The organism is Stenotrophomonas sp. JAG2 (genome assembly GCF_041080745.1).
GTDB lineage: Bacteria > Pseudomonadota > Gammaproteobacteria > Xanthomonadales > Xanthomonadaceae > Stenotrophomonas > Stenotrophomonas maltophilia_AA.
Map to the genome: position 1 here is coordinate 57,224 of NZ_JBEUMH010000002.1, position 57,671 is coordinate 114,894.

The 57,671-nt window shown below is 64.5% G+C and carries 45 protein-coding genes and 2 pseudogenes (2 of these 47 running past the window's edge); 16 read left to right on the forward strand and 31 right to left on the reverse strand.

Annotated features, from left to right (window positions below):
• Nucleotides 1-71: the start of a low affinity iron permease family protein gene (locus AB9O74_RS02465; protein ID WP_369348281.1), read on the reverse strand. It extends 352 nt beyond the left edge of the window; 71 of the gene's 423 nt are visible here — the first part of the coding sequence; it begins with the start codon at nucleotides 69-71; its stop codon lies beyond the left edge, outside the window.
• A 1,162-nt stretch (nucleotides 72-1,233) separates the two neighbouring features.
• Between AB9O74_RS02465 and AB9O74_RS02470 the strand changes: the two genes are divergently transcribed.
• The 3 genes from AB9O74_RS02470 to AB9O74_RS02480 are packed head-to-tail and all read left to right on the forward strand — an operon-like array spanning nucleotide 1,234 to nucleotide 4,859.
• Nucleotides 1,234-1,410, forward strand: a complete 177-nt coding sequence (locus AB9O74_RS02470; RefSeq protein WP_346464944.1) for a DUF3606 domain-containing protein — start codon at nucleotides 1,234-1,236, stop codon at nucleotides 1,408-1,410.
• A 12-nt stretch (nucleotides 1,411-1,422) separates the two neighbouring features.
• The gene (gene ligD / locus AB9O74_RS02475; RefSeq protein WP_369348282.1) at nucleotides 1,423-4,020 is read left to right on the forward strand and encodes a DNA ligase D; all 2,598 of its coding nucleotides are present in this window, start codon (nucleotides 1,423-1,425) and stop codon (nucleotides 4,018-4,020) included.
• A gap of 41 nt (nucleotides 4,021-4,061) precedes the next feature.
• Nucleotides 4,062-4,859 (forward strand): OBAP family protein, encoded by a 798-nt coding sequence (locus AB9O74_RS02480; RefSeq protein WP_369348283.1) that lies wholly within the window; start codon nucleotides 4,062-4,064, stop codon nucleotides 4,857-4,859.
• Nucleotides 4,860-5,399: 540 nt separating this feature from the next.
• Here AB9O74_RS02480 and AB9O74_RS02485 read toward each other — a convergent pair.
• From AB9O74_RS02485 to AB9O74_RS02510, 6 genes are all read right to left on the reverse strand, one after another.
• A complete protein-coding gene (locus tag AB9O74_RS02485; protein WP_369348284.1) occupies nucleotides 5,400-7,223 on the reverse strand; it encodes a glycoside hydrolase family 15 protein in 1,824 nt (607 codons plus the stop codon).
• The gene (locus AB9O74_RS02490) at nucleotides 7,220-8,119 is read right to left on the reverse strand and encodes an SDR family oxidoreductase (protein WP_369348285.1); all 900 of its coding nucleotides are present in this window, start codon (nucleotides 8,117-8,119) and stop codon (nucleotides 7,220-7,222) included. Before AB9O74_RS02490 ends, AB9O74_RS02485 begins: the two co-directional genes overlap by 4 nt.
• Before the next feature lie 33 nt (nucleotides 8,120-8,152).
• A complete protein-coding gene (locus AB9O74_RS02495; RefSeq protein ID WP_369348286.1) occupies nucleotides 8,153-9,019 on the reverse strand; it encodes an SDR family oxidoreductase in 867 nt (288 codons plus the stop codon).
• Nucleotides 9,020-9,127: 108 nt separating this feature from the next.
• Nucleotides 9,128-9,514, reverse strand: a complete 387-nt coding sequence (locus AB9O74_RS02500; RefSeq protein ID WP_313218350.1) for a sensory rhodopsin transducer — start codon at nucleotides 9,512-9,514, stop codon at nucleotides 9,128-9,130.
• Nucleotides 9,511-9,996, reverse strand: coding sequence for a DUF4126 domain-containing protein (locus AB9O74_RS02505; RefSeq protein WP_369348287.1), 486 nt, complete (start codon nucleotides 9,994-9,996; stop codon nucleotides 9,511-9,513). Before AB9O74_RS02505 ends, AB9O74_RS02500 begins: the two co-directional genes overlap by 4 nt.
• Nucleotides 9,997-10,036: 40 nt before the next feature.
• Nucleotides 10,037-10,201: a hypothetical protein gene (locus AB9O74_RS02510; RefSeq protein ID WP_282261698.1), complete on the reverse strand. Its 165-nt coding sequence runs from the start codon at nucleotides 10,199-10,201 to the stop codon at nucleotides 10,037-10,039.
• A gap of 180 nt (nucleotides 10,202-10,381) precedes the next feature.
• On the opposite strand from AB9O74_RS02510, the gene AB9O74_RS02515 reads away from it, so the two are divergent.
• Entirely contained in the window at nucleotides 10,382-11,083 is a 702-nt protein-coding gene (locus AB9O74_RS02515; protein WP_282261697.1) for a glycosyltransferase family 2 protein, read from the forward strand.
• Nucleotides 11,084-11,339: 256 nt separating this feature from the next.
• On the opposite strand, the gene AB9O74_RS02520 is transcribed toward AB9O74_RS02515, so the two are convergent.
• The 3 genes from AB9O74_RS02520 to AB9O74_RS02530 form a co-directional block, all read right to left on the reverse strand.
• Nucleotides 11,340-11,708, reverse strand: a complete 369-nt coding sequence (locus AB9O74_RS02520; protein ID WP_369348288.1) for a response regulator — start codon at nucleotides 11,706-11,708, stop codon at nucleotides 11,340-11,342.
• A gap of 115 nt (nucleotides 11,709-11,823) precedes the next feature.
• Nucleotides 11,824-12,180, reverse strand: a complete 357-nt coding sequence (locus AB9O74_RS02525; RefSeq protein ID WP_282261692.1) for a response regulator — start codon at nucleotides 12,178-12,180, stop codon at nucleotides 11,824-11,826.
• Between the two features lies 1 nt (nucleotide 12,181).
• A complete protein-coding gene (locus tag AB9O74_RS02530; RefSeq protein WP_369348289.1) occupies nucleotides 12,182-13,324 on the reverse strand; it encodes a nitrogen regulation protein NR(II) in 1,143 nt (380 codons plus the stop codon).
• A 175-nt stretch (nucleotides 13,325-13,499) separates the two neighbouring features.
• On the opposite strand from AB9O74_RS02530, the gene AB9O74_RS02535 reads away from it, so the two are divergent.
• A complete protein-coding gene (locus AB9O74_RS02535) occupies nucleotides 13,500-13,862 on the forward strand; it encodes a response regulator (RefSeq protein ID WP_369348550.1) in 363 nt (120 codons plus the stop codon).
• A gap of 101 nt (nucleotides 13,863-13,963) precedes the next feature.
• Nucleotides 13,964-14,473, forward strand: a complete 510-nt coding sequence (locus tag AB9O74_RS02540) for a ferritin-like domain-containing protein (protein WP_313218354.1) — start codon at nucleotides 13,964-13,966, stop codon at nucleotides 14,471-14,473.
• Nucleotides 14,474-14,544: 71 nt separating this feature from the next.
• Here AB9O74_RS02540 and AB9O74_RS02545 read toward each other — a convergent pair whose 3' ends face one another.
• Nucleotides 14,545-15,045: a hypothetical protein gene (locus AB9O74_RS02545; RefSeq protein WP_369348290.1), complete on the reverse strand. Its 501-nt coding sequence runs from the start codon at nucleotides 15,043-15,045 to the stop codon at nucleotides 14,545-14,547.
• Nucleotides 15,046-15,304: 259 nt separating this feature from the next.
• Between AB9O74_RS02545 and AB9O74_RS02550 the strand changes: the two genes are divergently transcribed.
• Nucleotides 15,305-15,649: a hypothetical protein gene (locus AB9O74_RS02550; protein WP_282261680.1), complete on the forward strand. Its 345-nt coding sequence runs from the start codon at nucleotides 15,305-15,307 to the stop codon at nucleotides 15,647-15,649.
• A 612-nt stretch (nucleotides 15,650-16,261) separates the two neighbouring features.
• On the opposite strand, the gene AB9O74_RS02555 is transcribed toward AB9O74_RS02550, so the two are convergent.
• Nucleotides 16,262-17,158 carry an AraC family transcriptional regulator gene (locus AB9O74_RS02555; RefSeq protein WP_038687790.1) on the reverse strand — a complete coding sequence of 299 codons (897 nt, stop codon included), beginning with the start codon at nucleotides 17,156-17,158 and terminating at the stop codon, nucleotides 16,262-16,264.
• A gap of 138 nt (nucleotides 17,159-17,296) precedes the next feature.
• Between AB9O74_RS02555 and AB9O74_RS02560 the strand changes: the two genes are divergently transcribed.
• Genes AB9O74_RS02560 through AB9O74_RS02580 form a run of 5 tightly spaced genes read left to right on the forward strand, consistent with a single transcriptional unit; the run spans nucleotide 17,297 to nucleotide 20,319 of the window.
• Nucleotides 17,297-18,040, forward strand: a complete 744-nt coding sequence (locus tag AB9O74_RS02560) for an SDR family NAD(P)-dependent oxidoreductase (protein ID WP_369348291.1) — start codon at nucleotides 17,297-17,299, stop codon at nucleotides 18,038-18,040.
• A gap of 19 nt (nucleotides 18,041-18,059) precedes the next feature.
• A complete protein-coding gene (locus tag AB9O74_RS02565) occupies nucleotides 18,060-18,464 on the forward strand; it encodes a VOC family protein (RefSeq protein WP_369348292.1) in 405 nt (134 codons plus the stop codon).
• A complete protein-coding gene (locus tag AB9O74_RS02570; RefSeq protein ID WP_369348293.1) occupies nucleotides 18,457-18,810 on the forward strand; it encodes a nuclear transport factor 2 family protein in 354 nt (117 codons plus the stop codon). The genes AB9O74_RS02565 and AB9O74_RS02570 overlap by 8 nt, the downstream gene beginning before the upstream one ends.
• A gap of 18 nt (nucleotides 18,811-18,828) precedes the next feature.
• Nucleotides 18,829-19,836 carry a trans-acting enoyl reductase family protein gene (locus AB9O74_RS02575; protein WP_369348294.1) on the forward strand — a complete coding sequence of 336 codons (1,008 nt, stop codon included), beginning with the start codon at nucleotides 18,829-18,831 and terminating at the stop codon, nucleotides 19,834-19,836.
• Between the two features lie 12 nt (nucleotides 19,837-19,848).
• Entirely contained in the window at nucleotides 19,849-20,319 is a 471-nt protein-coding gene (locus AB9O74_RS02580) for a nuclear transport factor 2 family protein (protein WP_192083505.1), read from the forward strand.
• Between the two features lie 209 nt (nucleotides 20,320-20,528).
• On the opposite strand, the gene AB9O74_RS02585 is transcribed toward AB9O74_RS02580, so the two are convergent.
• Together AB9O74_RS02585 and AB9O74_RS02590 are read right to left on the reverse strand one after the other, a co-directional pair.
• Entirely contained in the window at nucleotides 20,529-23,513 is a 2,985-nt protein-coding gene (locus tag AB9O74_RS02585) for a TrlF family AAA-like ATPase (RefSeq protein WP_369348295.1), read from the reverse strand.
• A gap of 146 nt (nucleotides 23,514-23,659) precedes the next feature.
• Nucleotides 23,660-24,739, reverse strand: a complete 1,080-nt coding sequence (locus tag AB9O74_RS02590) for a site-specific integrase (RefSeq protein ID WP_369348296.1) — start codon at nucleotides 24,737-24,739, stop codon at nucleotides 23,660-23,662.
• Between the two features lie 104 nt (nucleotides 24,740-24,843).
• Here AB9O74_RS02590 and AB9O74_RS02595 point away from each other — a divergent pair, with 104 nt between their 5' ends.
• Nucleotides 24,844-25,773 (forward strand): DNA-binding protein, encoded by a 930-nt coding sequence (locus AB9O74_RS02595; protein WP_369348297.1) that lies wholly within the window; start codon nucleotides 24,844-24,846, stop codon nucleotides 25,771-25,773.
• A 2-nt stretch (nucleotides 25,774-25,775) separates the two neighbouring features.
• Here AB9O74_RS02595 and AB9O74_RS02600 read toward each other — a convergent pair whose 3' ends face one another.
• Nucleotides 25,776-25,976: an antitoxin gene (locus AB9O74_RS02600; RefSeq protein ID WP_369348298.1), complete on the reverse strand. Its 201-nt coding sequence runs from the start codon at nucleotides 25,974-25,976 to the stop codon at nucleotides 25,776-25,778.
• A 1,062-nt stretch (nucleotides 25,977-27,038) separates the two neighbouring features.
• A complete protein-coding gene (locus AB9O74_RS02605; RefSeq protein ID WP_369348299.1) occupies nucleotides 27,039-28,517 on the reverse strand; it encodes an aldehyde dehydrogenase family protein in 1,479 nt (492 codons plus the stop codon).
• Between the two features lie 110 nt (nucleotides 28,518-28,627).
• Between AB9O74_RS02605 and AB9O74_RS02610 the strand changes: the two genes are divergently transcribed.
• Nucleotides 28,628-30,136, forward strand: coding sequence for a DUF1254 domain-containing protein (locus tag AB9O74_RS02610; RefSeq protein ID WP_369348300.1), 1,509 nt, complete (start codon nucleotides 28,628-28,630; stop codon nucleotides 30,134-30,136).
• Nucleotides 30,137-30,385: 249 nt separating this feature from the next.
• Nucleotides 30,386-31,681 (forward strand): annotated as a pseudogene (locus tag AB9O74_RS02615) (DUF1254 domain-containing protein).
• A gap of 5 nt (nucleotides 31,682-31,686) precedes the next feature.
• On the opposite strand, the gene AB9O74_RS02620 reads toward AB9O74_RS02615, so the two are convergent.
• The 7 genes and pseudogenes from AB9O74_RS02620 to AB9O74_RS02650 all read right to left on the reverse strand — a co-directional run bounded on the left by AB9O74_RS02620 (nucleotide 31,687) and on the right by AB9O74_RS02650 (nucleotide 43,547).
• Complete coding sequence (locus AB9O74_RS02620) at nucleotides 31,687-32,556, reverse strand: aldose 1-epimerase (protein WP_369348301.1); 870 nt, start codon at nucleotides 32,554-32,556, stop codon at nucleotides 31,687-31,689.
• A complete protein-coding gene (locus AB9O74_RS02625) occupies nucleotides 32,546-33,562 on the reverse strand; it encodes a glycoside hydrolase family 43 protein (protein WP_369348551.1) in 1,017 nt (338 codons plus the stop codon). Before AB9O74_RS02625 ends, AB9O74_RS02620 begins: the two co-directional genes overlap by 11 nt.
• A pseudogene (locus tag AB9O74_RS02630) lies at nucleotides 33,545-35,008 on the reverse strand (MFS transporter); the annotation flags it as partial. The gene AB9O74_RS02625 and the pseudogene AB9O74_RS02630, both read right to left, overlap by 18 nt.
• 10 nt (nucleotides 35,009-35,018) lie before the next feature.
• On the reverse strand, nucleotides 35,019-37,643 hold the full coding sequence (locus tag AB9O74_RS02635; protein WP_369348552.1) for a glycoside hydrolase family 3 C-terminal domain-containing protein: 2,625 nt from the start codon (nucleotides 37,641-37,643) through the stop codon (nucleotides 35,019-35,021).
• 71 nt (nucleotides 37,644-37,714) lie between these two features.
• Nucleotides 37,715-39,406, reverse strand: coding sequence for a glycoside hydrolase family 43 protein (locus tag AB9O74_RS02640; RefSeq protein WP_369348302.1), 1,692 nt, complete (start codon nucleotides 39,404-39,406; stop codon nucleotides 37,715-37,717).
• Complete coding sequence (locus AB9O74_RS02645) at nucleotides 39,406-41,436, reverse strand: sialate O-acetylesterase (protein WP_369348303.1); 2,031 nt, start codon at nucleotides 41,434-41,436, stop codon at nucleotides 39,406-39,408. Before AB9O74_RS02645 ends, AB9O74_RS02640 begins: the two co-directional genes overlap by 1 nt.
• Nucleotides 41,433-43,547: an alpha-glucuronidase family glycosyl hydrolase gene (locus AB9O74_RS02650; RefSeq protein WP_369348304.1), complete on the reverse strand. Its 2,115-nt coding sequence runs from the start codon at nucleotides 43,545-43,547 to the stop codon at nucleotides 41,433-41,435. The genes AB9O74_RS02645 and AB9O74_RS02650 overlap by 4 nt, the downstream gene beginning before the upstream one ends.
• A gap of 111 nt (nucleotides 43,548-43,658) precedes the next feature.
• Between AB9O74_RS02650 and AB9O74_RS02655 the strand changes: the two genes are divergently transcribed.
• Nucleotides 43,659-44,714, forward strand: coding sequence for a LacI family DNA-binding transcriptional regulator (locus AB9O74_RS02655; protein WP_176988933.1), 1,056 nt, complete (start codon nucleotides 43,659-43,661; stop codon nucleotides 44,712-44,714).
• Between the two features lie 17 nt (nucleotides 44,715-44,731).
• Here the strand turns inward: AB9O74_RS02655 and AB9O74_RS02660 are convergent, their stop codons facing one another.
• From AB9O74_RS02660 to AB9O74_RS02695, 8 genes are all read right to left on the reverse strand, one after another.
• Entirely contained in the window at nucleotides 44,732-47,296 is a 2,565-nt protein-coding gene (locus AB9O74_RS02660; RefSeq protein ID WP_369348305.1) for a glycoside hydrolase family 3 N-terminal domain-containing protein, read from the reverse strand.
• Nucleotides 47,293-48,702, reverse strand: coding sequence for a sugar porter family MFS transporter (locus AB9O74_RS02665; RefSeq protein ID WP_369348306.1), 1,410 nt, complete (start codon nucleotides 48,700-48,702; stop codon nucleotides 47,293-47,295). Before AB9O74_RS02665 ends, AB9O74_RS02660 begins: the two co-directional genes overlap by 4 nt.
• Nucleotides 48,703-48,749: 47 nt before the next feature.
• Nucleotides 48,750-50,084 (reverse strand): xylose isomerase, encoded by a 1,335-nt coding sequence (gene xylA / locus AB9O74_RS02670; protein ID WP_176988930.1) that lies wholly within the window; start codon nucleotides 50,082-50,084, stop codon nucleotides 48,750-48,752.
• A 42-nt stretch (nucleotides 50,085-50,126) separates the two neighbouring features.
• Nucleotides 50,127-51,620, reverse strand: a complete 1,494-nt coding sequence (gene xylB, locus AB9O74_RS02675) for a xylulokinase (RefSeq protein ID WP_369348307.1) — start codon at nucleotides 51,618-51,620, stop codon at nucleotides 50,127-50,129.
• A 64-nt stretch (nucleotides 51,621-51,684) separates the two neighbouring features.
• Nucleotides 51,685-53,214, reverse strand: a complete 1,530-nt coding sequence (locus AB9O74_RS02680) for a tryptophan halogenase family protein (protein WP_369348308.1) — start codon at nucleotides 53,212-53,214, stop codon at nucleotides 51,685-51,687.
• A 13-nt stretch (nucleotides 53,215-53,227) separates the two neighbouring features.
• Nucleotides 53,228-54,247: a cupin-like domain-containing protein gene (locus AB9O74_RS02685; RefSeq protein ID WP_369348309.1), complete on the reverse strand. Its 1,020-nt coding sequence runs from the start codon at nucleotides 54,245-54,247 to the stop codon at nucleotides 53,228-53,230.
• A gap of 3 nt (nucleotides 54,248-54,250) precedes the next feature.
• Nucleotides 54,251-55,009 carry a SapC family protein gene (locus AB9O74_RS02690; protein ID WP_369348310.1) on the reverse strand — a complete coding sequence of 253 codons (759 nt, stop codon included), beginning with the start codon at nucleotides 55,007-55,009 and terminating at the stop codon, nucleotides 54,251-54,253.
• Between the two features lie 68 nt (nucleotides 55,010-55,077).
• Nucleotides 55,078-57,671, reverse strand: the 3' portion of a protein-coding gene (locus tag AB9O74_RS02695) for a TonB-dependent receptor (RefSeq protein ID WP_176988925.1). Its footprint extends 541 nt past the window's final position; 2,594 of the gene's 3,135 nt are visible here — the last part of the coding sequence; its start codon lies beyond the right edge, outside the window; its stop codon occupies nucleotides 55,078-55,080.

Here is a 57,671-nt window from a genome sequence, read left to right on the forward strand (position 1 = left end):
ACGAAGGCGCCCAACGATCCCGAGGCGCGCGAAGCAGAGCAGGCAATTTTGCAAAAAAACGGTTTCGACATGGTCCACTCATGCGTGTTGAGTGGAAGAGAACCTACGACCGCGAATGTCGAGGATTGGTGACTTTCAGCATCGTAGGAAAACCCGAAGTGAACGCTTTCGAGGGGACGCTTAAGGCAAGAGGGATGTGTGCGGGCCGTTGACAATGTCCTCTCGCCGCTTTCACGCATTTGGAACGAGGATTGCCGGCTCATGCCAGCGGAGGATCTGAGGATGATGGCCGGCGCATTGAGGCGTTTGAGTGACTGGACTGCCCAGCCTGCGTTCCGAGAGTTGACCGTGCGGGAGGCTGCCCTGCACCTGCAAGAACTTGCACCCAGCTACCCAGGTACTTTCGATCAACCGGTGGAGATTTGTGTAAATGGGTGCCGGTGGTTTGCCGGGGAGGTCGAGGCAGTCGCGGACGCTATCCACAGGGCAGGACGGCGACCCCATCGCGCGAGGGAACTGCTCGGCGGTCCCGAATGGGGCATCTTGCGCAATGCGGCCGGCCTGTGGGCGGTGACCGGTCCAATGGCGGGGCGGAAGTCCCAGGACCGCGAGGGATCCGCGTTGGTCCAGGCTCGCGAGCCCGAGGCAGCAGTTGAGGCTTAGATCACTGCTGCGGTGGATCTGAGGACGCAGGGCCGCCGGCTGATCTTTGCGAAAATTCCATGAAACGAGCAGCCGAAATCGCCTGGCGGCTCCCGCACGCAGGACACTCCAGCACCGCCCCGCCACCCGGTATGTTCACGAGGCTCGGCGGGGCAGTAGCATTGGTGACGCGGTGGCAGGAAAGGCACTTAGCTTGGACGTTGAGGACTTTTGGATCCTCTTCGGAGCCGGGTTGGCTTGGCTGCACGTTGACTTCAAACAGATAGAACAGCCCGGTATTTGGCATGCCAGAGATTTCGCGTTTAGGGGCCCAAGCGGTGGAAGCCCGGGCCTAAGTATGGCTTTCATCATAAGTGCCCAAGACTGCCGTAGCCAGAGAGCCCGATGGAGTCCAATGTTGTGGCCTACGATGAGGGCAAGAAACGCTTCGAGGTCCCGAGGTCGCTAAGTCAGGAGCGCAGGTGATGTGTCGGAGCTGAGCCTCATCTGTGAAGGGGCGCGCAATTCCTGTTCACGGCGGGCCTACGGTGGTGGGACTAGAAACATTCTACTTGCCTGGGAGTAGATGCCATGACTGACGACAAGAAGAAGACCGGTTCCCCTGATCGCGACCGAATCAACGTCAATGAAGATTACGAGGTCCAGTATTGGACCAAGACATTGGGCGTAACGGCTGCCCAGCTAAGGGAAGCGGTCAAGGCTGTCGGCCCCACCTCGGCGGCGGTTCGTAAGCACCTGGGCAAGTGACGGGCGCGGGGCATGTCCCTCACCGAATATCGCCGCAAGCGCAGCTTTAGCAAGACCAAAGAGCCCGAACCCGGCAAGGCACTACCCGCCGGGCAGCGGGCCATCTTTGTCGTTCAGTTGCATCATGCCAGCCGTCGTCACTACGACTTCCGCCTCCAGGTTGGTGACGCGTTGAAGAGTTGGGCCGTGCCCAAAGGGCCAAGCTACGACCCGAAGGTCAAGCGGATGGCTGTTGAGGTGGAAGATCATCCCGTCGACTACGCCAGCTTCGAAGGCGAGATCCCCAAGGGCGAATATGGCGGGGGCCACGTCGCCCAGTTTGATCACGGGGTCTGGGCCACCGAAGGGGATCCCGAGGCCCAACTCGCCAAAGGGCACCTGCGCTTCGAATTGTTCGGATCCAAGCTCAAAGGCGGATGGCACCTGGTCCGGTCCGGCAAGCCGGCGCGCCAACCGCAGTGGCTTCTCTTCAAGGAGGCCGATGCCTACGCCAGCCAGGTCGAAGCCGATGACCTGTTGGGCGATGTTGCCGCGCCCCCTGCGGCAGACCTCAAACGGGCCGGCAGCGGGAAGCCTGATAAGAAGCGGCTCAAGGCGGTCCCCGTCGCAAAATCCGCTCGACGCGTGGATTGGGCTAAGAGGGCGTTAGCGCTCACCAGTAGTAAAAAGGCCGAGGCCCCTCAGGGCCCGTTCGAACCCCAGTTGGCCAAGCTGGGCGACTTGCCACCCAAGGGCGACCAGTGGGTTCACGAGATCAAATGGGACGGCTACCGGATCCTCGCCACGGTGGCGCAAGGCGAGGTTCGCTTGTGGTCGCGCAACGCGTTGGAATGGACCAACAAGATTCCCGAGATACGTGATGCCGTCGGCGCACTCGGTTTAAAATCCGCCGCCTTGGACGGGGAGTTGATCGCAGGGCGTGGGACGAAGGAAGACTTTAATCTGCTTCAAGCCACCCTATCTGGCGAGCGCCAAGGTGCGCTGTCGTATGCGCTCTTTGATCTTCTGCATATCAATGGCGTGGACATCGCGGATGCGCCGCTGCTGGAACGAAAGGCGCTGTTGGAGGACGTCCTGAAGGGAGCCCCGACCCATTTGGCCATGAGCTCGCACATCGCCGGCGATGGGGAGGCCGCCTACCGTTTGGCGGGTGAGCAGCATTTCGAGGGCATCATCTCCAAGCGCGCCGATCGCGGCTACCACGGCGGCCGAGGCGAGGATTGGAAGAAGACCAAGCAGTTGGCCAGCGACGAATTTGCCGTGGTCGGCTACACGGCACCCAAAGGAAGCCGCACTGGTTTCGGATCGTTGCTACTGGCCAAGCCCGATCCCGAGCATGGGTGGCTCTATGTGGGGCGCGTCGGCTCGGGGTTTTCGGACACCCTGATCGGGGAGCTGACGGCGCTGATCGGCACCGCCGGCGGGAAGAAGCCCACCGCACATGTCCCCACGACAGAGACCGACTTGCGGACCGCCACCTGGTTTGCGCCCCGGTTTGTCGTCGAGGTCTTCTACCGAGGGATTGGCGGGCAACAATTGCTGCGCCAGGCGTCGCTGAAAGCGGTGCGGCCCGACAAAGACGTGGCCGATCTAAAGGACTCGGATCGGAGCAGCGATACCGGCGGCGGTGCTGTATCTGCCAAGCCGAACAGACGTGGGAAGCAAGCCGTCACCAAATCCGAGCGCGGTGTTGCAGTCAAACCCACGAACAGCAAGGGCAGGGCGGATGCCGGAGAGCGAGTTCCCCCAAAGCTCTCCAGCCCGTCCAAGGTGATCTTCCCCGACATCAAGGCCACCAAGCAGGATGTGTGGGACTACTACAGCGCGGTTATGGACCATCTGCTGCCTGAGATCGTTGGGCGTCCACTGTCGATCATCCGCTGCCCAGCTGGCACCGGCCGGCCCTGCTTTTTCCAGAAACACCACACTGCGGGGCTGGAGTTGGTCAGTTCGGTGAAGCTCAAGGAAGACAGTGGGATCAATGCCTACTACCTGGTGGTTGAAGACGCCGCGAGTCTCTTGGAGCTTGTGCAGTTCAACGCCTTGGAGTTCCACCCTTGGGGCAGCCACGCCGATTCCCCCGACCGCGCCGATCGTGTGGTGTTCGATCTTGACCCGGGCCCAGACGTGCCGTTCTCCGAGGTCAAGAAAGCTGCAACCGACATAAGGAAGCTCCTTCAGCAGTTGGAGCTGGAGTCCTTCCTGCGCGTTTCCGGAGGCAAGGGCTTGCACGTGGTCGTGCCGTTGAATCCGGGATGCGATTGGGATCTGACCAAGCGGTTCGCCCATGGGTTCGCAGACGCTTTGGCACAGTCTGAGCCGCAGCGATTCTTGGCTACGTCGACCAAAAGCCTGCGCAACAAACGCATCTTCGTCGACTACCTGCGCAACGGCCGAGGGGCTACCGCCGCGGCGTCCTATTCCTTGCGAGGCAGGCCCGGCGCGCCGGTGGCAATGCCCATCGCGTGGAGCGAGCTGTCGAAGCTCACCCGGGCCGATAGCTTCACCATGAAGGACGTGCCTGCCAAGCTCAAACGCAGGCGCAAGGATCCTTGGGAAGGTATCGAATCAATCCAACAGAACTTGGCACGGTGGGCACAGGACGACTGATCCCACTTACCAGCTGCCGTTGCTTTTCAGGAGGAATCACTATGCGTCGATCCATCGTTTGCGCCGCCGTCGCGGTTGTCCTGTCTGCGTGCGGAGGCGGGAACACAGAGTCCAGCGTCCAAGCACCGGGGGCTGAAGAAACCGCGAAGACCAAAGCGCTGGACGCTGGCGCCGCGGTGCTGCAGGACCGGCCTCCGGTCGACGCCATCAACGCCTATCTGGACGGGTTCCATTTCTACAACGGCCAGATGAAGGTCCAGATGGAAGCCCATCACTACTGCTCCATCCTCAACGAGGATGTCATCCAGTGCACGATCTACGACGGCAATGTGAAAGACGCCAAGCTGATGGGTGTGGAATACATCATCAGTGAGAAGCTGTTTGCTGGCCTTCCTGAGCAGGAAAAGGCGCTGTGGCACAGCCATGTTCAAGAGGTGAAATCGGGTCAGCTCATTGCGCCAGGGATTCCCGAGGTGGCCGAGCATGCGCTGATGGAGAAGCTCATCCATACGTATGGCAAGACCTGGCACACCTGGCACACAGACCTGGACAAGGACCTGCCCCGAGGCATGCCTCAGCTCATGATGGGATTCACCGCCGATGGCCAGGCGGACCCGGCCATGGTCGCTGCCCGTGACGCCCGGCTCGGGGTCAGTAGTGAGGACAAGCGGAAGCGTCGTGCCGATATCGCCGCGCCCCCCATCGATGCAGGGGCGGATGCGTGGCAGAAGGGGAAGGTCATCCAGATCGAGGACCCGACCGGCGGGCATGCTCAAGAACCTGACGCGCCGTCCGACGAGGACAAGAACGCGACGTCCAAGGGCAGCTCAGAAATGTGAGGGCGGGCGTCGAGGTCAAGACCAAGACGTCCGTGGGCTGTTACCTGGTTTCGATGACCAGAGCCCGATGGAACACCGGCAGCATTGGGCTGAGCGGTATTCTTGGTGCCAAAGGGTGCTGCGCCGAACGCTTGGAAGGCTCCCCAAAAGCCGAGAGCCGCGCGTTGCTGACGGCGTGATGCGAGCCACACTGGCCGCAGCGGAAAAGCGCGCCGCCCGGAAGCTCTATCAGGGAGCCACGGGTGGACGCGGTGGTCGTGCTGCAATGGCTGCATTCGACGGTAAGCGCCAGGATTCGCTCTACGTCGCCAGTAGAGGCATAGCTCGCTTCAAAGGAGCGAATGACAAAAGATGCTGAGGTGGGCATCGTTGCTCCTGAACAGGGGGGGGCTGACCAGAGCATCTCCGGAAACCCGTGATGGGGTTGTCGTGAAGGGACGCAGCGTTGTTCCGTCAACGCTGCACCGCCCCTTGGGATAGGGATGCCGATGACGGGCTCGGACCCCTCAGACCGCATTTCGAGACGTCCGCCGTCCCGGCTTATTCGCCATCTATCGCATAAGCGGCGTGCACCAGGGCTAAGTGACTCAGGCCCTGCGGCGTATTGCCCAGCCCTTCATCGGCTTGGGGATCCCACATCTCCGGCATAAGGCCCACGTCGTTCTGGACGCGGGCCAGCAACGCTCCGAACAAGCGATCCGCTTCTTCTGCCTCTCCCAGCAGGCCGTAGGCTTCCACCATCCAGAACGCGCAACTGATGAACGTGCCTTCGCAGTCCTGCATGCCGCTGTAGCGCCACAGCAGATCACCGGTTTCATCCGAGAGTTCGCGCCGCATGGCCTCCCGAGTAGCGATGAAACGCTCCCGGCGCACTTCGCCCAAGCCGAAGCGCGACGCCAGCATCAGGCTCGCGTCCAGCCGGTCGCTGCCGGCATGCATCACGTAGCTCTGCTTTGCCTCATCCCAGCAGTGCTCGTCGATCCAGTCCAGGATGCGCTCTTTCTCGCGCCGCCAGCGCGGCAGACGGGCAGTGGTGATGTGGCCAGCTTCGGCGAGTTCGCAGGCTCGGCGGAGCGCCATCCAGCATTCCACCTTCGAAATCGTGTAGTGCTGCGCGTCGCCCAGTTCCCAGAAGCCGCTGTCCTTGCGCATCCAGTTGTCGGCGCATTCGTCAGCCAGTTCGAACAAGAGCCGGGCGGTGGTGGGGTCGAGGATGTGGCCGGCTTCGATCATCCGGCTCGCCATTTCCAAAACGTCACCATAGGCGCAGGTCTGCAACTGCTCAGAGGCCGCATTACCCACGCGCACCGGTTGGCTGTTGCGGTAGCCCGGCACGTCGATGCAGCGTTCCTTTTCGACCCGCTCGCCGCGGAGGGTGTAGCACGGCGCAAGCCCGGGACGGTGGCGACTGATGGTGGTCATCAGCCAGCTGAAGCCGGCCTTGGCGTCGGGCAGGGCACCCACGCGCAGGAAGGTCTTGATGACGTATGCGGCATCGCGAACCCAGGCGTAGCGGTAGTCCCAGTTCTTGTCGCCGCCGATGCGCTCGGGCAGCGAAGCGCTCACCGCTGCGGCGATGGCCCCGGTGGGCGCGAACCACAGGAATTTGAGCGCCAGCGCCGATCGGATGACTTCAGCGCGGCGGCTGGCGCCGCAGTGGAGGTCGTCCACCCACTGGCGCCACTCCCGATCGGAGCGGTCGATGCGGGTATCGATATCCACTAAGGGCGGAACGGGGAGCACTTCGTCCTGAGAGGCGAGCAGTGCGATGATCTCCCGGTCGCCGGGCCGAAGGGTCACGGTGCCGCGGAGTTCCCGGTCATCGCAATTGCCGATCTGCACGCTTTCGGGATAGCGCAGCATCGTCATCACGGGGCCGGCGTGATGGACGCATCCGTTTGGGGTATCGCTCATCCAGGGCGTGCAGGCCCCAGCCCGGGTGCCCGGCTGGTAGAGCAGATCGAAGGTGACCTCTCCCTCCAAGCCTTCCAACCGGCGGGCCAGCTCGGACCAAGGCAGCCGCCCGGCCGGGCCGCTGTTGAGCGACTCGGTCACCCGGGCGAGGCCGGTGGCGGTGCGGACGTGCGTTTCCAACACGTTGCTGTTGTCGCGGTAGCGCCGCTGCACCTGCTGAACGTCGCGGGCTTGGAGCACAAAACGACCGCCGGCCGGGGCATCGAGCAGGCGGTCGAGCAAGGGCGGTGCGTCCATGCACGGGGCGCACCACCAGTCGATGCTGCCATCCGGCGCGATGAGCGCACTGGAGCGCCCATCGCCAATGGCGGCGTAGGAGTGGATGGGCGCATACCCGTCCGCGTCGCGCTCGGCAGGCACGCTATCGGCATCGCTGGAGCCAGCGATCACGGCAGCAGCATGCCGCCGGTGGCGCCGATCACCTCACCGGTGATGTAGCTCGACTCCTGGGTGGCCAGCAGCACGTAGGCCGACACCATTTCTACCGGCTGGCCCGCACGCTTCAGCGGCGTCTGCGAGCCGAACTCCGGGATAGCCTCGGGCGGCTGTCCGCCTGCAGGCTGCAAGGGCGTCCAGATCGGACCCGGAGCGACCGCGTTCACGCGGATCCCGCGCTCGGCCACCTGATGGGCCAGGGCCTTGGTGAAGTTCACGATGGCCGCCTTGGTGGGAGCGTAGTCCAGCAGGTTGGGCGAGGGCTGATAAGCTTGGATGGACGCGGTGTTGATGATGGTGGCGCCGGCCGGCAGATGCGGCAGGGCAGCCTTGCACACCCAGAACAGCGCATGCACGTTGGTGCGGAAGGTGGCGTCGAATTGCTCGGTGGTGAGGTCTTCGATCTTTTCCACGGCCAATTGTTTGCCGGCGATGTTGGCGACCACGTCCAGCCCGCCCAGCGCCTTGACCGCCTGCGCCACCAAGTCGCCGCAGAACTGCTCGTCCTGGAGGTCGCCCGGGATGGCGACCGCCTTCCGGCCTTCGGCTTCAATCAGCGCCACCACTTCGGCAGCGTCGTCTTCTTCTTCGGGTAGGTAGTTCAGTGCCACGTCGGCGCCCTCGCGCGCGAAGGCAATGGCCACTGCGCGGCCGATGCCGGAATCGGCGCCGGTCACCAGCGCCTTGCGACCCTTCATGCGCCCCAGGCCTACGTAGCTTTTCTCGCCATGGTCGGCCGCCGGCTTGAGCTCATGAACAGTGCCGGGCGGGGTTTGAACCTGGGCCGGATAGGTCGGCTGTGGGAACTGGGTCAGCGGGTTCTGTATGTCGTATTGGTTGCGGGAAGTCATTGGAATCCTTGGGGGGAGGAGGGAGAACAGGCCTTACAGGGTGACCGCGCCGCCGGAGACGGTAAGCAGTGCGCCGGAGGTATAGCTCGCACTGTCGGCAGCGAGCATCACGTAGGCCGAGGCGAGTTCGGCCGGCTGGCCGGGACGACCGAACGGGGTCTGGCTGCCGAACTGCTCAACTTCCTCCGCGGCCATGCCGGCGGGAATGAAGGGCGTCCAGATCGGGCCGGGCAATACCGCGTTGACACGGATGCCCTTCTCGGCGAGAAGACCGGCCAGGCCGATGGTGAGGTTGGCCACCGCGCCCTTGGTGGCCGAGTAGGGCAGGATGTTGGGCGTGGGCTTCTTGGAGTTCACGGAGGCGGTATTGATGACAGAGCCGCCGTCCTGCAGGTGCGGCACGCACAGACGGGTCAGGTTGAAGACGGCATGCACATTGGTATCGAACGTTTTGCGCCAGTCGTCCAGGGTGATGTCGTCGAAGGATTCGTAGTAGCGCTGATACGCGGCGTTATTGACCAGGATGTCCAAGCCCCCAAGTTCGCGAGTGACCTGCTCGATGAGCGCTTCAGCCTGGGCGTCGTCGCTGATGTCGCAGGGGCACAGGACGGCCTTCTGGCCCGCCTCTTCTACGAGGGCCCCAATGCTGGCGGCATCCTTCTCCTCGCCCTCAAGGAACGCGATCGCCACATCGGCGCCTTCCCGGGCGTAGGCAATGGCTACTGCCGCACCAATACCGCTGTCGCCGCCGGTAATCAGCGCTTTCTTGCCTTTCAGCATGCCGTGACCAACGTAGCTGTCCTCACCGTGGTCTGGCCGAGGGTCGAGCTTGTCGGTTTTGCCGGGAAACGACTGCTGCTGCGCCTTGAATGGCGGCTTCGGGTAGTTGGGCACGGGCATCGGCTGAGCCTCTATTGGGTTGAGGAAAGGTCAGTGTGCGGACGCCTTGGTAAACGTCGCGGCCCAGTGGTGTCGATGCGATGTGCAGGGGTCGGATCGACCGGAGGGTCAGAGCGGGTAGGCGATGGTCGTCATGATGCTGTTCTCGGCTTGGCGTGAATCAAGCCGGGTGTGCTGGACGACGACCGGAACATCGGATTCGATGACGCACGAAAAACCCACGCCACGGGGCACCGGGGCAGGCACCTCGAGATCGTTGAAGCGCTTGTGACACGTGCGCCGGGCGGGGACGGTGAAGCGGTAAGGGCCCTGCGGGTCGCGATCCTCGAAATACAGCGTCAGGGTGATCGCCGCATCGGTGGAACCGGTGTTGAGGATGCAGCAGGTCTCGTGGCTTTGCAGCTCTGGTTCCGGCCCGTTGCTCCACGCAGGGATGTAGCCCTCGGCGATAGCCCAGCACCGCCGACCGAGGGACGTCCGCTCATTGAGGTTCATCCACGACGTCCCCTTGGCTTGGCGCCCCCGGCAGCCCATTGTGTGATGAGGGCAGCACTGCCGACGGCAATGGCGTCTTCCACGGCGCCGGTGCTGCTTTGACCGTAGCGGGCGATCGCCCGCATGCGCAGGTTGAAGGTCACGTAGGCCATACCAACGGCGGCGCCTGCACCCAGAAGCGCGCCCAGCTTTCGCTGCCGATGGGGAGCGAGCGCTGCGCCTGCAATCATCCCGGTAGCGACGCGCGCAACCATGCCTGCCGGAACGATGCGGTCGGGGGCCGTTTTCATCTTGTCACCAACGAGCTCACCGCCTGCCAACGCGAGCATCCCTGCGGAAGCGAGCTTGTTGGCCAGAAGGCGAGGGGCACCGTTATCGGCCGGCAAGTTACCGCTCCGCGCGGCGTTGGTCACCGCGCCCAAGGGGGTCATCGCGCGCATTCCTGCGACGGCTCCCATCAAAATCGAATGGATCAAGGCCATCTGGCTCTCCTGAATAGGGTGGAATCGCCGGAGCCGGCCCTCAGGGCTTTGCCGGACGCTCGTAATCTTCCGGTTTGGCGGTGTGCTCCGCCTCAGGCATGTCCTTGTCTTTCCACGTGGCGTCATCGTTCCGGAGCTTGTCCGGGGTGTGCGCTTTATCCTGGTCATCCACGTCGGCGCCGGGATTAAGGGGCAGTTTGCTCATGGGTCGCTCCGTGTTGGTGTCAACCTCTATGCTGCTCCCGCCGCCATGAGAACGGCGTTTGGGCGGACTCCACATTTTCACGACGCCGCGGTCACCGTCTGGCTACGTTGACGCGGGTATCTGTTCGTCGCAACGGACGGAGGACCTTACGATGCATGGACCGACTAGGGAGGGCCTGCGGTGATCGCAGTGATAGTTCCGGCCCACAATGAGGCAGCAGACATTGGCCGCTGCCTGGAATCAATCACCGTGGCCGCCAGGCATCCTGGACTTCGAGGCGAGCCCGTAGTGGCAGTCGTGGCGCTCGATGCCTGCACCGATAAAACGCCAGACGTATGTTTGCACCACGGTGCCGTGGCCATCTCGATTGAGGCACGGTGCGTGGGCGTGGCACGTGCGGCGGCTGCCAGCCATGCCCTTGGCTTGGGTGCGCGCTGGATAGCCAGCACTGACGCCGATACGCACGTCCCGTTTGACTGGCTCTGGAAACAAGCAAGCTGTGGGGCCGATGCGTTTTGCGGCGTAGTGGAGGTGCGTGACTGGCTTGATTACCCGGCTGCCGTGCGCCAAGCATTCGCTAGGCGCGAGCATGCGCGCGAAGGCCATCGCCATATCCACGGTGCCAACATGGGTGTCAGTGCTGCGGCCTATCGGGAGGTGGGCGGCTTCTCACCGCTGTTCACGGGGGAGGATGTGGCGCTGGCTCAGGCGCTTCAGCGCTCGGGGGCCAGCATCGCTTGGCGAGCTCGACCAGTCGTCACCACGAGTGCCCGCCGGTCAGCCAGGGCACCTCACGGGTTCAGTGGCTTCCTGCGTGCCTTGGAACGCGAAGTGCTCGAAGCGGGTGGGGCGTTGTTACCATCGCGGGAACTGGTGCGATGACGCTGAGGCCAGAGGAAGTCCAGACCCCAGGTGGATGGCTCCGCTGCCCGGTCTCCGTATGCGGGGACAATGTCCGGTGCTTTCCAAGCTCCCGGCAGTCCGGGGGTGCATGGTCTCGCGTGACCATCTTGGGCGAGGGGCATTCGTCCACAAGGTGGAAAAGCGGGACGAGGGCAAAGTTGGAGCATCTACGAATAGCCCCAAGTTGCACGTGGGAGCAGGGATGCTCATGTGCGCCCTGAATCCCATAGCTGCACTAGGGCCTGAGCCTACTCACCAGGTGCAGAAGCTCTTTGACACTGAACGGTTTGGTGACAAATGGCGCGCCCTGATGCCGCTTCGGAACTGCTTGAAAGTAGACAGCGGAAGCGAATAAGAACGGGATTCCACGAGCCGCCATTTGATCTGCAACAGGGAACACCGGCCCGTCTCGCAGCTCAACGTCCAAAATGGCCGCATCAACGGTGTGGCTGGCAAGGGAGCTTAGCGCATCGGCAACAGAATACGCAGGCACGACCCGAAATCCCGCATCGCCTAAAGCCTCGACAAAAAGCCAGGAGAGCTCGATCTCGTCCTCGACTACCAAAATGACACTGCCTGATTCAGATTCAGCCGGACGGGTCATGAACTAATGAAGTTGCGGAGAGAATCGAATCGTCCTCTTCGACGTGTCAACGTCGAGCCAAGGGCTTTTGGCTCTGCGTTGACATGCACGCGCCGATAGGCGATGGATTCGTGGCTCAATTCAATTGTTCGTGGATCGCAGTGATGAGCTGTTTGAAGCGGTAAGGCTTCGGCAGAAAACGCACGGACGCAGGAATGGGGGGGAGCTGGGAGCGCTGGAGCCCGGACACCACCAACACACGGGCGCCGGGCTGCGTTTCGGCGACCGCAGCCGCCACCTCAAGGCCTGAAACACCACCCGGCATGCTGACATCCGTAACCACCACGGCGTATTGCGTTTCACCCCTCAACTGGGCGATCGCTTCTATTCCATCGGATGCGGGGGTGACCGCGAAACCCTGATCGGACAACGCTTGGGTCACCACCGAGCGCAAATCGGCTTCGTCTTCAACGAACAGCAAATTAATGGGCATATCAAGGCTCGTGGATAGGAAAGCAAAGCACAATGCGGGTCCCTTTTCCCGGAACGCTGCTCAGTTGGGGAAAGCCGCCTGATTGTTTCGTGAAACCAAACACCTGGCTAAGCCCTAGACCGCTGCCCCGTCCCACGGGCTTTGTAGTGAAAAATGGTTCGAACACGCGTGCCTGCTGGGCGATTGGAATGCCCTCACCATCATCCGCAACGGTCACGCAGACGTGAGGCGCAGGGGCGTGACCCTCTGAGGCAGGATCGAGGGTCTCCTTGGCGCTGGCTGAGATGGTGATAGTGCCGCCGTCGGGCATCGCATCGCGGCTGTTGCACACGAGGTTTAGGACCGCTGCCTCAAGTTGTGCCTTGTCGACGAATACCAAGGGGAGATGCTGGTCGAGGTCGAAGGTCACCTCGACCCCGTCTCCCGCCGAACGCTGCAAGAGTTCATGGGATTCTCGCAGCGCGGCGGCGACATTCAAGGGTTCGGGAGACAGCTTCTGGCCTCGGCCAAACGTCAGTAGTTGTCGCGAGAGCAGCGCCCCACGCTCCGCCGCCCGTAGGGCCGTCTCTATCAGCTTCGACGCAGGGCCGTCCTTAACCCTCAAGCTGATGAGGTCAAGGCAGTTGACAATGATGGTCAGGAGGTTATTGAAGTCATGGGCCAATCCAAGGGTCAGCTTGCCGATGGCTTCCATTTTCTGTGCTTGCAGCAGGCTGTGCTGGACCTTTTCTAGCCGCTCTTGAGCGTCATGACGCTCAGTGATGTCTCTGGTCACTTTGGCGTATCCCACCAACATGCCGTCGACCCAGATGGGATCGATCACTACGCTTGCCAAGAAGCGTGAACCGTCTTGCCGGACCCGCCACCCCTCCTCGATACACCGTCCCTCCGCGGCTGCTGTCCGCAGGTTGCGCTGAGGCACGCCCGCAGCGGCATCCTCGGGGAGGTAGAACCGGGAGAAATTTGTTCCAATGACATCTTGGGCGGTGTAGCCCTTGATCCGCTGCCCGCCCGGGTTCCAAGTCCGAATTACGCCATGCTCGTCAAGCATGTAAATTGCATAGTCAGTGACGGAGTTGACCAAGAGGGCGAACTGTCGGGACTCGTCATTCAACACGTCTTTGGGGTGTTCCAACTGTGTCACGTCCATCTCCCCGGCATCGCGTCACCCTAAGGGACGGTTTGTAAAGAAATCGTAAAAATGCGTGCTCCCGTGCTCGCTTTGATTTGGCCTTTACACACTGATGCTGCGTCATGGTCACACTGTATCTGCATGGATAGAACGCGACACGCGGGAGGGTGGCCGTATGGCAGACGGAATGGGAGCAGTGAGTGTATTCCTGGTAGAGGATGAGCCGAGCTTGATGTATGTGCTTGAGGAGTCGATCAAGACCCTTGGTTACGCGGTCGTTGAGAAGGCGGAGTACCTGCCGGACGCTCTGGAGCGCGCGAAAAGTGTCGCGTTCGATGTGGCAATGCTGGACGTCAATCTGCATGGGCAAGAGTCCTTCCCTGTTGCAGACGTTCTGATGGAGCGGGGAATCCCGTTTGTCTTTACAACGGGGTTTGGTAAAACCACTTTGCCTGAGCGCTTCAAGCGCGCCCCGCTGATGGAGAAGCCGTTTCGTCTCAAAGACATCCATCGCGCGATCACTGAGCTTCAAGGGAAGCTGTCGGCTTGACCGGGTCTTTATAACTTCGCCTGGTCTTCACGCAAACATCGCCTCCCGGCGATGCCTCGCTGGATAGGGTGCGTTCTCCCTTGTCCAACCAGGAGATTTCCATGGCCGAACCCAAAGAGAACCTGCTTGACTGGCTGCGCGACGCCCATGCAATGGAGCAGCAGGCGGAGACGATGTTGAAGGGGCAGGCGTCCCGTATTGAGCACTATCCCGTGCTGAAGGCGCGGATCGAAGAGCACATCCAAGAGACGATCGGACAACGAGAGCTGCTCGAGGGCTGCATCAAGCGTCTCGGCGGCTCTCCATCCACCATCAAAGACGTGATGGGAAAAATGGCCGCATTCGGCCAGGCGCTGGGTGGGATGACCGCATCCGACGAGATCGTGAAAGGCGCGATGGCCGGCTACGTGTTCGAGCACTTTGAAATTGCCTCATACACCGCTTTGATCGCAGCGGCCAAGACCGCCGGTGACCCGGAAACCGCACGCGTGTGTCAGGAAATTCTGGTCCAGGAAGAGGCGATGGCCGACTGGCTTGCAACGCATTTGCCGGAAGTTACCGAAGAGTTCCTGGTGCGCGATGCCGCCCCCGGTGTTGAGGCAAAGAAGTAAAGTCCCGCTCATCATTGCCGACGCCCCGTCGGAGGGTTTCACTCTCCGACGGGGCGACGAGGACGCCCGGTTTATCTTGTCCGCCGATAGCTCAAGCATCGACGGAGTTCACCCAGGGCCGGCAAGACCACCAGAAGCATCGCGGGCACAAGCGCAAAGGCCCATAAGGCGGCTGGCGCCGGGTCAAACGCCACGACTGGTCCGACATGGGTGCTGGGCAGTGACCAGTAAACGGCACCTACCGCGACCCACGGCGCTAAGTCCAGAATGCTGTGGACGTGCTGCTCCAAGGGGCGAATCGCGCGCTTGGGATAGGCCACCCGCGTGTCCCAATAGCCTGTTATTGCGTGCAGGCACACCAGTGCCAAGAGGATGGCGAAAAGCCCATGCGAGGCTCCGAATCCCAGCCAAAGAACCGTCGCCAGCCCGAGGATCGCAATCTGAGCCAAGTGCAGCCTTGACTCCGGAATGCCCGAGGTGGATTCGATACTGCTGGCCCTGTGCAGCCAGAAATCCATGGCGCCCGCAACCAACCAAAGGACATACAGGACATGCCAGGCCGTTACGTCCATGGCGGGATCGGGCTTTCGATGTTGAAGGTCCGGCTGCGTCTAAAGCTCATAGCGATTCCTCCTGACAGGTCAAGCATCGGTTGGTCCGGAAATTCTAGAAAAGCCGCTCGCACGACGATGTGTTTTCGGCACGAGGGACTTACCCGTTCCGCTTGACGGGCCTGAGATTCCCTCGGTTTGACGGACCCTTGACGCCACGCTGACACGCCGTGCCGTCTGGGGAGCGGATATTCGTCTTCAACCTTGTCAGGAGAAACGTATGAGTGCTTATCCACAATTTACGGCAGCAACGCCGCGGGTAACTCGGATGGAGATGGCTGATCTGTACGTGGGCGATGACACCACCGTGGTCCAGCTGGACGCGCTCCCCTGCGAGGCCTGGATCAAGAACCTCCGAGAATTGGTGAGTCAGTGCTCAGAGCTCGCCGGAGCAAAGGTGGAGGTGGAGGGCTCGTGGGTCCACTTCATCGGAGTACGGAAGGCTTTTGGCCCTGTTGCGCCCCGCGTATTGGAAGTCATCGCAGCCGCAGGCGAGATGGCCTATGCCCCCCACACCGTTCGGCCGTCATTGTTTACCTCGGCCGCGGACTTAGCGATGCAGTGACACGGCGCCAGTGACGCCGACCGCCCAAATGCTTCCAAGGGCGCTCACGGGATGACCATGGCTGATGACAAGAGACTGGACACGGTATCGATTCCCTGCGCGGTGTCATCCAGCCGGAATAACTCAACTAGACTCTAGTACCCCCGGGGGAGATCGAAGGTGCAGAGGGTTCAGATGAGCGAGCGCATGACCCTCAGCCATGCCACCCATGCCACCCAATGCGATGGCGCTCCACACAGGCGGCCAGTTCCCGGCGGACTACCTGGGATCCGCTCGTGGCCAGAAGTGGACCTTGGCCCCACGGATAGCACAAGGGACCTGCTATCCAATTTTATCGCTTTGGTGACGAGGCAACAGGCGCCCCTATTTGGATGCACCCTTGGTCACTCGCCGCGCCTGTCTCAAGTGTCGGGGCGTCCGCTGGCCAAAATGGGGTGCAGGCTCGGTCTTAGCTTTCTCGCTCAACGGGATCGGTTAGGGATGTTTATCGGGGGTAGGGCGGATGACCGCTTCTAGCCGCAAGCGGATACCTGGCGCGGTACGAGGTCATCGATTCCATCTCTGGAAGGATTGAACGCAGGGGTACTCACTCTTCGAGCACTGATGTGCCACTTACCCACGTCGGCTTGCGATCATGCGCGCCGCATCCTGCGAGGGTGGCAAACCGAAGGCACGCGCGTATTCGCGGGTGAACTGGGTGGGACTTTCATAGCCGACATCAAGAGCGGCTGCTGTAACGCTTGTTCCCCGCGTCGACAGAATTTGGCGGGCCTGCAGCAGGCGCAGCTGTTTCTGATATTGAAGCGGACTCAGTGCGGTGGCGGACTTGAAGTGCCGGTGGAAGGCCGACTCGCTCATTGCCACCTGTTCGGCCAAGGCGGCGATTCGAAGCGGTTTGGCGTAGTCGCTACGGATGCGCTGGATCGCGCTGCTGATACGCGCCAGCGCCGAATCCGGTGTGGCCAACTGCCGCAGCATGCACCCATGTGGCCCCTGCAGCACGCGGTACAGGATCTCGCGCTCGTACGCCGGCGCCAGCGCGGGTATCTCGCCGGGGCGTTCCATCAGGCGCAGCATGCGCACCCACGCATCCATCAGCTCCGGGGTGACGGCAGCGACGTTGAAGGCCTCGGTCTGGGTGGAGGGCTCGCCGCGCCCGGTGGCGGCATCGGTGGTGTCGCACAGCAGCGCTGCGATGATGCCGAGGTCCAGCGTGAGGCTCACCGCCAGGTACGGCTCGCCGGTGCTGGCCGGGTGCACCGCACCCACCGCCGGCAGGTCCACGGACATGATGAAGTACGTGGCCGGGTCGTATTCGAGGGTCTTCTCACCCACCGTCATGGATTTGCTTCCCTGCAGGATCAGGTTGATCATCGGCTCGTATACGGCCGCCAGGGCATGCTCCGGGATCTCGCCTTGCACCATGGCAACGCGGGGAATGCCCGTATCGGTACGGCGATTTTCGGCATGCGCCGCGAGGCGGCGCAGTTCTTCCAGTGCGTTGTCCATGACAACATTGGACACCTGCCGCAGGGGGCTGGCAAGGCGGAAAGCAGGAATAGGCAGGAATTGGCGAGGATCAGGTCGGCGCGCGGCAGCCGGCGACCCTAGCCTGTGCATCTCCCCCCACTGCACAGGACCACCTGCATGAAACACGTACTGATCACCGGCGGCAGCCGCGGCATTGGTGCCAGCGCCGCTTGGCACTGCGCGCAGCGCGGCATGGGCGTCATCCTCACCTACAACGCCCAGCCCCATGCTGCCCAGCTGGTAGTGGAGCGCATGCAGGCAGAAGGCGGCACGGCAGTGGCCCTGCAGCTGGATGTGGGCAACACCGGCAGCTTTGCGGCATTTGCCGCGAAGGTGAAGCACACCTTGCAGGAAATCTGGGGCGCCTCCGCGCTGGGGGGCCTGGTGAACAACGCCGGGTTTGGGCTGTTCAATCCGATCGAGACCGTGACCGAGGAACAGTTCGACGGTCTGTTCAACGTGCACCTGAAGGGGCCGTTCTTCCTTACCCAGGCACTGCTGCCGCTGCTGAGTACTGGCGCGAGCATCGTCAACGTCACCAGTGCCACCACGCGTGTGGCCACCGCCGGGGTGGCGCCATACGCTGCCTTCAAGGGTGGGCTGGAGGTGCTTACCCGCTACATGGCCAAGGAGTTCGGCGAGCGCCGCATCCGCGTCAATGCCGTCGCACCCGGGGCGATCCGTACCGAACTGGGCGGCGGCCTCAATGATGAATTCGAAGCCCTGCTGGCCGCGCAGACGGCACTGGGTCGGGTAGGTGAGCCGGACGACGTGGGCCGCGTCATTGCGGGGCTGCTCGGTGATGAACAGGCCTGGGTCAATGCGCAGACCATTGAAGTGGCAGGCGGCTACAACATCTAGTTCGCAACGGGAGTACGACATGCTCGACCACATTTTCCTCACTGTCACCGACACCACCCGCTCAGTCGCGTTCTACACGGCCGCGCTGGCCCCTCTGGGCATCGTCAACCGGCTCGACTACGACGGCCGGCAGGGGCCCCCCGGCCACCCGGACCTGAAAGGCTTCGGCGCGGGCGGCCGGGTCTTCTTCTGGCTGCGGCAGGGCGTGGCGGCGGCGCAGGCGGCACACGTTGGCTTCGTGGCAGATTCCAGCGCGATGGTCGATGCAGCGCATGCCGCCGCGATGGCCGCTGGCGCCAAAGAGATCCATCCGCCTGGTCCGCAGCTGCACTACGACCCGCGCTACTACGCCGCGCAGGTGCGCGACCCGGATGGCTACAGCCTGGAGTTCGTCTACAAAAGCTGGCAGCACGGCCATGAATGACGCCGCCGCATCGGACCCCGTGCAGGCCACGGTCGTTGACTTCATCAACGCCACGAACGCCTTCGATATCGAACGGGCCTTGACCTTGTTCAGCACGACGGCAGTGATCGATGACCCGTCCACCGGATGCACCTTCAACGAGCACGCCGGTGTGCGCGACTATCTGGAAAAGTACTTCCTGGGTTACCACACGGTTACCCGGCTGCTGTCGCTGGAAGGTCTTGGCGATGTACGTGCAAGAGCCCGGGTCGATTTCACTGGCGATTTCGGTCACGAGATCGGATTGCTTCTAGTGGCCTTGGATTCCGCAGGCCGTATCTCCCGCATTGACGCCGCACTCGAATAGAGTGGCGAGGAACACACCATGAAAACACTGATGATCTACGGTGCATCCGGCTACACCGGGCGCATGGCTGCCGCGCACGCGAAGGAAGCTGGGCTGAAGCTGGTATTGGCAGGGCGCGACGAAGCTCCGCTGCAGGCGCTGGCCACACGCCTTGGCGTGGAGTACCGCGTGTTCGCGCTGGATAACGCTGGCGATGTGGACTACGGGCTGCAGGACGTCGCGGTGCTGCTCAACTGCGCTGGGCCGTTCGCGCATACCGCAGGAGCACTGATGGAGGCTTGCCTGCGTGGCGGCGTCCACTACCTGGATATCGCCGCCGAGCTGGACAGCTACCAGCTGGCCGAGCGCCATGACCTGAGCGCCGCCAAGGCAGGGGTGATGCTGATGCCGGGTAGCGGGGGCAGCGTGGCGATGCTTGGCAGCCTGGCCGCGCGTGCGGTTGAGCGTGTGCCGTCCCCGGTGTCCATCCGTATCGCCCTGCATGTAGCGGGTTCGATGTCGCGCGGATCGGCGCTCAGTGCCAGCCAGCACGTAACGGCCACGTGCCTGATGCGAAAGGATGATGTGCTCACGCCGCGTGCGACGGACGCGCTGCGCGACCTCGATTTCGGCACCGGCCCGTTGAGCTGCTTCCCGGTGACGCTGCCCGACCTGATCACCATCGCCAGGCAGACCGGGGTGGGCGATATCGAAACCTACGTGCATGTCTCAGGCAGCGCGTTCCCCGAGGGCGGAATTGATGGGCTGCCGGATGGGCCCACCGCGCAGGAGCGCGCCGACAACCGGTACCAGGCAACAGTAGAGGTGGTCGGCGCCGACGGCGCCATCACCCGCGCGGTGCTGGATACCGTGAACGGCTACAGCTTCACGCCCTTGGCCGCGGTCGTGGCTGCACGCCGTGTGCTGGCAGGGGAGGCACGCCCAGGCTTCCAGACGCCTGTAGGTGTATTCGGCAGCGGCTTCGCCGAGACCATCGCCGACACCCGTATCAGCTTCATTGACCCAACCACCCCCACGCCTCGCTAAGGAATCCACCCCATGTCATTGCCCCTCAACGCTTCCGATACTCTTCGCGACACACATGCCGTGGTCGACACGCTGTACCGCTTCGCCGCAGGTATCGATCTGCGCGACCGCAAGCTGCTCTCGTCGGCCTTTACAGAGGACGCCATCTCCGACTTCCGCCCCGCCGGCGCAAAGGCGGGCTTCGAGTACCCGGTGCTGCAGGGGCGGGAAACCATCGTCGAGGCGCTGTCCACTTCGCTCAACGGGCTCGATACCTCCCACTCGTTCAGCAACCCGAGGGTGGCGGTGGACGGTGATACGGCCCGGGTGGATGTGTTGGTCGAAGCGCAGCACGTATCAAGGGTCGACGGCACACGCCAGTATCTGATGAAGAACCGCTACGACGTTTTCTTGGCCCGCCGCGACGCGGGGTGGGAGATCAAGCATGTGATAGTGGACAACGTCTGGAGGACCGGTGATCCGGGCGTGCTCGCCGGAATCTGAGCGGAGTGGGTGGTCAGTGGTCCGCTTCTGGCCGAAAGCGGACCTTGGCCCACCGGATAGGACAGGGGAGCCGCTATCCAGTTTTAGGATTAGAGGGATTTATCGGGGGTAGGGCAGGGGGCAGCCATCGAGCCGAAGCGGACACGCCGCATTGCGCTGCAGAGGGCACTCTGACACCTCTGCGCCGGTTCTCCGATTCTGGTCGCGGATCAAATGTTCACCCGCAAGCGCTTGGCGCGCTCCTTGAAGGCACGCTCTCCGCCTTCGAGGATGTCGCACACGTGCTGACGGATAACCGGGTTCTCAAGACTGCCGCTCTCGTAAGTAATACGCGGCAACTGGCCGGGCCTGTGTGGTCCGCACTGCGCCACAATAACCTGGTCCGCATCGGTGTTCACCACCAAGTTGGCGTTGTGCGTCACAATCACGATCTGGCGCCGCTTCTTTGCGTCGCGGAAGCGATGCACCAGCTCTTGGTAGATGGATTGAGGGTCCAGATTCTCTTCGGGCTGATCAATGATCAGTGGCCGGTCATCTTCCGCATCTATGGCCAAATAGAGCAGCAGCAAGACGATGCCGCGCGTACCAGGCGACAATTGCTCGATATCTACGCCGTCATACTGCAACCCGTAGCCAACAGTTATGTGATCGGTGCCGTACAGCCAGTCCGAGATGTTGCGCGCCCAAACACGGAACTCGGCGTTCTCCGGCTTGTGGGACCGGAGCGCCAACTCATTGGCCTTAACGAAATCGAGCAAGGCCGCGGCAGCCTGCGAAGCGTCACCGGTCGTCCACGCCGCCATTAGCGCGGCGCGCGCCGACCGCAGCAACTCACCGCGCCCCTTAAACGGGCCGTTGGTCCGCAAATCCAGTAGATCCTCACCCTTGGCGGCCCATCGTGCCACGTCTACATTGCGACGCACCGAGAACGATAATTTTGACAGAGAGCCCGCCGCCTTATCGATGCGCGCCTTGATGGGCGCGTAGAGAACGGCAAGTTCCTGCTCCTCCTCAACGATGGCTTCGAAGACGGCGGTATAGGCTCCGCGGCGCGCATCGACCAGGGCGCGGATGCGCTCGTCTGCCCCTTGAATGCGCTCGATCTGCTGGACAAGCTTGGTCAGCGCGGACTCGGCCTTGGTGATCTTGTCCGAAAGGGTGGTGAAGCGTTTGGCGTTTTGCGCGTCGACACCGACCAGGGTGCGCAGGCGAGCGAGCTCCCGCTCAAGGAGTGAGAGCGATTGATCAGCGAGGTTAACGTCCACGGGGATCAGCGCGACGGCCGGATCGGGATTGGCCTGAGCCACCGGATCGGTTTCCGCGGGGCCTTGCAGCGCAGCAACAGACAGGCTTGCCTGTTTGATGCGCTCGGTCAACAACGTGTCAACCGGGCCGGCATAGTCGAGCCTGAAGGCTTCCCAGTCATTGGCACTGAGGCCGGCATGCTCACGTTCTTGCTTCATGTCGGCGAGTAGAGATGGCGCCTGTCGGGTGCGGAAGTCGCGCACGTCGTCTTGCAAGTGAAGCAGGGCTAGGTGTCGACCCTTGGCTTGGTCTACCAATTGTCGCTTCGCATCGACCGCGAGCGAAACCTGCTCATGGCGCCTTGCGCGGTCTTCGTTGCCCTTGGCAACCAGTGAGTTGCGGTCGGCCTTGTCCCTTTCGATCGCACGTTTCTTCTCGTCCCGGTCCTTCTCAAGCGCCTTCAGGCCGTCCTTCTTGACACGTTCGTCGGTGAGATCTGCGGAAGCCTTGGTCAGGGCGAGTTGCTGGCGTTCACGCTTCTGGCGCGAAGTTTCCAGCCGAAGGCCCAGCAACTCCTTGAAAGAGTCGGCTCCCTGACGTTCGTTGAGAGGATGGGCATTGAAAATCACACGTTCGACTTCGGTGACCAAAGCATCGTTCAAGCCTTCCGCCGAGCAGAGCTGGTCAACGAACTGCTGCGACAGGTACTGGACGTAAGGGTTGGCTAGGAAGTCCTCCATGTCGGTCTGGGAGAGTTCATTACCAGTCGTTTCGCCAGATGCCCATTGCAATTCGGCTTTGCTGTCAGCGAGGTGCTGTTTCGCGCGAAGGATGAAGGACCGCTCGTTCAAATGAGGGGAGAGCGCAAGGCCTCCTGCCGCAATCAGATCGGCCAAGGCGGTTTTCCCCGAACCCCGTGCGCCGATCACGGCAACCAGTCCCGCGTTCAGCTCAACGGAACCATTCGCGATCCAGGGCGCGTTCGTCACCGACAGCGAGTTGATGGTGTGGCTGCCTAACGCGCCGCGCGGTGGCTCGGCGCCGATGGAAACACGCTCTTCGGGTTCGATGCATGCCTGGCGTAGCGAATCGAACATCAGATCGCCCTTGATCCAGCAGCGGCGGTCACCGTCAGGCTGTCCGGCCTTGGCGATGGAATGCGCATCCGACCCATGCAGGCAAGGCTTGCATCCGTTGTACTGGCTCTCAAGCTCCGCGACGGTAGCCGACTCCTTGCCCAGCCAGAAGCGGATCTGCTTGGGATTGGAGCTGAAGATGATGTGCGCAAGACCCTCGAGGTTCTTGCGCTGCGCCGCGAAAGAAGCGGTTGCGTCGCGCAGACCCGAGGTTCCGTCCTTCTCTCCGCCTGCGACAGCGATCAGGGCATTCTTCTTGATCCACTCGTTTTTTGACCAAGCCTGCTTGAGCTGGTCGAAGTTCACTTTGAACTGGTTGGCACCTTCGGACCGGGCTGCCTCGTCGTCTGTCAAGCCTGGTTTGTGGGCGCGACCCAAGCGGATGAGGTCGCTGCGTTGGCAGCGGTAGGGCTCGCCCAGATAGGAAAATTCGAACTCCAGCAGAAAGCGCTTGATCCGATCGACGTGGTCGGCATCATGCGGAGAAAAGAGCAGGTGGATGTTGACCGCCGATGCCTTCGCAGTTTCGATGCCAAGCCGCAGTTCGACGTTGGGGAATATCAGGCCTACGCTAGGTAAACGTCCAAGACGTTTTTCGTCGACGACCTTCTCATAGCGTTCGATACCGAAATAGTCAGTGACACCTATCGCGCGAATTGGCGGGTTCGAGGCTTCGATAGCGTCCAAGAATGCGGCCCAAGGATCTGCCCCTCCGTACTGGTCGTTCAGAGCCGTGCCAGGTGTGTGGATGTGAGGGTCCCAGCGATGCCAGATGGAGCCTCGTTTGCTTTGTATATCGAATTGAGTCTTCACGTGCGTCAGAGGGTTGTGGTCAGATTTGGCTTACCATTGTGCAGGTTGAAGCCGACCGATTGTTGGGGCCTTTCTCGTGAGCATGGATGGCCACCCAGAACGCCAATTCAAGCGTCCGCTCTTGGCCGTTTGCACACGAGCCCAGGTCACTTCAGCAGACGAGCAGCAGGGTTGTCTTCCGCTGCTCCGGCCTGGAAGTACCCAATCACACTCGCCACGGAGCGATGCTCCGTCATTGCCATCACCGCAGGCAAGGGCACCCCTTGCTTGCCGGCCTCGGTCACAAACCCCGACCTTAGACTATGCGCCCCAAAGTCACCTTCCAACCCCGCCAAGCGTGCCCGGCGCTTCACGATAGTGGCCACTGAGCCGGGGAGGAGGGCAGGGCCGACGCGATCCTTCCATATCCGCCGGAAAATCGCTCCTTCGCGGATTTTCGCCGCATCGAGCCAGGCAGCCAACGCCTCGGCGCTGCGCCCCAGGATCGGCTTGTCCGGCGTCGAATCCACGGTCACCCCCGCCTGCTGGGTCTTGGAGTACTCCAGCCGGTAGATGTAACCGTCCTCACCGACCTTGCGCAGATCGCGCATGTCCGCCGCCGCGATCTCGCTGCGCCGCCGCCCGCCGCTGGCAAAGCCAAAGCAGAGCAGGGCGCGATCGCGCAGGCCTTCCAAGCTGCCATCGCAGGTCGCAAGAATGGCCTCGAGCTCGGCCCGGGTAATCGCGGTCTTCTTGGTCGGGCGCTCGCCACGCTTGACCGAGGCGCGCCGGGCCCGGCTCAACAGCGTGCGAACGCTGGGCAGCTCGCATGGGTTGGTCAGGCGCTTGAGCTTGTGCGCTGTCGACAGCACGGCCACCCGCTGGACCACGGTCGACAGCTTCAGCGGCCCGACCTTGGCCTTGAGACCGGCAGCCACAAGCGTCTGGTCGATCGCCGGCGGCAGCTCACTGATCAGACACGTCTTGCTCTTGCGCTGGATGTGGTCGACCAGGAACTGGATCACCACGGCCTCGCTGGCCGGCAAGGCCAGCTCGACGCGGTAACGGGCCTGGTGCCAGCCGGCCCAGTAGCGCAGGGCGGTGGCGTAGCTGCGGGTGGTGTTGGCGGCGGCCGCTTCGGCGAGCAGTTCGCGCACCGCATCGGCGGCCTGTTGGGCCAGCTGCTCGGGCAGCACTAGGTTCGCAGCCGTCGCCGCCACAGCAGGTAACGTGGTATTTCGCTTCATACTATGTAATGTACGTTATGGAAATGGGCATGTACTGACGATAATCATCACTTATCACCAGTACGGAATCAACGGGGCAGGGTGCCCATACAGGAGGCAATTCTATGGCTCGCGGCATCACCGAATCCGACGTTCACACAGCTGCTGACGAACTGGTCGCCAGGGGCGAGCGACCAACGGTAGAGCGCATCCGCGGCCACCTTGGTACGGGGTCACCCAACACGGTGACGCGCTGGCTGGAGACTTGGTGGGAGAATCTAGGCACTCGCCTGCAGCCGGAGCGACCAGATCTGAAGGACGCTCCCGCCGTTCTTGCGGAGATCGCCGGGCAGTGGTGGGCGCTGGCCCTACAGCATGCTCGAGAGGCGGCCCTGGTAGATCTGGCCGAGGCCAGGCGGGAGCTCTCAGCTGAGCGCGAAGAGCACCACCGTCAGCAGGAGGAGTTAGAAAAACAGGCGAGCGAGATTCGCTCTCTTTCAGAGGCAGCCGATCTTTCGGAGAAGCTTGCCACTGCACGTGCGACAGAGCTTCAGAGACTAGTGGAGCAACTCCATGCCCAGATCGGCGAGCTGAAGCAACAACTGAAATCTAGTCACCAGCGTGTGGAACTGCTGGAGGCAGCGCGGGATTCACTCGACGCTAGGGTGCAGGAAGTCCAGGAGTTGGCGAGATCTGAGCGAGAATCGCTTGGCCAGTACGTCAGATCTGCCGAGGATCGAGCGCTACGCGACGTAGATCAGGCCCGGCAAGAAGTCAGACTGCTGCAAGCGCAGCTTGCTGCGACGGTAAAGAAACACGCCGGCGTTGAGGCGGACCTCCGGCATGCCGTGGAGCGAGCGCAAGCCGCAGCCAGTTCGGCAACCGCTGAGGCGGACAACCAGCGCGGAAGGAGCGCCGCGCTTGAGGAGCAACTTGCGAGGCTCCAAAGTCTGCCCGCCGAATTCGAGGCAGCGCTTCGGCGAAATCAGCAAGCTCAAAAATCTCCTAAGAAAGCTTCAAAACGAGCTAAGAAGGCCACGGCCAAGGCACCATAGGCTCACGTGAGTGTCTTCCGCTTCGCGGCAGCGGCGATTGCGGCGCGTATTTCAGTGATCACTTGGTCGTGCGGAATCGTCGGCCTACTGTCAGCCAGGGCGCGCTCGACCTTTGCCTGAAACCACTGAGTGTGGCTCTTTGCCTTTTCAGCAAAGTCCTCAGCAGAGCCAAATTCGGTGGGTCGGGCATTGGGCTTGTCCATTGTCAGAGCGTACCCCAATTTCTTCGGGGCGCCTTATAGGCGCTCGGAACTATGGAGAAGGCGCCTGGGCGAACGCTCTTATGCGGCCCCTCTGTTTCCCTAGATGCTGTCATCTGAGCAACAAAAAACCTCAATGAAATCAATGGCTGGCAGGGTTAAGGGTAAAATTGACAACAATTAGGAAAGCCGACAGCCCACGTGGTACCTCACTGCGGCCGCCAGCGTCTTTACATAATATACATTATGCGAAATGGCGTAACGCGCCGTTTGGCGTGGGTCTGGCTATGGATCAAGTCTTGCCTCCCTTCCCGGGAACCGAACAAAGACGAGATTGAGGCCACATGTTCACCCTGAGGGCTACAGCCTTGAACCATGCGACATGACCTAGTGGTCGCTGACCTGCAACATCGCCCCCGAATGGCGGCTGATGATGCAGGAAGCCCGGCTACGGACGACGCGATAATGGATTCCAGCGTCGTAGACCTGCGCGAACGCGTCAGAATTTGCAGAGACCGGCTACTGCTCCCGGCAACGCTGCCAGCCGCCCGCATGAGCATGGATTTGCTCCCATTCATTCGGGAGCTTTCGGAACGCTTGACCGCCGATACATGCGGTTCCCGAGCGTTTGGAGGCGTCTGACCCCAAGGGAGGCAGGTTGATCACGTTGTCCGAAGGACCCGGGCGCCCAGCGCGCTGGGCCTCAGCTGACAGAGTGCGGGCCTCAACGCGTTCGCAATACGCCTTCATGCTCGGATGCGGGTGGTTCGGCCATGCCAATTCTTGGCAGTTGAAGGGCGAGGTGCTCTTTGACATCGAGTTGTAGGCAGCCTTGGGCGCCGTAGGCAAAGGCTTGGGTCCGGGGCCCGTTGCAGAGTGCAACTGAGCCTGCGAAGACCAGGCAAGCGAAAAAAGCAGCAGTCCTGCTGAAATCCTTTTGAGCATGAGCTTCCCCATGTAGCTGGGGGAAGCTTACCGCCTCAAACGTACCGCTGGTGAGTTCCCTGCCCGGCTCGAACATCAGGCGCACGCGCAATCTCGACTCGCGCGGCGCCTGTGCTCAACTCAAGCCGACGCTGCAGCCGCAATCTTGATCGACTTGACGTTCACGAACTCCTTGAGACCTTCCGGACCGTGCTCACGACCGTAGCCGGACGCCTTCACGCCACCGAACGGAAGCGCTGGGGAAGCGACGTCGAAGGTGTTGATGAACACCATACCCGTGTCGAAATACTTACTGGCCAGTTCCCGGGCGCGCTGCACGTCACGGCTGAAGATGCCCCCGCCCAGGCCGTAGCGGCTGTCGTTGGCGATGCGCAATGCATCCATATCGTCTTCGGCGCGGATGATGGCCGCTGCAGGACCGAACAGCTCATCCTCATAGGCCACCTGCCCCGGTGCTACATCTGCAAGTACGGTGGCCGGGTAGAACCAGCCGGTGCGGTCTGGCACTTCGCCGCCAACCACCAGACGCGCTCCCTGCGAGACGCTCTTGGTCACTTGTTCGTGCAGCTTGTCGCGCTGTGGCTTGGAGACCATCGGGCCGAGCTGGGTGTCGTCGGCATTCGGGTCGCCCGTCCGGATCGCTTCGAACGCCTTTGCATAAGCGCTGACGAAGGCCTCGTAATTCTTCTTTGTCACGATGAAGCGCTTGGCGTTGACGCAGGTCTGCCCGTTGTTGAACAGGCGGCCTTTGACACAGGTCGCCACCGCCAGATCGAGGTCGGCATCATCGAGCACCAGATAGGCGTCGTTGGAGCCCAGCTCAAGCACCGTCTTCTTCAGGGCCGCGCCGGCCTTGGCTGCCACGGTGCGCCCTGCCGCTTCGCTTCCGGTCAGTGTCACCGCGCGCACCAGGTCGTTTTCCACGATGCCATTCGATTGATCGTGGCTGATCAACAGGACCCCGAACAGCCCTTTGGGCAGCCCGGCACTTTCGTAGATATCACGCAGCAGCAGTCCGCTGCCGGTGCAGCTCTCGGCATGCTTGAGCAGCACGCCATTGCCGGCCATCAGGCTGGCGATGGAATAGCGGATCGCCTGGTAAGCCGGGAAGTTCCACGGCTGAATGCCGTAAACCACGCCGATCGGCGCGTGGGTTACGATGCCGGTGGCGCCTTCGACATCGCGCTCCTCGTCGGCCAGAACCACAGGCCCCTGCTTGGCGGTGTAGTCACAGATACCGGCACACAGCTCGATTTCAGTACGGCTGTCTTCAATGAGCTTGCCGACCTCGTCGGTCATCAGCTGTGCGAACTCTTCCTTGCGCTCGCGAAGCACTTTGGCGATGTTCGCAATCACCTTCGCTCGCTCATCCAGACTGCGCAGACGCCATTGGGTAAAGGCATCATGGCTTGCCTTCACGACGGCGGCGGCTTCGGCGTCAGACATGTAGGAATAGGTAGAGACCACTTCTTCGGTCAGCGGATTGATCGTGGTCAGTTGCTTGTTGGGCATGGAAGGAGACTCTGCACTGCAAAAGGAGGTCCATACAGGGTCGTCGTCGTGCGGTTCCTCCACCGTGAATTCTTCAGCGATGCGCATCACTGGAGGTTCACTGGATCTCGTTGGTTCAGTGCGCGTTCGGGACGGAAGCATCAGGTGTGTTTCGCATGGATGCTGGGCATTTCAGTAGAAATACTGACCGCAGGACAGTGGATACGCGCTTGTCGCGGTGCGGCATGCAGATGACAGTGGCCATGGAACCTTATGAGCCCATTGCCATGCGCCTGATGCCTTGCGTGTCCTCGATTTCGCTGATGTCGATCCTGCTGCTACCCGCCTGCCAGCGCCAGGAGAACTCGCCTGCCCGCTCGGAAGCAGCGCCAGCGCCTGCACCGGAGACCCGCCCCGCCACAGCCGACGACCAGGATCAGGCAGAGGCGCGCGCGATCGCGAAGGAGGCCTACATCTATGCGTTTGCGATGCTCGAGAATTACAACACGCTCTACAAGCAGGTGGCCTCGCCCGAGGCCCCGGAGTACGTCGGCGGCTTCGGCAGGTTCCGGCACTATTCCGAGCTGTATACGCCGGACAACCACGATGTGGTGACGCCCAACAACGACACGCCCTACTCCTGGGCCTGGCTGGATCTGCGCGCGGAGCCCTGGGTCGTGACCGTGCCCAAGGTGCCCGAGGGGCGTTACTACGTGCAGCAGTGGGTGGACCTGTTCACCTACAACTTCGCCTACATCGGTTCGCGCGCGACCGGCAACGGGGCGGGCAGCTATCTGATTGCCGGGCCGGGCTGGAATGGCGACAAGCCGGCTGGCATCAAAGAGGTGTTCCCATCCGAAACCTCGCTGGTCCTCACGCTCACCCGCACCGCGTTGAACAGCCCTGGGGACATCGCCAACGTCAAGAAGATCCAGGAGGGGATGAAGCTGCAGCCTTTGAGCAGTTACCTGAAGACTCCGGCGCCTCCAGCCGCTGCGCAGATCCAGTTCCCCCCGTATGACGCCGAAAGGGCGCACTCGCACGACTTCATCCGCTATCTGAATTTCCTGCTGCAGTTCACCCAGCCGACGAATCCGGACGAAGCCGGGTTGATGGCGCGTTTCGCCAAGATAGGTATCGGGCCCGGGCAGCCTTTCGATGCCACTGCGCTGAGCCCGGCCCGTCTGGCCGCCATAGATGCCGGCGTCGCCGATGCCAAGGCGGCGATGGCCGAAAAGGCCAAGGCGACGCTCTCGTCAAATGGCCTGTTCGGCTCACGCGCGTTCCTGAAGAACGATTACCTCACCCGTGCCATCGGGGCCGAGAAGGGGTTGTATGGAAACTCGATCGAGGAGGCGTGGTACGGCGGGTATGTCGGCGACGGCAATGCGCTGTCGATGATCCACTTCAGCAAGGAGGCCCTGCCCCCGGCGAAGTTCTTCTGGTCGGTCACGCTGTACGCGCTGCCAGACCGTTTCCTGTACGCCAACGACCTGAAACGCTACTCCATCGGTGACCGCACCCCCGGACTCAAGTACGACGCCGACGGCGGGCTGACGCTGTATATCGGCCACGCCTCGCCGGGGAAGGAGAAGGAGAGCAACTGGCTGCCGGCACCGGCCGGCCCCTACAGCGCGGTCGGGCGTGTTTACGGCCCGAGCCGCGCCGCCATCGAAGGCAAGTGGAACCTGCCTCCCCTGCAGCCGGTGCAGAACCCGACCCCCTGATTCAAGGAGAGATGCATGTACCACCATCGAATTCGATCGGCTACGGGAATCGGGATGCTGCTTGCCCTGGCCAGCGGCATGATGCTCAGCGCCTGCGGCGAGCGATCGTCCGGCAATGAGAAGGACCGCGACGCCGCGGCAGGTCACGCCCCTGCCGCATCCCCTGCTGCTCCCGCCGCATCGGCAGACACTGTTGCGCTGGAAGAAGCCAGGACCATCGCGCGCGACGCCTACGTCTACGGTGTCCCGATGGTGGACACGTACAAGACCGTCTATGCGTTCAACGTCGACACCTCCAACCCGCAGTACAAGGGGCCGTTCAACGCCATCCTGAACATCGCCCGCGTGTTCACCCCGGACGACACTGCCTTCGTGACGCCGAATTCGGACACGCCCTACTCCTTTGCCATGCTGGATCTGCGGGCAGAGCCGGTGGTGATCACCGTGCCCAGGATGGCGAAGGATCGTTACTTCGTCTTCCAGCTGACGGATCTTTACACCTTCAATTTCGACTACATCGGCAGTCGCACGACTGGCAATGACGGCGGCAGCTTCCTGATCGCCGGGCCGGGCTGGAAGGGGGAAGCGCCCAAGGGCATCACCAAGGTGATCCGCTCGGAGACCGACCTGGTCAGCGTGGTTGGCCGCACCCAGCTCTTCAACGCGGCAGACCTGGAGAACGTGAAGAAGATCCAGGCCGGCTACAAGGTGCAGCCGTTGTCAGCCTTCGCCGGGACACCAGCACCGCCGCCGGCGCCTGCCATCGCATGGATCACGCCCACGCCGCCGGCGCAGGATCGGACGTCGCTGGAGTTCTTCAACCAGCTGGCGTTCCTGCTGCAGTTCGCGCAGCCGCCGCATCCAAGCGAGGCGGCCCTGCGCGAGCGCTTTGCCACGCTGGGTATCGAGCCGGGCAAGCCCTTTGATGCGAACCGCCTGCCGCCGCCGATGCAGGCTGCGCTCAAGGAGGGCATGGCCGAAGGGCAGAAGCAGATCGATGACAAGCGCGCGTCGCTGGGCGGCAAGACCGATGCCCTGTTCGGCAGTCGGGACTTCCTGAAGAACGACTACGTCGCCCGTGCGACCGGGACCCAGGTGGGCATCGGCGCGAACTCCCGCGAAGAGGCGATGTACCCCATCCTGGACAAGGATTCCGAAGGCCAGCCCCTGGACGGCAGCAAAGGCGCCTACACCCTGCGCTTTGCCAAGGACCAGCTGCCGCCCGTGGACGCCTTCTGGTCGGTCACGATGTACGGACTGCCGTAGCAGCTGCTGGTCAAGAATCCGATCAACCGCTATCTGATCAACTCGCCGATGCTGGCTGGATTGAAGAAGGATCCTGACGGTGGGCTGACGATCTACATCCAGGCGGACTCGCCCGGCAAGGAGAGGCAGGCCAACTGGCTGCCCGCTCCCAAGGGACCGTTCGTGATGTTCATGCGCTACTACCGTCCCAAGCCGGCGCTGCTGGAGGGCCGCTGGACCACCCCCGCCGTGGTCAAAACGACCGATGGCGGAGCAGCGTCGAAACAAGCCGATCAGTGATCCGGCTAGCGATCCCCGGGCGCCGGAACATCGCCTGTGTCGATCTGCCACCTCAGCTCGAAGGTCAGCTCCAGCCGCTGACCTGGCTGCAGATGGTTCGGTGCCAGCGTGAACCCATCGGGCGGGCCGGTCTGTGGCTCCACGCAGGTGGCGTGCGCGGCGCCGTCGTAGATCACCCAGTGATCGGTGTCCGCTCGCATGCGCAGTCGCTGGCCGGCTGAGACGAGCATGACGTCGGCGGTGCTTACAAAGCAGTCATCCCATGGCCCCGACACTGGACTTACACGGGGCAAGGTGGCGATGCCCTCCCCGTCCCGGGGGTACATCGCCTTGGGAGCGAACAGCAGTTGGTCCGGTTTGCGGAACCAGGGATGCCAGCCGAGTACGGCTGGCATGGGCTGGTCGCCAGCCTGCACGGCAAGTTGCAGATCGAGGCCGTCGGAATGCACGTGGATGGCCTGTGTCGCTGTGCCCCCGAACGGCCAGTAGCGATCCTCGGGAAGCTCAAGCGAGAACATGGCGCAGTCCGCCTCGAGACTGTCGATGCGCCACGGCCGTGAGAAGCCCACCCCGTGGATCGCGTGCCCGCCGAAGTTTGTCGGCAGCTCATACGGCTTGCCATCAAAGGCAAATCGCCCCTGCCGGATCCGCCCGGCCCACGGCACCATTGGATAGCAGCCCCATCCGATCGCAGCCGCCCCACCCTCCTGCTCACCCACCAACCAGTCCACACCGTCATAGCGAATCTGCGCAATGCGTCCACCGGCGTCCGGTGCAAGCGCGACTTCCAGCCTGCCCGCCCGCAACCAGTACAGGCGCCCACCCGGCAGCGGCGCCTGCGCATCATCCTCGGGTGACGCCGCTTCAAGCGCCATATGGATCGATCGTCCGGATGCCGCCGTCCGCGTCCATCAGCAGCGGCGTGCACTTGACCGAACGCAGATGGGTCACGCCGCCCGACAACAAGGCGTCATGGTAGAAGAGATACCACTGCCCCTTGAACGCGCAGATGGAGTGATGCGTGGTCCAGCCCACAACGGGCTTCAGGATCACCCCGGCATAGGTGAACGGTCCATACGGGCTGTCGCCGATGGCGTAGCACAGCAGGTGCGTATTGCCCGTGGAGTACGAGAGGTAATAGCGGCCCTGGTACTTGTGCAGCCACGGCCCCTCGAAGAACCGTCGCGCATGGTCATCGGCACGCAGCGGCTGTCCGTGCTCGTCCAGGATGACGACCTGGCGCGTGGGCTCCGCCAGCCGCGTCATGCCCGCGTCCAGTCGGCCGACACGCGGTCCCAGTGCCGGGGCCTCCCCGGTCGGCTCTTCGTGCGTCGCATCAAAGCGGTTGTCACGGTACTTCTGCAGCTGGCCACCCCAGATGCCGCCGAAATAGAGGTAATGCGTGCCGTCGTCGTCTTCGTATACGGCCGGGTCGATCGAGTACGTGCCCTCCATCGGTTCGGGTTCCGCAGTGAACGGCCCCTCCGGGCGATCCGCTACCGCCACGCCGACCCGGAACATGCCCTGCCCGTCCTTGGCCGGGAAATACAGGTAGTAGCGGCCGTCGCGGTGGGCCGCGTCCGGTGCCCACATCTGCTGCGCGGCCCAGGGTACGTCGCGCACATGCAGCGCCATGCCGCAATCGATGGCGTCGGCCTCGGGCGAGTCCATCCGCAGCACGTGGTAATCCTCCATGCCGAAATGCCCGCCCTCATCGTCGAAGGGCGCGCCGCCGTCGATATCGTGCGACGGATAAATGTACAGGCGCCCCTCGAACACGTGTGCCGACGGATCGGCCGTATAGATGTGGGTCACCAGCGGCTGGGAAGTAGCATGCGCCGCGAGCTGATCAAGGTCGTTGCCCTGGCGACGCAGATGCAGGTCATGCTCGATGCGCGTCTCCATCCCTTTGTCGATCTTGTAGAGGAAGAGCAGCGCAACGGCGACCAGGAAGGGAATGGAGCAGTAGAGGCTCACCGTCAGGCGGATGCCGTCCACCACGGCCTGGGGCTGCTGTTCCGCGCCGGCCTGATAGCCATGGTGCGCGAGAATCCCGGCGACCAGTGCACCGCCGATGCTGAGCCCGATCTTCAACCCGCACAGCATCGCGGAGAAGATGATCGCAGTGGCGCGGCGATGGTTCTTCCATTCCGAATAGTCGGCAACGTCGGCGATCATCGCCCACAGCAGCGGGATGGTGATGCCGTAGCAGAATCCGTGCAGCATGAAGGCGCTAAAAGCCACGCCGACCGCTGTGGGCGGAAACAGGTAGAACACCAGCAGGAACACGGTCGACACCAGCAGCGCGCCGCCGAAGACATCACGCTTGCCGAAGCGGTCGGCCAGGCGGCGGGAGACGCCGATGCCCAGGATCATGCAGAGGATGCCGCAGGCGTTGAACAGGCTGAAGGCCGACGTCGCCGGATCCTCCGGCCAGGTGAAGCCGGACAGGCCCCATCCGTTGAGGGTCGCGTTCACTCCCCCGATGAAGCGGTTGAAGCCGGAAGTGTCGAGAAAACCCGCCAGCGCGGCCTCGCTCATGTAGTACTGGAAGTAGTAGATGTAGGTGCCGCCCTTCAGGGCCAGGTTGATGAAGACCAGCACCGTCAGGGCCAGCATCACCTTCCACGGCCGGTTGTGCAGCAGGTCGGACAGGTCCTGCATCACCCCGCCCGTCTGTTCCTTGGCCGGCACGATGCGCTCGCGGGTGGTGGCGAAGGTGATCAGGAAGAACAGCGTGCCCACGACCGCGAACACGGTCATTACCCGCTCGAAGCCCTGCACACGGTCCCCGTCGCCCAGGATCAGCACCAGCGGCAGCAGCAGCACCTGGATGATGAACTGCGCGATCATCACCGCCACGAAGCGGTAGGCCGACAGGCTGTTGCGTTGGGCCATGCTGCCGGTCAGCACCCCGCTGAGCGCGGAGTACGGCAGGTTGTTGGCCGCGTACACGAACATCAGCAGGCCATAGGTCACCAGGGCGTAGATGACCTTGCCGCGCCCGCCGAGGTCCGGCGTACTGAACGCAAGCAGCGACAGCGCGCCGAAGGGAATCGCCGTCCACAGGATCCAGGGCCGGAACTTTCCCCAGCGGCTGACCGTGCGGTCGGCCGCAATGCCGATCAGCGGGGTGAACACGAAGGCGCCCAGCAGGCCGATGACAAGGATGATCGTCGCCGCCGTGGCGGGCGGCAACCGGTACACATCGGTGTAGAAGAACGCCAGGTAGGTGATCAGCGTCTGGAAGATCAGGTTGGCCGCGAGGTCGCCCAGGCTGTAGCCCAGCTTCTCCCGGACGGACAGCGTGTGCTCGGGAATATCCATGTGGCGGGCCTCAGTCACGACGTGCCTCCACGGTGAAGCGGCTCTGCACACGGGCATCGGCGCTGGAGCCGCCCACCCTCACTTCATACGCCCCCGGCGGCACCACATATGTTCCGCGCGCGTCGTCGTACTGGCGCAGCGCCTGCTGCGCGTCCAGATCGAATGCCACGGTGCGCCGCTCGCCAGGCGCCAGGTGGACACGCTGGAAGCCCTGCAAGGTCTGCTGCGCATCGCCTGCGCCGGCCGCCAGCCGCCTTACATACACCTGCACCACTTCGTCACCCGCGCGCTTGCCCGTGTTGGAGACGTCCACCTGCACCTTGAGCGTGCCGTTGTCGGCGATGCGGGGCGCATCGAGACGGAGTCTGCCGTAGCCGAACCGGGTATAGGACAGCCCATAGCCGAACGGATACAGCGGCGTGCCGCGGAAGTAGCGGTAGGTGCGGCCTTCCATCGTGTAGTCGTCGAAGGCCGGCATCGCCTGGTCCGCGGTGTAGAACGTCACCGGCAGCCGGCCCGCGGGATTGGTGTCGCCGAACAGCGCTTCGCCCACTGCGGTGCCACCGCGCTGCCCCGGATACCAGCTCATCAGGATCGCGGACAGGTTCGCCTGGGCCCACTCCACCGCCAGCGCGGAACCGCCGGTCAGCACCATCACCACCGGGGTGCCCGTGGCATGCAGCGCGTCCAGCAGGGCGCGCTGGGTGGCGGGCAGGCGCAGGTCGGTGCGGTCGCCGCCCGCGAAGCCCGGATAGTTCACCGTCATCTCCTCGCCCTCGACATCGCCGGTCAGGCCGCCGACGAAGACCACCACGTCCGCGTTGCGGGCGGCATCGACCGCCTCCTCGAACGGCGGCTTCGCGCCGGGCAGGTGCCAGCCCAGCCGCACGCCGGCGTCGCGCTCGTTATCGAAGTACTCCAGCGTGAGCTCGTAGGCGCGGCCCGCCTGCAGGTCCAGGTCGACACCGTCGCTGCGCAGGCGATCACTGTTGGCCCAGTGGTCCAGCACCCGCTTGCCATCCACGTAGAGACGGAAGCCGTCATCGGCGGCCGCCTCGATCCGGTAGCGGCCCGAGACCGGCGGCAGCAGCTGGCCTCGCCAGCGGATGCTGAAGCCATCGTTGGGAATGCCCTGCCCCGGCGCCGCTTCACCGCGGGCCAGCAGGTTGTCGGTGGGTGAACCCCGATCCCAGCGGAAACCGATCTGTGCATCGGTGCGGACCAGCGCCGGCGTCCCTGACAGATCCGGCGTGCGAAAGTACTCACCGCGCAGGCCACGTTCCGGGGAATCGGCCGACGGCCGCAGGTACGCTGCCTCGATCAGCGGTGTCGCACCGGGATCGTCGCGCCCTTCGACCAGGTCGACGCCGCGTGCGTACTGCACCTCGACGCCCTTCGCCGCGTCGCGGATCCCCTGCAGGATGGTCACCGGCGCGGCCGGCGTGCCGAAGTAGTTGCCGAGCAGGGCCATGGTGTCATCGGCGGTCGGGCCGACCACGGCAATGCGCTTGAGGCTGCGCGACAACGGCAGCACGCCATCGTTCTTCAGCAGTACCAGTGACTGTTGCGCGGCCTTCAGGGCCAGCGCGTCGTGCGCCGGGGCCTGGTTCACCGAGGCCGGTATCCGCGCCCAGCGCACGCGCTCGGGCGGATCGAACATGCCCAGCCGCATCCGCGCGGTGAACAGCCGCGTCACCGCATCGTCGATCTCCGCTTCGCTGATCAGCCCCTGGCGTACCGCGGCCGGCAGCGTGGCGTATTCCTGGCCGCACTCCAGCTCGGTGCCGTTCTTGACCGCCAGTGCCGCGGCGGCCTCGCGGGTCGGCACGATTTTGTGATGCTTCCAGATATCCACGATGGCCCAGCAGTCGGACACCACGTAGCCCTTGAAGCCCCAGTCCCGGCGCAGCACGTCGCGCAGCAGGAACCTGCTGGCGCTGGCGGACTCGCCGTACACCCGGTTGTAGGCGCCCATCACCGCGTCGACCGGGCCTTCCTTCACCAGCGCCTCGAAGGCCGGAAGGTAGGTGTCGTACAGGTCGCGTTTGCTGGGGCGCGCGTCGAAGTGGTGGCGGTCGGCCTCGGGGCCACTGTGCACGGCCAGGTGTTTGGCCGTGGCGTCGAGCTTGCGGTACACCGGGTCGTCGCCCTGCAGGCCGTGCACGAAGGCGACGCCCATGCGCGCGGTCAGGTACGGGTCCTCACCGTAGGTTTCCTGGCCACGGCCCCACCGCGGATCGCGGAAGATGTTGATGTTCGGCGACCAGTAGGTCAGGCCTTGGTAGCGGCCATGCGATCCCTCGCGTACGAACTGGTGATGCTTGGCGCGCGCCTCGTCGCTGATGGTGGTCGCGACCTGCGCCATCAACGGCACATCGAAAGTGGCAGCCAGCCCGATCGCCTGCGGGAAGACGGTGGCCTGCCCTGCCCGCGCCACACCGTGCAGGCCCTCGTTCCACCAGTCGTAGGCCGGAACGCCCAGGCGCTCGATGGCCGGCGCGGCGTTCTGCATCTGGGCGGCCTTTTCCTCCAGGGTCATCTGCCCCACCAGCGCGGCGGCGCGGGTTTCAAAGCTGGCCGAGGTGTCCAACCAGGGCTGGGTTTCGGCGGCATGACCGGCGGTCGCCGCTGCCATGGCAGCGCACAGCACCAAGGTGCGGAAGGTGGGGCCACGACGGCCACTGAAGAGGTAAGGCGCACGCGTCATCATTTGCTCCTCAAGGCGCGCTCGTCGCGCGCGAATGGTCCCAGCAGCGCGCCGACAAAGCCGCCTGCGCGATCCGTACTCAACACCGTTCCGTCCACGTCGTCGGCGAGCGTCTGCCAGCCCTGCCCATCATCCGTGTCGAATGCGAACGCATAGCTGCCCTCGTCACCGGCGATCTTCAGGCGCAGCGACGTGGACGCCGTCGCGTCGCGCGTGGCCAGGGTGCGGGTCACACCGCTGCCATCGCGCGCTTCCAGGAAGACCGCCACGCGATCCCCGGCGAGGCTGCGCACGCCCAGGAAGTACCAGTAACTCTCGCTCTGGAACGCAGCAAGGCCCGCCGCCACACCCGTCGCCGGCCGCGTCATTTCAGTGCTGGCCTCGAAGCGCAGATGCTGCTGACGGCGGCCAAGGAAGGCAGGGTTGCGCAGCGTGTCGAGGTTCTCCGGCAGCGGATGCACGGCCAAGCTACCCGGACGCAGGCCCAGGTCTGCCCACGCCTGTTTGGGGACGCGCACCTGCAACCATCCCGTGCCGAGCGTCGGTGCATCGAAACCGTCGCGATCGACGAAGTTGCCGGTTGATGGCGCCTGGGAGGCATCGCCCCGCATCCATGACGGCGCCTTGACCACATACGGGATGGCCTGCTCGGCCGGCAGGATCACCGGCCAGCCATCCCGCCACTGCACGGGCAGCAGATACGTCTCCCGCCCCGTGTTGTAGTGGCGCGTCTGGTAATTGCGACTGGCCAGGAACACCGCCCACCAGGCGCCGTCCGGACCTTCCACCAGATCGGCATGGCCGGCGTTGGTGATCGGCAGCGGCCGGTCGTCCGGCAGGTCGCGCTGGGTAAGAATCGGATTGCCCGCATACGGGAGGTACGGCCCCCAGACCTCGCGGCTGCGCAGGACCACCTGGGAATGCTGCGGCCCGGTGCCACCCTCGGCGTCGGAGAGGTAGTACCAGCCATCGCGCTTGAAGACATGCGGACCCTCGATCCAGATCGGGTTCTTCGCCGGCTCCACCCCGCCGTCGATGAGCACCCTGCGCAGCCCTATCGGCTTGAACGCGGCCAGATCGATCTGCTGCATCCAGATGGCGCGGTGGCCCTCGTAGCGCTGCGGACCGGGCGGCACATCGTTGTTGACCAGGTAGACGGCGCCGTCTTCGTCGAAGAACAGCGACGGGTCGATGCCCTCCACGCTGGGCAGCCAGTGCGGGTCGGACCAGGGGCCGGCCGGGTCCCGCGCGGTCGCGATGAAGTTGCCGCCACTGTCGACGGCCGTGGTGACCACATAGAACATGCCGTCGTGGTATTCGATCGCCGGCGCGAAAATGCCGCGCGAAACGCTCAGTCCATCGAAGTCCAGCTGCGTCGGGCGGTCGATCACGTTGCCGATCTGTTTCCAGTGCACCAGATCGATGCTTTCGAATACCGGAATACCCGGGAAGTAGGTGAAGCTGGAATTGACCAGATAGAAGCGGTCATTGGCGCGAACGATGCTCGGATCCGCATGGAAGCCGGCCAGGATCGGGTTGCGGTAGTGACCGGCTGGAAGAGGTGTTTCAAACGCCGCGTCGTGACCCGAATATTCGAACCAGTCGAAATAAACCGGCGGCGCAGGCGCAGCGCCCAGTGGCGACACCGTCGCCGACAACAGCAGAACGACCGTGGCCATCAGCAGGCGCATCAGCGAACCTCCGCAGCGTTAAGGGGAATCTCGAAGGGACCGGCCGGCGCGCCACTGCTGTCGCGCAGCGTGCAGACCGGGCCGTCGGCCCAGCAGTAGCGGACACGCAGGGGGGCGCCACGGTAGTGCCGGCCGCTGGCCGGCTCCACGCAATCCACGCAATCCAGGCAATCCCGGCACGACAGCACCACGTCACGCCCCTCCAGCACCGCCTCGGCATAGCGGCAGTGCCGTCCGTCGGCGTCACAGAGCTCGAATCCTATGGGGCCGTTCGCACCGGTCGTGACCAGGGTGCCGGTGACGTTGTCGAACGCGATCCTTGCTTCGCCCTGCGCGCGCGACGCCGTGCGCACCGTCGGGCCGGAAGGTGCCAGCGCCCGTTCGCCGTAGACCACGTGACGCGCCACCCGGGCCAGGCGACGGCCCAGCTCCTGTTTGTTGGGCGGGTGGATGTCGTACGCATCGCCGATGTCGATGGCCACCGCGAGCCCGGTATGCGGATCTTCCGCCGCGACGCGACGCTGCGCCTCGCGCACCTGTGCCCAGCCACTCTCCACCGGCGCCTGGGGCGGCTGCCCATAGCCGGCCAACTGCACCACCAGCAGCGGCATCCGCGCACCGAACCGGCTGCGCCAGTCATCGCGCAGGCTGCGCAGCCGGTTGGCATAAGCGGCGCCGTCACCCGTGTTCGACTCGCCTTGGTACCAGAGCATCCCACGCAGGCCATAGCTGCCGAGCGGCGCGATCATGCCGTTGTACAGCGTCGACAGACCCGTGGCGGCATGCCAGGGCGCCAGCGGCGGTGCCTGTGCACCGGGCGCCACCCGGTAGTGCCACGGTGCGTCAAGGACGATGCGCGTGCCGTCGTCCAGCTCCACCGCGTGGGCGGCGGCCGGTCCCGACAGCCCACCCTCGCCGTAGGTATCCAGCACGTTGATCACCACCGTGTTCTCACCGGCGTTCAAGAGACCGGCCGGAAGGGTGTAACGCCGCGCCTCCCCTGCACCGTACTGGCTACCCACCGCCACGCCGTTGACCCAGGTCATGTCCGTCTCATCGACGGCGCCCAGCGCAAGCCGTGCGCCCTGCGCCGCCTGCGCGGCGGTCAACGTGACCTGGGTGCGGTACCAGACCATGCCGTTGTACGCGGCAAGCGCCGGCACGCCCCAACGCTCCCATGCCCCCAGCGCGGCCGGTGCCGTGTGCCATGCCGTGCTGTCTGTGCCCGGCTGCCAGGGGGTGTCGCCTTGCCGGGCTCCCTCGCGCTTCGACCACCACTGCTGCCATACCTCGCCCCAGCCCGCGGTTGCCGCCGCAGGGTTGCTCGCGTAGAGCGCGAGCAGGTCAAGCGCGGGGTCCATGCCGCCCTGCGTACGCAGCGCGTCGGCGCCGGTCCACGCCTCGATCCGCGAACCGCCCCACGCCGCCTGGATCAGCCCCATCGGGACGTTGACGGTCTTCTGCAGTTCACGCGCAAAGTAGTAGCAGGCGGCGGAGAAGTCGCGCACCGCGGCTGGCGACGCCGGCTTCCACGCCGTCCGCGCCGGGAACGTGCTCTGCGGCGTAACGGCTGCCGCCTTGGGCACGGTGAGCAGGCGGATCGTCGGGTACGTGGCGGAGGCGATCTCACTGTCTGCGTCTAGCGCGCGCCATACCGGCAGTTCCATGTTCGACTGCCCGGAACACAACCAGACATCGCCCATCTGCACGTCATGCACGATCTGGGTGGCCGGCCCTGCGCGGACGGTCATTTCGTGAGGGCCGCCAGCGGGAATGGGTTTCAGCGTTGCATGCCACTGGCCGCTGGCATCCGCGCGCGTGGTGACGGTTTGTCGCGCGAACGCCACGGAAACCGGAGTGCCGGGCGCAGCATGGCCCCAGACCGGAATCTGCTGGTCGCGCTGCAGCACGGCGTGATCCTGGAACAGCGGATGCAACAGCGGTGTGGCCGGCTCCTGTGCCACGGCCGGCATGGCGCAGCACATCACGATGCGCACCAGTATCCAGCCCATCCACGCTGTCCGACTCATCGCCCATCTCCCGGCGCGGAAGGAAGCTGCAGGCGCTGGTACCAGCCCAGCGCGTGTGGCGGCGCGGTTTCGCCCGCAGGCAAGGGCCTGCCGCTGACCGACTGGAAGTACGCGACACTGGCATCGCGCCACCACTGCGCTTCGCGCCGCTGGATGCCGAGGAAGGCGGCGACCTGCGCATGCCGCTGCGCATCCACCCTGCCCTGCAGGCCTGCCCAGGTAGCCTGCATGCCCTCTACCTGGCGTACACCCAGGGAGTAACGCCCCACCAGTTCGTCCCACAACGGTCGTCCTGAGGCCATGCGGTGATCCCACGGGACATGGTGGAACCACAACAGCAGCGGCTCCGGCACCCGCGCCAGGTCGCCGTACACGGCGGCCACCTCGGGGGCGTACTGGGCCACCGCGTTGCTGCCGCGTGCAGTGCGATCGAAGCCGATGCCATCGCGGTCGGCGCGGTGGTAGTACACGGCGGTCCAATCCGCGCGCGGACCGCCGTCCACCCACGGGCCGGGCCCGTAATGGTGCCCGCGCGCCATCAGGTGGTGCAGGCCCAGCGGTGTCATGTAGTTCACCGCGGCCTCGCGCGAGACCATCATCATGTCGACGATGGGTGCCACCACCTCGGGATCCGGCGCGAACGTCATCGCTGCCCAGTCCGTCGCGATGTCGCGGGCGGACTGGTCCGGATTCCAGGCGAGACGGCCGAAGGCGTACCAGTTGGCCTGGTCGAAGTGCGACCCACTCCAGGTGCGATCGTTGCCGATGTTGGCCACGCCGGCGATGCCGGTCAGGAGCTGCGCGACCGTGGCGCCCGCGCCGCGTGCGTGGGTATCGGACTGCAGCACCTCCTCGTACAGCGGCCCCAGGTACACCAGATGCGTGGCGAAGCCGAGATACTCCTTGGTGATCTGGACCTCCATCATCAGCGGCGTGCGTGGCATGGCCCCGAACAGGGGATGGAACGGCTCCCGCGGCTGGAAGTCGATGGGCCCGTTCTTTACCTGCACGATCACGTTCGGGCGGAAGTCACCGTCCAGGCCGGCGAATTCGGTGTAGGCCTGCGTGGCGCGGTCCTCGGGCACCTCATGGGCGTAGACGAAGGCGCGCCACATCACCACGCCGCCATGCGATGCCAGCGCGTCAGCCAGCAGATTGGCACCGTCCGCATGCGAGCGGCCATAGTCCTGCGGTCCGGGCTGTCCTTCCGAATTGGCCTTGACCAGGAAGCCGCCGAAATCCGGAATGTGCGCGTAGATCTCGTCAGCCTTGTCGCGCCACCAACGTTGCACGTCCGGGTCCAGCGGATCGGCGGTTTTCAGCCCGCCCAGCTCGATGGGGGCGCTGAAGCGCGCGCTCAGGTACACGCGGATGCCGTACGGCCGGAACATGTCCGCGAGCGCGGCCGCTTTGATGAGATATGCCGGCGCAAGGCTCTGCGCGCTCGCGTTTACATTGTTCAGCACGGTGCCGTTGATGCCGAGCGAGGCGTTGGCACGCGCATAGTCCGTATAACGCGGGTCCCGCCACTCCGGCAGGGTCTGCCAGTCCCACAGCGAGCGACCCGCATAGCCGCGTTCGACATAGCCGTCCAGGTTGTCCCAGTGGTCGAGCACGCGCAGCCGAAGCCGTGGTGATTCGCGAACCTCAAGGGCATCGAGTGACGCGCCGGTCTGCAGCAGTCGCAGCAGATGGAACACGCCATACAGGACCCCGATATCCTGGCGTGCGGCCACCAGCAGCACCTCGCGCCCGCCGATGTGCGCACGCCTGAGCAGGTAGCCGTCGTCGCCAAGTGAGTCAATCTCCTTGCGGAGGGGCGCGATCACGGCCGACGAATCCGGGGTGCCCAGCACCACGCTGGGGTCCGCGCTGGGCGCCATCTGCATCCGCGGCGCGCGACCCAGCAGGCCGGTGAGGCCACGCACAAGTTCCTCGCGCGCGGCACGTTGCGTCGGGGTCTGATCGGGGGCCACGACCCCGCCCAGCCGTGTCCGGTAGTCGGTCGCGAGGGCAGGTTCCAGCGGTGCATAGCGCAGCCAGAGGGCGTAGCCGTCCTCCGCGCGCACGCTGCCCGCGCAGGCGAAAAGTGCCAGGGCGACACCCAGCATCCAGTGACACCGCTCGACATTCCGGCGGAGCAGCAGTGTCGCCAGCAAACCTTGTAAGCTGCGGACGTGCCCGCCTCGCGGCAGCGTCACAAAGAAGAAAGGCAACACGCATTGGACAAGCCGAAGAAATCGGTCCGCCGCAAAACCAGTGGCGTGACGATCGACGAGGTGGCTGCCCTGGCCGGGGTCTCGCCGATGACCGTGTCGCGCGCGATCAACCAAGGCAAGGTGCGCGATGTCACGCGCGAACGGGTGATGCGCGCGGTGCGCGAACTGGGCTACACGCCCAACCTGGCCGCGAGTTCGCTGGCGGCGGCGCAGCACACGCGGATCGCGCTGATCTACACCAACCCCAGCGGCGCCTACCTGCGGGAGCTGCTGGTCGGCCTGCTGCGTGTCGCGTCCAACGCGGCCATCCAGCTGGTCATCCATTACTGGGACAACTTCGACCCCGAGGCCGAGCGCAACGCTGCGCGCGCCCTGGCTGGCCGTGTGGATGGCGTCATCCTGCCGCCCCCGCTGTGCGAGTCGCAGGCGGCCGTGACCGAACTGGTCAGCGCGGGCATTCCGGTGGTCGCGATCGCGTCGGGGCACCTGAGAGACGATCTTTCCTGCGTCCGCATCGACGACTTCCACGCGGGCAAGGAGATGGCCGAACACCTGATCCAGCATGGGCACCGTCGGATCGGCTTCATCTGCGGCCGCAGCGACCTCAGCGCGAGCGCGCGACGCTACGATGGGTTTGTCACCGCCCTGCAGGAGGCAGGGCTGCAGGTCGAACCCGGCCTCGTCGAACAGGGGGATTACACCTACCGTTCGGGGCTTGCCGCGACCGAGAAGCTGCTGTCCCAGCGTCGGCCGCCGACGGCCATCTTCGCCAGCAACGACGACATGGCGGCAGCGGCCATCTCCGTTGCACACCGACGCGGCCTCGAGGTGCCCCGTGACCTGTCGGTGGTGGGTTTCGATGACACGTCGGCGGCAACGACCGTCTGGCCCGAGCTCACCACCCTCCATCAACCCATCGCTGCGATGGCCGACGCCGCCATCGATATCCTGCTGCGCACCATCCGCCGCAAGGGCGATGAGACGCGCGTGTTGACCGATCACGTCATGCCGCACCGGCTGGTGGTGCGCGACTCGGTCGCGCGCCCGCCCAAGCGCTGAGGGCGCAGGCCGCATCGTCACGCGCCGGGGCATGCGATGGTGGCCTCCGCTTCGTTCAAGGCGCCCAGGGCGACGCGTGACACCGAGAGCGTCATCACGCCTGCCGTCCCGATCGACCAGGGGCGATCCAGCTTGCCGACCTCCGCGCCTGCCGCCGCCAGACACTTCAAGGGCACGCCCACGCGGGTCCATTGGCCCACGGGCAGCTTTGCCAGCGCCGGCCCGAGCGCAACGCGTGCCGAACAGCCCGTGCCGCAGCCCACGGACAACCACGCCTCGCCCCGGGGTGCGGCGTCGACGCGCATCGTGGTCAACAGCATCAGATCGCCGTTGCTCTCGCGCTGCAGGTCCAGTGGCGTGTGCGACTGCAGCGCGACGATCGCCTCACCCTTGCCCGACCACGCGAGACGGCGGCCATCTTCCTGCGCCAGGTGATCCACACCGGTGACCTTCAGCAGGTCGCCCTCGAGGGATTCCGGCACCTGGGTGACGGTCACCCCCTGCCCTGTGCTGCCCTCCAGCCGCAGGGCCATGCCGGAGCCGGCATCCCCACGCGCGAAGAACACACCGATGGCCCCTTCGTTGCCCGTCACGCCCGATGCTTCCGGCAGCGCGGCCAGATCACCGTTGTCGGCATAGGTCAGGCCGAAGCCGAAGGCGAACAGGGGGTCGTAGTCCTTCTGCCCGACATTGTTGGCGTACTGCGTCGCGGTGCGCGGCCAACTGAAGCTCAACGTGCCTTTGAAGTCGTGCTGCACGCTGCCATCCGGCCTGCGCAGCAGCACATCGGCAATGCCGGCCCCTTCCGAACCAGGCAGCCAGGCCGCCACGAAGGCATCGGCGGCATTGATCTCACGATTCACCCAGAGCGGGCGTCCGCTGAGGAACACCGCGATCACGGGGATGCCGTCGGCCTTGAGCCGCTTGATCAACGCGAGATCCGCGTCGTCCCCCGGCTTGTAGGCCAGGGTCGGCAGGTCGCCCTGGAATTCCGCATAGGGGTTCTCGCCGAACACCACCACGGCCACATCCGGTTTCGTGGTGTAAGCACCATCCACCGCCAACTGCGCCTCGCCGCCAGCGGCCTTGGCCTGCTGCGCAATACCTTCGTAGATCGTGTCCGCATTCGGGAAGTCTTTGCGGGTGGTGCCGGTGCCCTGCCAGTTCAGCGTCCAGCCGCCCGCCTGCTTGCCCACGTCGTTGGCACCGTCACCGGCCACCAGGATGCGTTGCTTCGGCGACAGCGGCAGCACGCCGCCCTGGTTCTTCAGCAGCACCAGCGATTCGCGCACCGCCTGGCGTGCAACCTGACGATGCTCCGGCGCGCCGACGAGTGCGAACTGCCCACCGACGGCGCGCGACGACGGCTTGCCCGCCTCGAACAGGCCCAGCCGCATCTTGACCCGCAGGATCCGGCGCACTGCATCGTCAAGGCGTTGCTGGGGAAGCGTGCCGTCCTTCACTGCGGCCAGCGTGGTCTCGTAGAAGCCCTTCCAGCTGTCCGACGCCATGGCCATGTCCAGGCCGGCATTGATCGTGGCCGGACAATCGGTGGTGGTGCAGCCCTTGACCTGCCCGTGGCCGTTCCAGTCGCCCACCACGAAACCACCGAAGTGCATGCGCCCCTTCAGCGCATCGGTCAGGTACGGCTTGTTGCCGTGCATCTTCTCGCCGTTGACGCTGTTGAAGGAGGCCATCACCGTCTGTGCGCCCGCCGCGATGGCGGGCGGATAGCCGGCCGCGTGGATGCGCACCAGCTCGGCCTCGCTGATCCGGGTGTCGCCCTGGTCCTTGCCATCGGTGGTGCCGCCATCACCGAGGAAGTGCTTGACCGATGCGATGACATGACGACCGTCAAGGAAGCCTGGCGAGCCCACCTTGCCCTGCAGGCCTTCGACCATCGCGCCGGCATAGCTGGCCACCACCTCGGGCGACTCGGAGTACCCCTCGTAGGTACGCCCCCAGCGGTCGTCCTGCGGTACCGCCACGGTCGGCGCGAACGCCCACTCCATCCCGGTCGCGCGGGTTTCCAGCGCGGTGATCTCGCCGATACGGCGCAGCAGTTCCGGGTTGCGGGTCGCGCCCAGGCCGATGTTGTGCGGGAACAGGGTCGCGCCGGTGATGTTGCTCTGCCCGTGGACGGCGTCGATGCCGAACAGCACCGGGATCGCCTTGCCGCCCTGCGAGGTGTCCATCGAGGCGGCATAGAACGCATCGGCCAGCGCCAGCCATTCGGCCGGCGAGGCATCGTAGCGGCCACCGGGGTCGGAGTTGCCGCCCGCAAGGATCGAGCCGAGCCGGTAGGTGCGCAGGTCCTCCGGCGTGATGCTGGCGATGTCGCCCTGCACCAGTTGGCCCACTTTTTCCTCCACCGTCATGGTGTCCATCAGGTCGGTGATCCGCTTCTCCAACGCGGCATCCTGGGGCAGCGGCCAGGCCACCTGCGGCCACGGATCCGGATCGGCCGCCGCCGGTGCAGCAGCCTTGTCATCGTTTCCGCAGGCAGCCAACACCCCCATCAGCGCGGCCAGCAGCACGCCACGGCGGGCGTGGGCAAGGCGTCGATTCGTCATCGTGTTCATCCTTCCATCTGCTCCAGTTCCTTGCCCTTGGTTTCGTGCACATACCTGAGCACGAAGAAAACCGAGATGACGGCCGACGCCAGGTAGAGGCTGTAGGTCGCCGCTAGCCCGATGGCGGCCAACAGGATGGGGAACGTCACCGTGACGGCGAAGTTCGCGGTCCATTGCGCCGCACCCGCCACGGCCAGTGCCGAGCCGCGGATCTGGTTGGGGAACATCTCGCCCAGCATCACCCACATCACCGGACCCCAGGAAACATTGAAGAACACCACGTAGGCATTGGCCGCCACCAGCGCCAGCGTGCCCATGCTCCCGGGCAGCTGCAGGCGCCCATCGACCAGCGAGCCACTCGCGAAGGCGACCACCAGGAGCGCCAACGACACCGCCATGCCGGCTGAGCCGATCCACAGCAGCGGCTTGCGCCCGATGCGGTCGATCAGCAGCACGGTGACGATGCAGGCGCCGATGCTGAGCGCACCGGACAGCACGTTGATCAGCAGTGCGTCGTTCTCGGAGAAACCGACCGCCTGCCAGAGCACGGCGCCGTAGTAGAACACCACGTTGATGCCGACCAGCTGCTGGAAAATGGCCAGGCCGATGCCGACCCAGACAATCGGGCGCATCTTCCCGGTGGCCTTGCTGCGCAGATCCGACAGCCGCGGGCGATGGTGGTCGGTCGACAGTGAGGCGTCGATCTCGGCCAGCTTGGCCTGCGCCTCGGCACCGCCGAACAGCCGCGTCAGCACGTGCAGCGCCTCCTCCTTGCGGCGCTTCACCACCAGGTAGCGCGGGCTCTCCGGAATGGTCAGCAACAGTGCCAGGAACAGCAGCGAGGGCACCGCCTGCATCCAGAACATCCAGCGCCACGCCGCATGCCCGCCCCACAGCGGCTCGGTCGAGGCGCCGGCGGTGGCCGCCAACAGATAGTTGGACAGGAACGCGACGGTGAGCCCGCTGATGATGGCGATCTGCTGGACCGTCGCGAGGCGGCCGCGGTAGCGCGCCGGCGCGACTTCGGCGATGTACGCCGGCGAGATCACGCTGGCCGCTCCCACCGCAAAGCCCCCCATCACCCGCGCGATGATGAACAGGGTCGACGACGCCGCTGCACCTGCCCCGATCGCCGACAGCAGGAACAACACCGCCGAGACGATCAACACGTTGCGGCGTCCCAGGCTGTCGGACAGCCGGCCGGCGCTGAAGGCACCGATGGCGCAGCCCAACAGCATCGAGGCGATCTCGAACCCCTGCATCCACTCGCCTGACCGGAACGTCTGGTGCAGGCCGTCCTGGGTGCCGTTGATCACGCCGCTGTCGAAGCCGAACAGGAATCCGCCAATCGTCGCCACCACGCTGATCAGTACGATCAGCCGGGTGTTCTCCCCACCGCTCACTGCCTGGTTCATTGCCCTGCCCCTCCCCGGTTCGGTGTCATCGCTGCGAACTGTCGCGCTCAGCGCAGCAGGTACTGGTTGAGCAGGTTCTCGTAGCGTTCCTGCTTGCCGCTGGTCTGGTTGGGCTCGCCGCCCTTGGCACCCAGTGCGGCCAGGTCCGTGAGGCTGAGCGCACCGCGCGCGAACTCCTTGCCGGCACCACTGTCGAAGCTGGCGTAGCGCGCTTTGCGCCACTGTTCCAGCGGCGAGTCGTTCAGCAGCGCGTGGGCCACTTCCAGCCCGCGTGCGAATGCGTCCATGCCGCCGATGTGGGCGATGAACAGGTCTTCCATGTCGGTGGATTCGCGACGCAGCTTGGCGTCGAAGTTCAGACCGCCCTCCAATCCGCCCTGCCGCAGTACGACCAGCATCGCGCCCACGGTGTCGTAGAGGTCGGTCGGGAACTGATCCGTATCCCAGCCGTTCTGCGCGTTGCCGCGGTTGGCGTCGATGCTGCCCAGCAGGCCGTGGTCCGAGGCGACCTGCAGGTCGTGCTCGAAGGTGTGGCCGGAGAGCGTGGCGTGGTTCGCCTCGATGTTGAGCTTGAAGTCCTTGTGCAGGTCATGTTCTTTCAGGAAGCCCGCCACGGTCGCGCTGTCGAAGTCGTACTGGTGCTTCATCGGCTCCATCGGCTTGGGTTCGATCAGGAAGTTGCCCTTCAGGCCGATGCTGCGGCCATAGTCGCGCGCCATCGTGAGGAACCGCGCGAAGTGGTCGACCTCGCGCTTCATCTGCGTGTTCGCCAGCGAGGCATAGCCTTCGCGGCCACCCCAGAACACGTAGTGTTCGCCGCCCAGTTCAACTGTCGCTTCCAGGGCGGCCTTCACCTGCACGGCGGCGCGCGCCACCACGGCGAAATCCGGATTGGTGGACGCACCATTCATGTAGCGCGGGTGTGAGAACAGGTTGGCCGTGCCCCACAGCAGTTTCATCCCGGTCGCATCCTGCCGCGCCTTGGCCAGGCCCACCATGTGCTTCAGGTTCTTCTCGTACTGGCCGACATCGTCCGCATCCGGCGCCAGGTCGATATCGTGGAAGCACCAGTACGGCACGCCGAGCTTGGTGAAGAACTCGAACGCCGCGTCCACCTTGGCCTCGGCAGTCGCCATCGGCGAGGCGCCTTCCCACGGGAAATTGCGGGTGCCCGGGCCGAACGGATCATGCCCGGCGTTGCAGAAGGTGTGCCAGTAGCAGGCCGCGAAGCGCAGATGCTCCTGCATCGTCTTGCCACCGATGACCTTGTCCGCGTCATAGACCTTGAACGCGAGCGGATTGTCCGAGCCCCGGCCTTCGAAGGGGATGCGGCCGATGCCGGGGAAGTATTCCTTGGCGCCGATGAAGGGTTGATTGCTCATGGTGCGTCTTCCTGTCGTTGTGCGAGGTGGTGCGTAGAGGGATCAGCCGCGATACAGCGGCGTGAGGGCGTCGAGGTGTCGCAGGAAACGTGCATAGGCCGCGGCATAGGCGTGCGTACGCATCGGATCCGGGTGAGCGGACTGCAGCGGATCGACCGCAACGTGCCGGTCCGCGATGTCGGCGATGGAGGCGGCGTCACCGCGCGCGTGACCCAGCGCCCACAGGGCCTGCAATGCCGCACCGAAGGCCGCCCCCTCGGACTGGGTCGGCACGTCCACCGGCAGGCCGAAGACATCGGCCACCATCTGCCGCCACTGCGCGCTGTTGCTGCCGCCACCGGTCAGCACGATGCGGTCGAACCGCATGCCCGCGCGGACGAAGGCGTCGTATCCATACTTCAGGCTGTAGGTGGCGCCTTCCATGGCCGCGCGGTAGAGGTGCGCCGGGGTCATGTTCGTCGTGTCCAGACCGGCCAGGACGCCCTTGCCCAGCGGCAGGTCCGGCGTGCGTTCGCCATTGAGGAACGGCAACATCACCAGGCCGTCGGCACCGGGCGAGGTCGCCCGCAGGTGCCCATCGCCATCGCGGGTGCTGAAGCCGAAGGCATCGGCGACCTGTTCGGTTACCACGGTGCAGTTCATCGTGCATATCAACGGCAGCCAGCCACCGGTGGACGAGCAGAACGCGGCCCAGGCGCCGTCCGGATCGACCACGGGCGTGTCCGAATAGGCGAACAAGGTGCCCGAGGTGCCGAGGCTCATCGCCAGGCGACCGGGCACGACGCAGCCGGTACCGATGGCCGCCATCATGTTGTCGCCCCCGCCAACCGCAACCTTCACCGTCTCGGGAAGCCCCAATAGGTCCGCCGTGGCCGGATCGATGTCGAACAGCTCGTCGGACGCGGCGATGCGCGGCAGGCAGAGGGCCAGGTCGCGCTCCGGATCGGTCGCGCGCAGCAGCTCGGCTGACCAGGTCCGGGTGCGCACGTCCAGCCAGCCCGTACCCGACGCATCGCCATGCTCGCAGAAGCGCTGGCCGGTCAGCACGAAGTTGAGGTAATCGTGCGGCAGCAGGATCGTGGCGAGCCGTGCGTAGGCGTCGGGCCGATGCGTCTTCGTCCAGGGCAGTTTGGACGCGGTGTAACCGGTCAGGATGGGGTTGCCGGCCAGCGCGATGGTGCGCGCTGGTCCGCCGAGTGCGTCCATGATCTGCACACACTCGGCCGAGGTGCTGGTGTCGCACCACAGCTTGGCCGGTGCGAGCACCTCCCCCGCTGCGTCGATCGGAACGAAGCCGTGCTGTTGCCCCGAGACCGCCAGCGCGGAGATGCGGGAACGAACCTTGGAATCGATCGCGCGGAAGCAGGCCTGAAGGGCTGCGACCCACGCGGCCGGCTGCTGCTCACGGCTGCCATCGGCGGCGGACGCCAGGTCCAGGGGCGCGCTCGCGCTGGCAATGAGCTGCCGCCCGGCAGGGTCGTACACCAGCACTTTCAGACTCTGTGTACCTGCATCGATTCCTGCAACCAGATCCATCTATCTCATCCCGTGGGTGTATGGAGGTAGCGCTACCATTTCTGTGCAGCAGCGTGCTGCCCTGCTAGGCCAGGGCTGAGGCCCGTGGCCAGACGTCCTGCGCCGCCCGGCAGTAGCGTTCGATGAAGGCTGCCTGCGACGGCATCGTCGCGACCGCCTGCTCCACCGGCTGGCGAATCCGCATCAGCAGCGTCCGCAGGTCCGCGTCGCTGATGGCAGCGGCAAGCGGATGCGGGGGGCCCGGCTGGATCCCCTGCCCCATCAGCACGCTTGTCCAGGAGTCCACCCGGAAGAGCTCGCCGGGGTCCTGCCAGGCATGCGCACGTTCGCGCCAGGCGCGCAGCCGGACCGCAAGCGATTCCGGCAGTTCCATCTCACGACAGGCCTTCCACATCGGCTCGTCGCGCTGGTTGGCGTGGTAGTGCAGGATGATGAAGTCGCGCACGTGCTCCATCTCCTGGCGGCTGACGTCGTTGTACAGGTCCATCAGCGCCGGGCTGATACCGTCGAACGGGAACAGCTGGATCAGGCGCACCACCGCACTGATGGTCAGGTGGATGCTGGTCGACTCCAGCGGCTCGATGAAGCCACTGGCGAGGCCCAGCGCGACCACGTTCCTGTTCCAGGCCTTCAACCGGCGCCCGCTGCGGAACGGCACCAACCAGGGATCGCGCAGCGGCGGCCCGTCGACGTCACGCAGCAGCTTGGCCTGCGCTTCGTCGTCGGACATGTGGCGGCTGGAGAACACCAGACCACAGCCGACCCGGTGCTGAAGCGCGATATGCCATCGCCACCCGGCTTCATGCGCGATGGCGCGGGTGTACGGCACCGGCGGGCCGACCGACTCGGTCTGCACCGCGACGGCGCGGTCACTGGGCAACCATTCGTTCCAGTCCTCATAGCCGGTATGCAGGGTCTGCTCGGTCAACAGGCCGCGGAAGCCGGTGCAGTCGATGAACAGATCGCCCTCGATGACCTGCCCGTCTTCCAGCACCAGGGAGGCAACGGCGCCGTCATGCGGATGTTGCCGCACCTCGCGGATCTTGCCTTCCACCCGGCGCAGCCCGTGGCCTTCGGCTTTGCGGCGCAGGAATTTCGCGTAGAGCCCGGCGTCGAAGTGATAGGCGTAATTGACCTGGGGCTGGGTCTGCAGCGAGAACCGGTCTTCCCGCGAGGCCACGCTTTCCAGGCAGAAATCGCCCAGGTCCGACGGCATGCCGCGGCGCAGGCTGTCCAGCCAGAAGTGGTGGAACGGCGTGGCCCAGGTGCCCTGCCCGATCGTGCCGAACGGATGGATGAAACGATCGCCGGGCCGGCGCCAGTTCTCGAACGAGATCGAGAGCTTGAACGTGCCGGCGACGGCCTGCAGGAACTCCTGCTCATCGATTTGCAGGAATCGGTGGAACGTGCGGATGGGCGGCACGGTCGACTCGCCGACACCCACCGTACCGATCTGCTCGGACTCCACCAGGGTGATGTCCAGCTGGTCGCGGAACTGGTGCGCCAGCGCACAGCCGGCCAGCCAGCCTGCGGTGCCGCCACCGGCGATGACGACCCTGCGGATACGCCCTTCGGTTGTGTTCGCCACGTTCAATGCGGTGCTCCCATCAGCGGTTGAGTCGAGCCAGCAACTGGGCGCGCATGCGGCGCGCCTGCGTCTCGTCGAACGGTGCCAGGTCGCCCCGGGCGGCATCGGGCAGGTGGTGTCCTGCCCGCTCACCCGGACCGAATACGTAGTACTCGAAGATTTTTGCCCAGGCCTGCTTCTCGCGCGCCGGCAGGTCGCGCACGGCCCACATCGCGTGATGGAGTGCCGGCAGCGGTGAGGAAAGGAAGGCCGGCGAACTGCGCCACCAGTAGTTCACCAGCACATTGAACGGCGCGAGGCTGCGCACGTGGTGCCACCACAGGCCGGGAATGAAGATCGCATCGCCCGGTTCCAGCTCGGCGGTCTGTGCGCTTGCCAATGCATCACGGAACCGTGGGTGGCGCGCGAAGTCCGGCTCGTCGAAATCCACCACGCTCACCACCTGCCCTCCCGGGGTGGGTTCCAGCGGCCCCGGATACAGATTGTCGATCTGCTCGGGCGGGAAAAGCGTGAACCGGCGCCGCCCCACGGCGCAGCACGCCAGGTTGTCCGGGGTATCGAAATGGCAGGAGGCGGTCACGCGGTTGCCTATCCAGATGCTCGCCGATGCCTCGATGCCCTGCCCCGCCAGCCCGGCGTCGTTGGCCTCTGCGAACCCGGGCAGCGCCCGATCGATCAGCAGCGAGGCGAGATAGTAGGTAGGTGGCCTCGGGTCGTCGAGATGATCGGCAATTCCGTCCAGCACCTGGCTCAACAACCCACGCCGGACCTCGACGTTCAACCGGGTGAAGTCCGCGTTGTAGAACGGACGCCCCTCGATCTCGGGCCCGCCGAAGGAGTATTGGACAGGGATTCCCGCTTCGAAGCCGCGCAGATACCCCATCGCCTCCTGCGTGGAGCGCAACCCCGCCTGTACCAGCCCCCAGTCGCGCGCGATGCCGCGCAGCACCACCGGCTCGCCGGCGGCCACCAGCGCCTCCAGCGGGAGCGCGCCCGGCTCCAGGTCTTCCAGGGTCTGCATCGCAATGCCGCCCAGCACCGGTCAGTTCCTGCCCGCCGCCGCAGCGGCATCCTGCAGGCGCAGACGTTTCTGCTTCTCGGCGATCAGGCGCCGCATGTTGTGCAGCGACGCCAGCATCAGGTACGCGCCTTCCAGGTAGCCGGCGTGGTTGAGTTCGGCCAGTGCGGGGCCGTCCAGCTGGCCAAGCCGGTCACGGTCGATGGCGTGCAGACCGTTGACACCCACCCGATGCTCCTGGGCAATCTGCACGTCGAGCGTGACCGGTTGAATGAGTCCTTTGGCGTCGAGCGCGGCAAACATCTGCGCGCCGAAGGCGTGGCCATCGTGAATGCCACGCAGCACGCCTGCGATGTGGTCCAGATACGGCGTATTGCCCCCCTGCGGCAGGAACACCGGCTCGCCCTGCATCGCATTCACGCGCGGATGATCCAGATCCACGTGCAGCACTGCCTCCTGGATGAGCGTGCCATCGATACGGTTCTCCTGGAAGCCGATGAGGAACGGACCCTTGGCTGCGGCCCCGGGCAGGTAGGACGCATTCCATCGGCCGTCCTGCAGAAACAGATTCTCGTGCTGCTCGAACCCGAGCAGGACCACGGACTGCCACTCGCCCGTGGCGGTGTCCCTGCGAAGGAAAATGGGATATTCGCGCTGCAGTTCAGCGAACTCGCTCGGGTAGGCCGGCACCATGCCGACCGCGTCGCCGAACTCGGGCCCGAAGTCGGTGGCCACGCGCAGATCGCGATGGGCGATGTTGTTGAGCATTTCGTAACGCGGCATGGTGATCTTCCAACCCCATCAGGACCCTTGAACGGGTGCCGCCGCCAGGGCAGCGGCACCCCCCCACATCAGAACCGGTAACGAACGCCAAGCATATAACGCGGACTCTGGTCTGCCAGCTTCACGATCATCTGCGAGGTGCGCGAGCGCCAGCGGACGTCCTCACCGGTCAGGTTGATCGCCTCCAGGCCAAACGACCAGTGATCATCCAGGGTGTAGTTCACGCTGAGATCCCACTGTTCGTAAGCTTCCACGTAGTACGGATTACGGCTGGCGCCCTGGTTGGCCAGGATCAGGTACTGGTCACGCCAGTTCCAGGCCAGGCGCACCGACCAGCCGTATTTTTCGTACATCAGCATGGCGTTGGCGGTGTCGCTGAGGCCGGTCAGCGAGAACTGGTCGATGCCCGGGTCGCCCCCGTTGTTGTAGCCGACATCGCCGTTCACGAGGGTGTAGTTGGCCAGGACGCCGAACCCGGTGTCGCCGAAGAAGTACTGCCCGCCGAGCTCCCAGCCATGCAGCTTGGACTCGTTCTGGTTGATGGGGCGGTTGACGTTGAACTGGTACAGCGGGTCGGCCGCCGTGCCATACAGATCGTAGCTGGCTTCGGTGGCCAGGACCTGCGCGTCTGTACCGTTGTAGGCACCCAGTCCGGCGGGATTGTTGCGCAGCAGCGCCAGCGCGGTGAACAGCGCGGTGTCGTTGCCGTTGCAGGCCGCCGCATTGGCCGCACCGACCTGGGTCACGCAGGCGCCGCTGTTGAGGAAGGCCAGCGCCGACTGTGCATCCGGGCCGGAGGTCGGGTCGCGCAGGCCGTACAGGTTTTCCTGGACCACGGTGTTGCCGATGAAGTTGGCGACCCGCTTGTTCCAGTACGTGACCGACACGTAGCTCGCGTCAGCGAAGTACCACTCCAGCGCCAGGTCGAGGTTGTCCGATTCCAGCGGCTTCAGCTGCGGGTTCTGTGCTGTGCCGCTGGCCCGCGAAGACGGATCGATCAGCACGGAGCCGAACGGTTGCTGTGCGGTCGGGCCTGCATAGAGGTTGCCGATCGGCGCGCGCGCGATGCTCTTGCCGAACGAGACGCGCCCCTTCAGGTCGTCCATGAGGTCGATGCTGAAGTCGAGGTTGGGCAGGATGTAGCTGTAGCTGTTCTTCTCGGTGAACGGCTGTTGCTCGTCGGACAACACCACGCGGAAGTCGTTGTTGGACTGCCATTCGATGGCCTCCGGGATGGCGATGACCGACGTCGACACCACATCGGTGGTTTCATAGCGCACGCCCAGACGAGTGTTGGTGCGCAGGCCGCCCAGCTCGCCGTCCAGTTCGACCTGGAAATAGGCCGACTTGGTCTTCTCCTCCACCAGGTTGTCTGCGGCACGCTGCGGACTCACGCCGAGACTGGCGCCATAGTTGTCCGCTGCCCATTGCGCGAGGCGGCCAGCATCGCCGCGCCAGGCGGTGAAGCTGTTGGCATTGAAGTCGTTGAACAAGCCGACGATGTTGACCGGCTGCAGCAGGTCCATCAGCCCGTTGGCGACATCCCCGTCGACGTTGGCCACGCCCCAGTCGCCCAGGGTGTTGTAGTTCTCCGCGGCCTGGATGCGGTGGGTGGTCTGCTTGCTGGAGTCCACGCCAAACTGGAAGCGGCCCTTGTCGAAGCTCCACTCACCGTCGACGCGGCCCTGCTTGATCTCGCTGATCTGGGTCTGCGAGTTGATGCGCAGCACCTGCGACCCGATCTCGCCCGGCACGAAGCCCGGATTGACCACGCCATTGGTCTTGGCCAGGGCATCGGCCGTGCTCGGGTACCAGACCTGGGTGCCCACCGGCAGGCCGTTGTTGAAGTTCATTTCCTGCACCCACGACCCACCGCAATGCGGTCCGGTGGTGCAGTTGTTGGTGCCGGCGATGCTGCTGAAGATGGAGCCGCCCCCAGTCAGCGGATCGTTCGGCCGGCTTTCGTTCTTCGAGTCGTGCGCGTCGAAGCTCAGTTTGAAGCGGTCGGTGACGTTCCACTGGGCATTGAAGCCGAGCGATCCCAGCTTGTACTTCTGCATGCTGCGCTGCTGTTCTAGCCCGAAATCCTTGGTCCCCGCGACTTCGCGGATATAGATCGGGGTTGCGACCGCGCCGCTGGTGTCGAAGGTGACATCGGTGTAGTTGCTGTTCTGCAACCACATGCCCTGTTCGCCACGATTCTCGGTGATCTCGTTCGTCGAATAGGTGTAGTCGAGGGTCAGGGTCACCGCGTCGGTCGGTGCGAACTGCAGCACCGCCTGGCCATTGACGCGCTCACGCTCGAACTCGGAGAACGCATAGCGGAGGTCGTTCGGGCGACCGTACAGTGCGCCCACCGCGGGTGCGTTGACCACGGTCGGGTTGCCCGGCATCGTGCCGGTCCACGGCTGGATGTTCCAGTAGTTGTTGGTGGCCTGCACCGAGCCACCCTTGCGCTTCTGGTAGCTCGCACTCACGCCAACGCCGAAGGTCTTTTCCGGGTTGCTGTAGCTGAAGATGCCGGACAGTTCCGGCGTCAGGTCGCTGTCGAACGGCTGGCTCTGGTCGGAGACGACCTTCGCACCGGCACTGGCGACGGTGCCATCATGGTCGAACGGCCGCGCCGTCAGGATGTTGATGGTGGCGCCGATGCCACCGCTGG

Coding starts and splice junctions, on each gene's coding strand:
- AB9O74_RS02650 (WP_369348304.1), bottom strand. CDS start 43,547: ATGCTGGGTGTCGCCCTGGCACTTTTCGCCTGCGCGGGCAGCGTGCGC.
- AB9O74_RS02540 (WP_313218354.1), top strand. CDS start 13,964: ATGGCCGAACCCAAAGAGAACCTGCTTGACTGGCTGCGCGACGCCCAT.
- AB9O74_RS02505 (WP_369348287.1), bottom strand. CDS start 9,996: ATGGCCTTGATCCATTCGATTTTGATGGGAGCCGTCGCAGGAATGCGC.
- AB9O74_RS02580 (WP_192083505.1), top strand. CDS start 19,849: ATGTCATTGCCCCTCAACGCTTCCGATACTCTTCGCGACACACATGCC.
- AB9O74_RS02575 (WP_369348294.1), top strand. CDS start 18,829: ATGAAAACACTGATGATCTACGGTGCATCCGGCTACACCGGGCGCATG.
- AB9O74_RS02565 (WP_369348292.1), top strand. CDS start 18,060: ATGCTCGACCACATTTTCCTCACTGTCACCGACACCACCCGCTCAGTC.
- AB9O74_RS02595 (WP_369348297.1), top strand. CDS start 24,844: ATGGCTCGCGGCATCACCGAATCCGACGTTCACACAGCTGCTGACGAA.
- AB9O74_RS02635 (WP_369348552.1), bottom strand. CDS start 37,643: ATGGCAGCGGCGACCGCCGGTCATGCCGCCGAAACCCAGCCCTGGTTG.
- AB9O74_RS02495 (WP_369348286.1), bottom strand. CDS start 9,019: ATGCCCGTGCCCAACTACCCGAAGCCGCCATTCAAGGCGCAGCAGCAG.
- AB9O74_RS02600 (WP_369348298.1), bottom strand. CDS start 25,976: ATGGACAAGCCCAATGCCCGACCCACCGAATTTGGCTCTGCTGAGGAC.
- xylB (WP_369348307.1), bottom strand. CDS start 51,620: ATGGATCTGGTTGCAGGAATCGATGCAGGTACACAGAGTCTGAAAGTG.
- xylA (WP_176988930.1), bottom strand. CDS start 50,084: ATGAGCAATCAACCCTTCATCGGCGCCAAGGAATACTTCCCCGGCATC.
- AB9O74_RS02535 (WP_369348550.1), top strand. CDS start 13,500: ATGGGAGCAGTGAGTGTATTCCTGGTAGAGGATGAGCCGAGCTTGATG.
- AB9O74_RS02620 (WP_369348301.1), bottom strand. CDS start 32,556: ATGGCGCTTGAAGCGGCGTCACCCGAGGATGATGCGCAGGCGCCGCTG.
- AB9O74_RS02555 (WP_038687790.1), bottom strand. CDS start 17,158: ATGGACAACGCACTGGAAGAACTGCGCCGCCTCGCGGCGCATGCCGAA.
- AB9O74_RS02480 (WP_369348283.1), top strand. CDS start 4,062: ATGCGTCGATCCATCGTTTGCGCCGCCGTCGCGGTTGTCCTGTCTGCG.
- AB9O74_RS02490 (WP_369348285.1), bottom strand. CDS start 8,119: ATGACTTCCCGCAACCAATACGACATACAGAACCCGCTGACCCAGTTC.
- AB9O74_RS02690 (WP_369348310.1), bottom strand. CDS start 55,009: ATGCCGCGTTACGAAATGCTCAACAACATCGCCCATCGCGATCTGCGC.
- AB9O74_RS02525 (WP_282261692.1), bottom strand. CDS start 12,180: ATGCCCATTAATTTGCTGTTCGTTGAAGACGAAGCCGATTTGCGCTCG.
- AB9O74_RS02550 (WP_282261680.1), top strand. CDS start 15,305: ATGAGTGCTTATCCACAATTTACGGCAGCAACGCCGCGGGTAACTCGG.
- AB9O74_RS02645 (WP_369348303.1), bottom strand. CDS start 41,436: ATGAGTCGGACAGCGTGGATGGGCTGGATACTGGTGCGCATCGTGATG.
- ligD (WP_369348282.1), top strand. CDS start 1,423: ATGTCCCTCACCGAATATCGCCGCAAGCGCAGCTTTAGCAAGACCAAA.
- AB9O74_RS02470 (WP_346464944.1), top strand. CDS start 1,234: ATGACTGACGACAAGAAGAAGACCGGTTCCCCTGATCGCGACCGAATC.
- AB9O74_RS02520 (WP_369348288.1), bottom strand. CDS start 11,708: ATGACCCGTCCGGCTGAATCTGAATCAGGCAGTGTCATTTTGGTAGTC.
- AB9O74_RS02560 (WP_369348291.1), top strand. CDS start 17,297: ATGAAACACGTACTGATCACCGGCGGCAGCCGCGGCATTGGTGCCAGC.
- AB9O74_RS02570 (WP_369348293.1), top strand. CDS start 18,457: ATGAATGACGCCGCCGCATCGGACCCCGTGCAGGCCACGGTCGTTGAC.
- AB9O74_RS02500 (WP_313218350.1), bottom strand. CDS start 9,514: ATGAACCTCAATGAGCGGACGTCCCTCGGTCGGCGGTGCTGGGCTATC.
- AB9O74_RS02510 (WP_282261698.1), bottom strand. CDS start 10,201: ATGAGCAAACTGCCCCTTAATCCCGGCGCCGACGTGGATGACCAGGAT.
- AB9O74_RS02545 (WP_369348290.1), bottom strand. CDS start 15,045: ATGGACGTAACGGCCTGGCATGTCCTGTATGTCCTTTGGTTGGTTGCG.
- AB9O74_RS02660 (WP_369348305.1), bottom strand. CDS start 47,296: ATGAACACGATGACGAATCGACGCCTTGCCCACGCCCGCCGTGGCGTG.
- AB9O74_RS02605 (WP_369348299.1), bottom strand. CDS start 28,517: ATGCGCATCGCTGAAGAATTCACGGTGGAGGAACCGCACGACGACGAC.
- AB9O74_RS02665 (WP_369348306.1), bottom strand. CDS start 48,702: ATGAACCAGGCAGTGAGCGGTGGGGAGAACACCCGGCTGATCGTACTG.
- AB9O74_RS02640 (WP_369348302.1), bottom strand. CDS start 39,406: ATGCGCCTGCTGATGGCCACGGTCGTTCTGCTGTTGTCGGCGACGGTG.
- AB9O74_RS02590 (WP_369348296.1), bottom strand. CDS start 24,739: ATGAAGCGAAATACCACGTTACCTGCTGTGGCGGCGACGGCTGCGAAC.